50 protein-coding genes and 1 pseudogene (1 of these 51 running past the window's edge) are annotated in these 57,671 nt (G+C 61.2%); 22 read left to right on the plus strand and 29 right to left on the minus strand.

Annotated elements, in window-relative coordinates; genetic code table 11:
- The 5 genes from ACI2KS_RS23250 to ACI2KS_RS23270 all read right to left on the minus strand — a co-directional run.
- The coding region (locus ACI2KS_RS23250; protein ID WP_404623546.1) for a pyridoxal-phosphate dependent enzyme at positions 1-329 on the minus strand (329 nt) is incomplete at its 3' end.
- A gap of 776 nt (positions 330-1,105) precedes the next feature.
- The gene (locus tag ACI2KS_RS23255; protein ID WP_404623357.1) at positions 1,106-2,146 is read right to left on the minus strand and encodes an AraC family transcriptional regulator; all 1,041 of its coding nucleotides are present in this window, start codon (positions 2,144-2,146) and stop codon (positions 1,106-1,108) included.
- 2 nt (positions 2,147-2,148) lie between these two features.
- Complete coding sequence (locus tag ACI2KS_RS23260) at positions 2,149-3,300, minus strand: carbon-nitrogen hydrolase family protein (protein ID WP_404623358.1); 1,152 nt, start codon at positions 3,298-3,300, stop codon at positions 2,149-2,151.
- A gap of 200 nt (positions 3,301-3,500) precedes the next feature.
- Positions 3,501-4,358 (minus strand): transporter substrate-binding domain-containing protein, encoded by an 858-nt coding sequence (locus tag ACI2KS_RS23265; protein ID WP_404623359.1) that lies wholly within the window; start codon positions 4,356-4,358, stop codon positions 3,501-3,503.
- A 75-nt stretch (positions 4,359-4,433) separates the two neighbouring features.
- Positions 4,434-5,249 carry a 2OG-Fe(II) oxygenase gene (locus ACI2KS_RS23270; protein ID WP_404623360.1) on the minus strand — a complete coding sequence of 272 codons (816 nt, stop codon included), beginning with the start codon at positions 5,247-5,249 and terminating at the stop codon, positions 4,434-4,436.
- A 103-nt stretch (positions 5,250-5,352) separates the two neighbouring features.
- On the opposite strand from ACI2KS_RS23270, the gene ACI2KS_RS23275 reads away from it, so the two are divergent.
- From ACI2KS_RS23275 to ACI2KS_RS23315, 9 genes are all read left to right on the plus strand, one after another.
- Positions 5,353-6,249 (plus strand): LysR substrate-binding domain-containing protein, encoded by an 897-nt coding sequence (locus ACI2KS_RS23275; RefSeq protein ID WP_404623361.1) that lies wholly within the window; start codon positions 5,353-5,355, stop codon positions 6,247-6,249.
- A 287-nt stretch (positions 6,250-6,536) separates the two neighbouring features.
- Positions 6,537-7,256, plus strand: coding sequence for an ABC transporter permease (locus tag ACI2KS_RS23280; protein ID WP_404623362.1), 720 nt, complete (start codon positions 6,537-6,539; stop codon positions 7,254-7,256).
- A gap of 14 nt (positions 7,257-7,270) precedes the next feature.
- Complete coding sequence (locus ACI2KS_RS23285) at positions 7,271-8,008, plus strand: ABC transporter permease (RefSeq protein WP_404623363.1); 738 nt, start codon at positions 7,271-7,273, stop codon at positions 8,006-8,008.
- A gap of 17 nt (positions 8,009-8,025) precedes the next feature.
- The gene (locus ACI2KS_RS23290) at positions 8,026-8,802 is read left to right on the plus strand and encodes an ABC transporter ATP-binding protein (RefSeq protein WP_404623364.1); all 777 of its coding nucleotides are present in this window, start codon (positions 8,026-8,028) and stop codon (positions 8,800-8,802) included.
- 237 nt (positions 8,803-9,039) lie between these two features.
- Entirely contained in the window at positions 9,040-11,079 is a 2,040-nt protein-coding gene (locus tag ACI2KS_RS23295; protein WP_404623365.1) for an FAD-dependent oxidoreductase, read from the plus strand.
- Between the two features lie 201 nt (positions 11,080-11,280).
- Positions 11,281-12,192: a 1-aminocyclopropane-1-carboxylate deaminase/D-cysteine desulfhydrase gene (locus tag ACI2KS_RS23300; RefSeq protein ID WP_404623547.1), complete on the plus strand. Its 912-nt coding sequence runs from the start codon at positions 11,281-11,283 to the stop codon at positions 12,190-12,192.
- Between the two features lie 628 nt (positions 12,193-12,820).
- Positions 12,821-14,161, plus strand: coding sequence for an MFS transporter (locus ACI2KS_RS23305; RefSeq protein ID WP_404623366.1), 1,341 nt, complete (start codon positions 12,821-12,823; stop codon positions 14,159-14,161).
- Between the two features lie 234 nt (positions 14,162-14,395).
- Complete coding sequence (locus tag ACI2KS_RS23310; protein ID WP_404623367.1) at positions 14,396-15,601, plus strand: MFS transporter; 1,206 nt, start codon at positions 14,396-14,398, stop codon at positions 15,599-15,601.
- The gene (locus ACI2KS_RS23315) at positions 15,601-16,884 is read left to right on the plus strand and encodes an arsenic transporter (protein WP_404623368.1); all 1,284 of its coding nucleotides are present in this window, start codon (positions 15,601-15,603) and stop codon (positions 16,882-16,884) included. Before ACI2KS_RS23310 ends, ACI2KS_RS23315 begins: the two co-directional genes overlap by 1 nt.
- Positions 16,885-16,998: 114 nt before the next feature.
- Here the strand turns inward: ACI2KS_RS23315 and ACI2KS_RS23320 are convergent, their stop codons facing one another.
- Positions 16,999-17,994 carry a DUF1853 family protein gene (locus tag ACI2KS_RS23320; RefSeq protein ID WP_404623369.1) on the minus strand — a complete coding sequence of 332 codons (996 nt, stop codon included), beginning with the start codon at positions 17,992-17,994 and terminating at the stop codon, positions 16,999-17,001.
- Between the two features lie 208 nt (positions 17,995-18,202).
- On the opposite strand from ACI2KS_RS23320, the gene ACI2KS_RS23325 reads away from it, so the two are divergent.
- From ACI2KS_RS23325 to pepN, 6 genes are read left to right on the plus strand one after another with little or no spacing between them, the layout of a single operon-like run.
- Positions 18,203-19,093, plus strand: a complete 891-nt coding sequence (locus ACI2KS_RS23325) for an NAD(+) kinase (RefSeq protein ID WP_404623370.1) — start codon at positions 18,203-18,205, stop codon at positions 19,091-19,093.
- Positions 19,093-20,064 (plus strand): metallophosphoesterase, encoded by a 972-nt coding sequence (locus ACI2KS_RS23330; protein ID WP_404623371.1) that lies wholly within the window; start codon positions 19,093-19,095, stop codon positions 20,062-20,064. The genes ACI2KS_RS23325 and ACI2KS_RS23330 overlap by 1 nt, the downstream gene beginning before the upstream one ends.
- Positions 20,061-20,933 (plus strand): rhomboid family intramembrane serine protease, encoded by an 873-nt coding sequence (locus ACI2KS_RS23335; RefSeq protein ID WP_404623372.1) that lies wholly within the window; start codon positions 20,061-20,063, stop codon positions 20,931-20,933. Before ACI2KS_RS23330 ends, ACI2KS_RS23335 begins: the two co-directional genes overlap by 4 nt.
- 29 nt (positions 20,934-20,962) lie before the next feature.
- On the plus strand, positions 20,963-21,223 hold the full coding sequence (locus ACI2KS_RS23340; RefSeq protein WP_404623373.1) for a YeaC family protein: 261 nt from the start codon (positions 20,963-20,965) through the stop codon (positions 21,221-21,223).
- Positions 21,220-22,050, plus strand: coding sequence for a DUF2797 domain-containing protein (locus ACI2KS_RS23345; RefSeq protein ID WP_404623374.1), 831 nt, complete (start codon positions 21,220-21,222; stop codon positions 22,048-22,050). The genes ACI2KS_RS23340 and ACI2KS_RS23345 overlap by 4 nt, the downstream gene beginning before the upstream one ends.
- Positions 22,051-22,082: 32 nt before the next feature.
- A complete protein-coding gene (pepN, locus tag ACI2KS_RS23350; RefSeq protein ID WP_404623375.1) occupies positions 22,083-24,746 on the plus strand; it encodes an aminopeptidase N in 2,664 nt (887 codons plus the stop codon).
- 1,609 nt (positions 24,747-26,355) lie between these two features.
- Here the strand turns inward: pepN and queD are convergent.
- Positions 26,356-26,712: a 6-carboxytetrahydropterin synthase QueD gene (gene queD / locus ACI2KS_RS23355; protein WP_404623376.1), complete on the minus strand. Its 357-nt coding sequence runs from the start codon at positions 26,710-26,712 to the stop codon at positions 26,356-26,358.
- Between the two features lie 286 nt (positions 26,713-26,998).
- Here queD and ACI2KS_RS23360 point away from each other — a divergent pair, with 286 nt between their 5' ends.
- The 7 genes and pseudogenes from ACI2KS_RS23360 to ACI2KS_RS23390 all read left to right on the plus strand — a co-directional run bounded on the left by ACI2KS_RS23360 (position 26,999) and on the right by ACI2KS_RS23390 (position 32,659).
- Positions 26,999-27,307: a PepSY domain-containing protein gene (locus ACI2KS_RS23360; protein ID WP_404623377.1), complete on the plus strand. Its 309-nt coding sequence runs from the start codon at positions 26,999-27,001 to the stop codon at positions 27,305-27,307.
- Positions 27,307-27,636 (plus strand): PepSY domain-containing protein, encoded by a 330-nt coding sequence (locus ACI2KS_RS23365; protein ID WP_404623378.1) that lies wholly within the window; start codon positions 27,307-27,309, stop codon positions 27,634-27,636. Before ACI2KS_RS23360 ends, ACI2KS_RS23365 begins: the two co-directional genes overlap by 1 nt.
- Positions 27,636-28,304 (plus strand): response regulator transcription factor, encoded by a 669-nt coding sequence (locus ACI2KS_RS23370; RefSeq protein WP_404623379.1) that lies wholly within the window; start codon positions 27,636-27,638, stop codon positions 28,302-28,304. The genes ACI2KS_RS23365 and ACI2KS_RS23370 overlap by 1 nt, the downstream gene beginning before the upstream one ends.
- Complete coding sequence (locus tag ACI2KS_RS23375; RefSeq protein WP_404623380.1) at positions 28,301-29,632, plus strand: ATP-binding protein; 1,332 nt, start codon at positions 28,301-28,303, stop codon at positions 29,630-29,632. The genes ACI2KS_RS23370 and ACI2KS_RS23375 overlap by 4 nt, the downstream gene beginning before the upstream one ends.
- Before the next feature lie 216 nt (positions 29,633-29,848).
- Positions 29,849-30,580: pseudogene (locus ACI2KS_RS23380) on the plus strand (cache domain-containing protein); the annotation flags it as partial.
- 102 nt (positions 30,581-30,682) lie between these two features.
- The gene (locus ACI2KS_RS23385) at positions 30,683-31,438 is read left to right on the plus strand and encodes a methyl-accepting chemotaxis protein (protein ID WP_404623548.1); all 756 of its coding nucleotides are present in this window, start codon (positions 30,683-30,685) and stop codon (positions 31,436-31,438) included.
- Positions 31,439-31,594: 156 nt separating this feature from the next.
- Positions 31,595-32,659, plus strand: a complete 1,065-nt coding sequence (locus tag ACI2KS_RS23390; protein ID WP_404623381.1) for an AI-2E family transporter — start codon at positions 31,595-31,597, stop codon at positions 32,657-32,659.
- A gap of 781 nt (positions 32,660-33,440) precedes the next feature.
- On the opposite strand, the gene nuoN is transcribed toward ACI2KS_RS23390, so the two are convergent.
- The 22 genes from nuoN to ACI2KS_RS23500 form a co-directional block, all read right to left on the minus strand.
- Positions 33,441-34,898 (minus strand): NADH-quinone oxidoreductase subunit NuoN, encoded by a 1,458-nt coding sequence (nuoN, locus tag ACI2KS_RS23395; RefSeq protein ID WP_404623382.1) that lies wholly within the window; start codon positions 34,896-34,898, stop codon positions 33,441-33,443.
- A gap of 7 nt (positions 34,899-34,905) precedes the next feature.
- Positions 34,906-36,438: an NADH-quinone oxidoreductase subunit M gene (nuoM, locus tag ACI2KS_RS23400; protein ID WP_404623383.1), complete on the minus strand. Its 1,533-nt coding sequence runs from the start codon at positions 36,436-36,438 to the stop codon at positions 34,906-34,908.
- Positions 36,439-36,490: 52 nt separating this feature from the next.
- Complete coding sequence (gene nuoL / locus ACI2KS_RS23405) at positions 36,491-38,338, minus strand: NADH-quinone oxidoreductase subunit L (RefSeq protein WP_404623384.1); 1,848 nt, start codon at positions 38,336-38,338, stop codon at positions 36,491-36,493.
- A complete protein-coding gene (nuoK, locus tag ACI2KS_RS23410) occupies positions 38,335-38,646 on the minus strand; it encodes an NADH-quinone oxidoreductase subunit NuoK (RefSeq protein ID WP_404623385.1) in 312 nt (103 codons plus the stop codon). Before nuoK ends, nuoL begins: the two co-directional genes overlap by 4 nt.
- Before the next feature lie 4 nt (positions 38,647-38,650).
- Positions 38,651-39,151, minus strand: coding sequence for an NADH-quinone oxidoreductase subunit J (gene nuoJ / locus ACI2KS_RS23415; RefSeq protein WP_404623386.1), 501 nt, complete (start codon positions 39,149-39,151; stop codon positions 38,651-38,653).
- A gap of 9 nt (positions 39,152-39,160) precedes the next feature.
- On the minus strand, positions 39,161-39,709 hold the full coding sequence (gene nuoI, locus ACI2KS_RS23420; protein WP_042559871.1) for an NADH-quinone oxidoreductase subunit NuoI: 549 nt from the start codon (positions 39,707-39,709) through the stop codon (positions 39,161-39,163).
- An 11-nt stretch (positions 39,710-39,720) separates the two neighbouring features.
- Entirely contained in the window at positions 39,721-40,713 is a 993-nt protein-coding gene (gene nuoH / locus ACI2KS_RS23425) for an NADH-quinone oxidoreductase subunit NuoH (RefSeq protein WP_404623387.1), read from the minus strand.
- On the minus strand, positions 40,710-43,424 hold the full coding sequence (gene nuoG / locus ACI2KS_RS23430; protein WP_404623388.1) for an NADH-quinone oxidoreductase subunit NuoG: 2,715 nt from the start codon (positions 43,422-43,424) through the stop codon (positions 40,710-40,712). The genes nuoH and nuoG overlap by 4 nt, the downstream gene beginning before the upstream one ends.
- A 137-nt stretch (positions 43,425-43,561) precedes the next feature.
- A complete protein-coding gene (gene nuoF / locus ACI2KS_RS23435; RefSeq protein ID WP_404623389.1) occupies positions 43,562-44,920 on the minus strand; it encodes an NADH-quinone oxidoreductase subunit NuoF in 1,359 nt (452 codons plus the stop codon).
- Positions 44,917-45,414: an NADH-quinone oxidoreductase subunit NuoE gene (gene nuoE, locus ACI2KS_RS23440; RefSeq protein ID WP_093466804.1), complete on the minus strand. Its 498-nt coding sequence runs from the start codon at positions 45,412-45,414 to the stop codon at positions 44,917-44,919. Before nuoE ends, nuoF begins: the two co-directional genes overlap by 4 nt.
- 2 nt (positions 45,415-45,416) lie before the next feature.
- Entirely contained in the window at positions 45,417-47,198 is a 1,782-nt protein-coding gene (gene nuoC, locus ACI2KS_RS23445) for an NADH-quinone oxidoreductase subunit C/D (protein ID WP_404623390.1), read from the minus strand.
- A 73-nt stretch (positions 47,199-47,271) separates the two neighbouring features.
- Positions 47,272-47,946 carry an NADH-quinone oxidoreductase subunit B family protein gene (locus ACI2KS_RS23450; RefSeq protein ID WP_074755324.1) on the minus strand — a complete coding sequence of 225 codons (675 nt, stop codon included), beginning with the start codon at positions 47,944-47,946 and terminating at the stop codon, positions 47,272-47,274.
- A 10-nt stretch (positions 47,947-47,956) separates the two neighbouring features.
- Entirely contained in the window at positions 47,957-48,370 is a 414-nt protein-coding gene (locus ACI2KS_RS23455) for an NADH-quinone oxidoreductase subunit A (RefSeq protein ID WP_062380742.1), read from the minus strand.
- 486 nt (positions 48,371-48,856) lie between these two features.
- Complete coding sequence (aceA, locus tag ACI2KS_RS23460) at positions 48,857-50,182, minus strand: isocitrate lyase (RefSeq protein WP_122625266.1); 1,326 nt, start codon at positions 50,180-50,182, stop codon at positions 48,857-48,859.
- 724 nt (positions 50,183-50,906) lie between these two features.
- Positions 50,907-51,695, minus strand: coding sequence for a secretin N-terminal domain-containing protein (locus ACI2KS_RS23465; protein ID WP_404623391.1), 789 nt, complete (start codon positions 51,693-51,695; stop codon positions 50,907-50,909).
- 170 nt (positions 51,696-51,865) lie between these two features.
- Complete coding sequence (locus ACI2KS_RS23470) at positions 51,866-52,291, minus strand: GNAT family N-acetyltransferase (RefSeq protein WP_404623392.1); 426 nt, start codon at positions 52,289-52,291, stop codon at positions 51,866-51,868.
- Positions 52,284-53,450, minus strand: a complete 1,167-nt coding sequence (locus ACI2KS_RS23475) for a JmjC domain-containing protein (protein ID WP_404623393.1) — start codon at positions 53,448-53,450, stop codon at positions 52,284-52,286. Before ACI2KS_RS23475 ends, ACI2KS_RS23470 begins: the two co-directional genes overlap by 8 nt.
- A gap of 84 nt (positions 53,451-53,534) precedes the next feature.
- A complete protein-coding gene (gene purB, locus ACI2KS_RS23480) occupies positions 53,535-54,905 on the minus strand; it encodes an adenylosuccinate lyase (protein WP_404623394.1) in 1,371 nt (456 codons plus the stop codon).
- Between the two features lie 132 nt (positions 54,906-55,037).
- The gene (gene hflD, locus ACI2KS_RS23485; protein ID WP_404623395.1) at positions 55,038-55,658 is read right to left on the minus strand and encodes a high frequency lysogenization protein HflD; all 621 of its coding nucleotides are present in this window, start codon (positions 55,656-55,658) and stop codon (positions 55,038-55,040) included.
- Positions 55,658-56,788, minus strand: coding sequence for a tRNA 2-thiouridine(34) synthase MnmA (gene mnmA, locus ACI2KS_RS23490; protein ID WP_404623396.1), 1,131 nt, complete (start codon positions 56,786-56,788; stop codon positions 55,658-55,660). The genes hflD and mnmA overlap by 1 nt, the downstream gene beginning before the upstream one ends.
- Before the next feature lie 71 nt (positions 56,789-56,859).
- Complete coding sequence (locus tag ACI2KS_RS23495) at positions 56,860-57,300, minus strand: NUDIX hydrolase (RefSeq protein WP_404623397.1); 441 nt, start codon at positions 57,298-57,300, stop codon at positions 56,860-56,862.
- 214 nt (positions 57,301-57,514) lie between these two features.
- On the minus strand, positions 57,515-57,671 hold the 3' end of the coding sequence (locus tag ACI2KS_RS23500) for an NADP-dependent isocitrate dehydrogenase (protein WP_404623398.1). It continues 2,069 nt past the right edge of the window; the window shows 157 of its 2,226 coding nt (coding positions 2,070-2,226); its start codon lies beyond the right edge, outside the window; its stop codon occupies positions 57,515-57,517.

Below are 57,671 nucleotides of genomic sequence, written 5' to 3' on the forward strand. Positions count from 1 at the left end.
ACGCCCTCGACCTTGATCTCCGGGGTGGTCTTGGGCATCACGATGGTCGCCTTGACCCCCAGGGTCTTCGCCGCCAGCGCCAGCCCCTGGGCGTGGTTGCCCGCCGATGCGGTGACCACGCCACGCGCCAGTTCTTCAGCGCTCAACTGCGCCAGCTTGTTGTAGGCGCCGCGAATCTTGAAGGAGAACACCGGTTGCAGGTCTTCACGCTTGAGCAACACTTGATTGCCAAGGCGCTCGGACAACTGACGGGCGCCTTGCAGCGGGGTTTCCACGGCGACGTCGTAGACGCGCGAGGTGAGGATTTTCTTGACGTAGTAGTTCAGCAGATCGCCATTGAGCAGCGTGCCATCGAGCATCTGATTCATCGTGTCGGCCTCGTCGATTCGGCGGCGATGATCAGGCGTGGCGAACGAGCGGCGAGGGAGGTGCGGATGATGATCATGTCTGACTCCTGGTTCGAGGTTCGTAGCCCGGGAGACAGAAAGAAAAAACCCGCCTCTAGGGCGGGTTGGGTGCAAACGTCGGCTAACCCGCCATGACTGGAATGGCGGTAATAATTATCTGGCCGAAGAAGCGCTGGGTTAGGTTCATGGCCTGAAGACTATGGCGAGCAGTCCCGTGGCGTCAAGCGTGTTGTATGCGCACTGCAGCAGTCCGGCTGCAGCAGTGGCCTGCTGAAGATCGTTGGTACCAGCAAGGCGGCTGCTGCAGGTCCGCCTCTGAGTGGGGTGTGCCGCCGACGCCAATGAAGATTTTCCTGACCACTTGCACGAACTTTTTTCTTGAGCTAAATATTCAGATCGCGGCCACGGATCCCGCCCCAGAGCCTTGACAGGGATGTGCCGGAAAATTTTTCCGGGCTCGCCTCGTCTATTGTTCAACCAGCCTTCATTTTTCCTTCATCAGGGCACTTTAGGGTGAAGGCCGTGGTCAGTGAAACACGTCGCTGAAACGACAGACAAAAAGCCTAGCGAAACGAAAGAAACCAGCCATGAGGGCATGAGTGATGGACGACTATCAAGAAGAACTACTGGAATATCAGGCTTACGAACTCGACCCGGTGGAACCTGCCGACGACGCCACCGAGTTGTAGGACGGCCGTTCAGGCTGAATGACGTTGGCTGCGGCGGAACTCCCCGGGGGTCTGGCCGTTCCAGCGTTTGAAGGCGCGTTGAAAGGCTTCGGCCGATGCAAAACCCAGCAGGTAGGCAATTTCCCCGAACGCCAGCTCCGTGTCCCGGATGTAGGTCATCGCCAGATCTCGACGCGTGTCATTCAAAATGGCCCGAAAGCGCGTCCCTTCCTCGGCAAGTTTACGGCGCAAGGTCCAGGTCGGCAGTTTCAGTCGTGCTGCCACTTCCTCCAGATCCGGCTCCCGCCCGCCATTCAACAAGGGTCCCAGCAATTGAGTGATGCGCTCACGCAGGCTGCGGGTACGCGTCAGTTGCTCAAGCTCTGTTTCACACAGTTGCAGCAGGTGTCGCCAGGTACTGGGCACGTGATCGGGGTTGCGTAACCCGAGACTTGGCTGGCTCAGGCGCAGTTGATTGACACTCGCCGCAAAACTCACCGGATGCTGACTCAACGGCACATACTCAGCGGCGTAGTCTGGCGCGTCGAACTCGATCTCGATCCGCTCGGCCATCAGCTGCGTGCCCGCCAGTGTCGACAGTTGATGCAGCCATCCGGCGAGTATCGAATCCACCACGAAGCGGTTGTAGTCGTTGTATGGGCTGATGGAATAGAAGCGCAGCCAGGCGCCGTCGCTGTCCTCGTGAAAGCTCGACTGCCCGCGATAGTTGGAACCGTACAGGGCCTGGAAGCGAATCAACGTCCGCGCCGCTTCGCGCACGGTTGGCGCCTGCGCAGCGGTGATCCCGGCCAGGCCCGCCTGGCTCAAGCGGCTCAACTGGCCCATGCGCAACCCCAGCCCAGGCGTATGGGTCAGCTGAATCGCCGCATGGCCCAGGCGCATATAGCGCGGTATCGACAGACGTGCCCCGGCCTCGGCCAAGCGGGCGGTATCCAGCCCGAATTGTTCAAGCATCGGCAGTGGGTCGTGGCCGAGACTGTGCACAGCGTCGGCCAGGCTATGCACGAAGCCGACCGATAGATCACCCAGACGCACTCGAGGCGGATTCACCGTCACAACCAGAGGTTGATCAAGCGCGCCCCATGCCCGGGCCGGGCGCCTTTGGGGGTTGCGCTGATCGAGTGTTCGGCGATGCTCTGACCGCTGCGGCTGGCAAAACTGTGCCCGGCGCTGCCTTGATCCCAGAACTGGCCGCGCATGAACACGCTGATTCCGGCCTTGGCGTTGCTGATCGGGGCCAGGGTCAATCGCTGCCAGGCCTGGCCTTCAGTCAGGGGCTCGGGACCCGCCTGCAGATGAGTCGCCAGCGTCTGGTGCTTGTCACTGCGCCAAGGTTGCGACCAACTGCCATTGCCGGCAACAAAAGCCGGTACGGCGATCAGTTCGGCGCCGCTGTCATTCAAGCGCCGATAGTTTTCCGGATACCAGCTGTCACTGCCGATCAGCGTGGCCAGGCGACCGGCCGGTGTATCGATGACATTGAGCGGCGCATCCTTGCCGGAGCGGATATAGCTGCGCTGATACCAGGAGGGGAACAGCTGTCGTTGAGGCTGGCCTATCGGCAGCCCGTCATGACCGAACACCACACTGCTGTTATACAGCGCACCCTTGCCGGGCTGCAGTTGTCCATCGCGAACCTCAGGTCCCGGCAGCACAATGGAACCTGCCACCAGCGTCACCCCGAACTCCTTGGCCAGCCCGCCGAAAACGTTCTGGTAGTCCTGCGCCATGCTGCGTGCCTTCATGCGCAAATGCGCATCGTCCAGACGGCTTTCACCCCGGGCGTGCAGCAGCGCATCGAAGAACAGCAGCGGGTTGCTGAACGACAGCCAGTTCATGGCTTCTTCGATGGTGGACGCCTGATAGAACTGCGCTTTTTCATCCACCGCAAACAGCCAGGTGCCGATGTGCTCAGGCAGCACGACAATCGTCTTGTCGTTGATCAGGCCACGTTCGCGGGCCTGCTCCAGATAGGCCGCGAGCTTGCGGTGCAAACGCTTGACGCTTGAATAGTCGGAGGGAAACAGCTCGGGCTGGATGCCCAGCAAGTTACCGCGCCCGCCCGGCTGGCCATCGTTGATGACCACCTGAATGCGCAGATCGGTGAGGTAGTGTCCGACATGACGCTTGCTCGTCCACAGGGCGTAACTGACGAGAAGAATCGCCAGTACCACTGCGGTGAGAGTGCCAAGAACTTTGCGCATGGGAGATGGGTGACAGCCCTGATGAAAAAGGTCATACGGTAGCGGGAGGCGGGCAGGATACGACAAAACAACGGTGTGACGATAATTCGAGCGTGGCGGCGGGCGATCCGGTTGTGCCAGCCGATGCGGCTGATCGTAGCCCACAGGCAACACAGCCACTGTACGAAGACAGTGGCTGTTCCAGCATCAGAGGCTCGGCATCAAGGCCTGATATCGGCCTTGAACCATTTTTCCGAGAGGCGCTTGACGGTCCCGTCTTCCAGGGCCGCGGTCAGCGCACCGTTGAATTTCTCGCGCAGATCGTTATCGGCTTTTCGGAAGCCCAGCGCCTCGCCCGGACCCCAGATCGTGCCGCCGATCTTCGGACCAATCATTTGCACGCCTTTGTTGTCGGGGTTGTCTAGCGCCGAGGTGAAGAAGGTCACGTCATCGAAGGCAAAGTCGATGCGGCCGGCGTTCAGGTCCATCATGTGCTCGCCGGATTTCTTGTATTCGCGAATGGTGGCGATGTCCCTGAAGTTTTTCTCGACGAACTCGGTGTAGGCAGTGCCGGACTGGATGCCCAGTGTCTTGCCTTTGACCAGCGCCTTCATCTTGTCGATGGCCGCCTTGTCGGCGCTGGCGTCGCCGCTGAGCTTGATGATTTCGTTGCTCGGCATGCTGGCGATCAGCTTCGGATCGGCACTGGCGAACACGGCCTGTGTATTGGCGTAGGGTTTGGAGAATGCGATGACTGCTTCGCGCTCCGGGGTAATGACGATGGCGTCCATCAGCACGTCGAATTTACCGGCGTTCAGACCTGCGATCATACCGTCCCAGTCCTGGGCCTGGAGTTTGCACTCGATCTTGATCCTGGCGCAGACATCCTTGAGCAGCTCAGGCTCGAAGCCGGAAATTTCACCACTGGGCAGGGTCATGTTCCAGGGTTCGTACGCTCCCTCCGTGGCAACCCGAACCGAGGACCAGTCCTTGGCGAACGCCGCTGTGCCAAATACCAGGCTGGCGCCGAGCGCCGCACAGGCGAGGATTCTCTTGCTGAGGTGGTAGGTGTGGCCCATGTGTTTCCCCATCTGATTTAGAAAAAAGACTGGCAGGGTCAAGCTAGATCAAAAGCTGCGAATCAGTCGTTATTATTATGCCGCTGTGTCTGCAGAGGTCAGTCGTGATGCGCGTCCGTAGAAGCCTGTCTGCTCTTCTGGGGTAAACATCACCCCGGGTTTTTCATAGTACGAGAACACCGCCACCATGCGTTCGCGCTGACCGCGGACGGGTGTCACCCGGTGCGCGGTATTTTTCCCACGAAACACGTTCAGTGTGCCAGCACGCAGCCGAAGTTTCTGCACCAGGGAATCACGCCCGTGCAAAAGCTCGGCGACGCCTGCGTAGTTAGGGTTGTCGGCGGTGCGCAGGTCGCTGCGGTACTCGAATTCGCCGCCTTCATCGGGCGCCTGAAGCATCAGGGTGGTGGTGAATTCCGAGCGATCGAAATGCCAGTTCAGGGTTTCGCCCTCGCGGTAGCTCATCACATTCACCCGAGCCAATGGATCAGCCATGACATACAGGGCCGGTTTTTCCATGACCGCGCTGAGAAACGCCAGCAACGGCGGGTACTCATAGACTGCAGTGACGAGACTGCCCCTGAGTTGATCGGCGCACAGGGTGTGGCTCACCGTTTCGACCTGCTTCAATGCCGGATGATCAGCCGGCAGTTCCGGGATCTGCGGTTTGAAATAAATGTTATGCGAGCGCTTATGGGTGTGGGATTCGGCGTCCATGATCGGTTGAATCTGCTGCGCGGCCAGACGCACTTCTTCCTCGAGGATGAACTCCTCAAGACTGAACATGCCGTTGCGGGCCAGCGCTGCGCGAGCGTGGTCGACCAGGGTGTGCCATTGCTCGCTGCCTTCACGGTCCAGCGGATAGCGCTGCAGATTGATCACGGTGTTCATGTCGGCCCTCCAAATAGGTGTATGACCAACCTAACCTGAGAAAATCTTCGTAACAACGGCAAAAATTGTTAGCCTTCCCCCAGTAAAACTTAAGGAAGCACAGATGAAGAGGCTACCGCCGCTCAATGCCGTGAGAACCTTCGAAGTGGCTGCGCGCCTGGCGAGCTTCGTTGCGGCGGGGAAGGAACTGGGGGTGTCTGCCGCAGCGGTCAGCCAGCAGGTGCGCCACCTTGAGGATTACTTCGGCAAGAAGCTGTTCGTGCGCAGCGGCAACCGGCTCTCGCTGACCGATGCTGGCCTTGCGATCTATCCGCAGACCTCCCGGGCGCTGGACGATATAGCCGCGATGACCGTTCGCCTGCTTGAAGGCGAGATGCGCACGCGGCTGATCGTCAGTGTCCCGTTCTCGTTGGCCGAAGTCTGGTTGGCCCCAAGGCTCGCTGCCTTGCTTGAAAGCTACCCCCAGCTCTCGGTGGACGTGCGGGTCGAGGATGATCCGGTTGATCTGGCCCGGCATGATGTCGACATCCGCGTCAGCTACGGCGACTACCACTACCCCACGCTGGAGGCGATCCCTCTGGTACACGACCAGGTCGTGCCGCTTTGCGCGCCTGAACTCTGGTATCGCCACGGCAACAGTGATTTCGACCTTACTCGTATCCACCAGAGCCTGTTCATCCATACCCAGTGGGGGCCCAACTACGCCTCACATCCGACCTGGAGTGACTGGTATGCCAGCGAGATCGGGCAGCCGGCGCCAGATCCAGCGTTGGGACGGCGTTCCGGGTTGTCGAGTCTGTCGATCACCCTGGCGAAGCTGGGATGCGGTATTGCGCTGGGGCAGAAACTCATCGCTCAGGCCGATCTGGCGGCCGGACGTCTGATCGTGCTGTCGGCCAGCTTCCTGCCGCTCGGGCACCCTTATTGCGCCTTCGTGCCGGTGGAAAAACGCCAGCGGCCGAACGTGCAGAGCCTGATCGAGTTGCTCGGCAGCGCCTGACCTGTGTTGTTACAGCGCGACGCACCCCGATTGTGCCGGGTGTTTCTCCGCGCCCCAGCGTGACGCGCCCTTGCGCGCATCGGGTCGTCTGGTCAGGGTTTTTTCCTGCCCCGAGGGTGAACCTTATCTGCGCCTGAACGCCTGAACAAAGGGCTTGCCGGGCCATTGACTCGAGGTCAGGAGAAATCTGGCAGTCAAATTGCATATGCTTGTAAAGACAAGTATGTATGAGTTGGGCGGTGTCGCCAGGCACCAGTCGTTACACTGTTCACGGCAGGAAAAACGCTATGGATCTCTTACAGCTGCTCAGTTTCGGCGACACCGGGTGGGGCATGGCCCTGCTCAAGGCTGCCGGCATGACCGTGTTACTTACCTTGACGGCGCTGTTGGTGGGGGCAGTCGCCGGCAGCGCGGTGGCCGCTGCGAAACTCTCCCACCGCCGGCTGTTTCGCTACTTGGGCGATATCTACTCGATCCTGTTTCGCGGCATTCCCGAGTTGCTGGTGATTTACCTGTTCTATTTCGGCGGCGCCAGTGTGATGGGCGCGATAAACCACTGGTTCGGCGGCGAAGGCTTCGTCGACACGCCGCCATTCCTGGTCGGAGCGCTGGCCGTGGGGCTGATTTCCGGCTCTTACCAGGCCGAGGTCTATCGAGGCGCGTTTCTGGCTGTGGCCAAGGGTGAGCTTGAGGCGGCCCTGGCCATCGGCATGACCTGGTCGATGCGTGTCAGGCGCGTGCTGATCCCGCAAGTCTGGCGTTATGCGCTGCCGGGCCTGGGTAACGTCTGGCAAATGACCCTCAAGGACTCGGCGCTGATTTCCGTGATTGGCCTGGTCGAATTGATGCGCGCAAGCCAGGTGGCGGCAGGCTCCACTCGCCAGTACTTCACCTTTTACATCGTCGGCGGCGCCTGTTACCTGGTCCTCACCGGGCTGTCCGGGCGTCTGTTCCATATGGCCGAAACCCGCGTACGGCGCACCCAGCGCCGCGCACCGAATTCCTGAGAAGGGGAACCCTGATGATCGATTTTGCCTTTCTCAGTGACACGATGCTCAAGCTGCTGGCGGCGCTGCCCACCACCCTGAGTCTGTTTTTCTCCAGTCTTTCCCTGGGCCTGCTGCTGTCGTTGGGGGTCGTGGCGATGCGCGTCAGTCGCTGGCCGTTTCTCAGTTACCCGGCGCGCTTCTACATCATGCTGTTTCGCGGCACGCCGCTGCTGGTTCAGATGTTTCTTATCTATTACGGGCTGGGGCAGTTCAGCGCGATCCGCAGCAGTTTCATGTGGGAAATCCTGCGCTCGCCTTATGGCTGTGCCGTCGTGGCGCTGGCGATGTGCACCGCCGGCTACACCGCCGAAATCATCCGTGGCGGTCTGCAGAGCGTTCCCCAGGGGCAGATCGAAGCCGGGCTTGCGGTCGGCATGAGCCGCTGGACCTTGCTCTGGCGCGTGATCGGTCCGGTCACCCTGCGCCAGGCGCTGCCGTCCTATTCGACCGAAGCGGTGCTGATGGTCAAATCCACTGCAATCGCCAGTCTGGTTACGGTGTGGGATGTCACCGGTATCGCCCAGCAGATCATTCAGCGCACTTACCGCACCATGGAAGTCTTCCTCTGTGCCGCGCTGATTTATCTGGTCCTGAATTTCCTGATCGTGCGCGTCATGTCGTGGCTCGAGTTCCAGCTTTCGCCGCACCTGCGCGAACGGCCCACCCCGCGTGCGGCCACAGCGGTCCCACAAACGCCTCCATCCCTTTGATAGCAGCGGAGCTCATCATGAATCAGAACATCGAGGCTGCTTTGTCGGTCAGCAACATCTGCAAGTCGTTTGGCTCGGTCCAGGTGCTCAAGGGTATTTCGCTGGATGCTCACCGAGGCGATGTGATCTCCATCCTCGGCGCCAGCGGCTCGGGCAAGAGTACGTTCCTGCGCTGCATCAACCTGCTGGAGTCACCGGATGCAGGTCGCATCGTGCTGGACGGTGAAGTCATCGAGATGAAGCAGCACGCCCGCGGCCACCTGCTGCCCAGCAATACCCGTCAGGTCGAGGCGATGCGCAGCAAGCTGGGCATGGTCTTCCAGAGCTTCAACCTGTGGTCGCACATGACCGTGCTGCAAAACATCATCGAGGGCCCGATGCGGGTCCTCAAGCGCTCGCGTGCCGAATGTGTCGAGCAGGCCGAGCAACTGTTGCACAAGGTCGGCCTGTACGACCGCCGTGACTATTACCCGGCGCACCTTTCCGGCGGCCAGCAGCAACGCGTGGCCATTGCCCGCGCGCTGGCGATGAATCCGCAGGTGATGCTGTTCGACGAACCCACTTCCGCCCTGGACCCAGAATTGGTCGGCGAGGTGCTGCGTGTGATGCGCTCGCTGGCCGAGGAGGGCAGGACCATGTTGGTGGTGACCCACGAAATGGGTTTCGCCCGTCATGTGTCCAATCGGGTGGTGTTCATGGCCGAAGGCCTCATTGATGCACAGGGCACCCCCGATGAACTGTTCGAAGGGTTGCCCACCGAGCGCTTCCGGCAGTTCGTCGCCAGCCATCACTGAGGCCGCCGCGAATGGGTCAGCGCCGGCTGCATAGGACTTTACAGGGCGGCCTGGAAGGTCTCGGTATGGCGGCGCTGCTGCACGTTTGGGTCATTAACTTGTCAGTTTTGATCATTGAGCGTGACCGTCAGGCTGTTTACTGTCTGCGTCATGAACAGGGGCTATGGTTAGAGTCCCTGAAGCGACGGGCACCACAGAGTGCTCGCGTCCCCGTGATGATGTTCGATGGAGTTTTGTATGGCCGCCGCTCACTACCCGCATTTGCTGGCTCCGCTTGATCTGGGATTCACCACGCTGCGCAACCGCAGCCTGATGGGTTCCATGCACACTGGCCTGGAAGAAAAGCCCGGCGGATTCGAACGCATGGCGGCGTACTTTGCCGAGCGGGCGCGTGGCGGCGTTGGCCTGATGGTCACCGGCGGCATCGCGCCGAACGTTGAAGGTGGCGTGTATTCCGGGGCGGCGAAGCTGACGACGGCTGAAGAAGCCGACAAGCATCGCATCGTCACCAAGGCGGTGCATGAAGCGGGCGGCAAGATCTGCATGCAGATTCTCCACGCCGGGCGCTACGCCTACAGCCCCAAGCAGGTCGCACCCAGTGCTATTCAGGCGCCGATCAACCCTTTCAAGCCCAAAGAACTGGACGAAGAGGGCATAGAGCAGCAGATCCAGGACTTCGTGACCTGCGCCACTCTGGCCCAGACCGCCGAATACGACGGCGTCGAAATCATGGGCTCGGAAGGTTATTTCATCAATCAGTTTCTGGTTGCCCATACCAACCACCGCAGCGACCGCTGGGGGGGCAGCTACGAGAACCGCATGCGTCTGCCGGTGGACATCGTGCGTCGGGTGCGTGAAGCCGTGGGTCCGAACTTCATCATCATCTATCGCCTGTCGATGCTCGATCTGATCGAAGGCGGCAGCACCTGGGAAGAAGTGGTGCAGCTGGCCAAGGCCATCGAGCAGGCCGGCGCGACCTTGATCAACACCGGCATCGGCTGGCACGAAGCGCGTATCCCGACCATCGCCACCAAGGTGCCGCGCGCTGCTTTTGCCAAGGTCACGGCCAAGATGCGCGGCTCGGTATCGATCCCCTTGATCACCACCAACCGCATCAACACCCCGCAAGTGGCCGAGCAGGTGCTGGCCGAAGGCGACGCGGACATGGTGTCCATGGCACGGCCGTTCCTGGCTGACCCCGACTTCATCAACAAGGCAGCCGCCGGTCGTGGCGATGAGATCAACACCTGCATCGGCTGCAACCAGGCCTGTCTGGACCACACCTTCGGCGGCAAGCTCACCAGTTGCCTGGTCAACCCGCGCGCCTGCCACGAAACCGAGCTCAATTACCTGCCGGTCACCCACATCAAGAAGATCGCCGTGATCGGCGCAGGGCCGGCCGGACTGGCGGCATCGACCGTCGCCGCCGAACGCGGGCACCAGGTGACGCTGTTCGATTCGGCCAGCGAAATCGGTGGCCAGTTCAACATTGCCAAGCGCATTCCGGGCAAGGAAGAGTTCTATGAAACCCTGCGCTACTTCGCTCGCAAGTTGCAGACCACCGGTGTCGAGGTCCGTTTGAACACCCGCGTCTCGGTCGACGACCTGCTGGGCAAGGGTTACGACGAAGTGATTCTGGCCACCGGCATTGCGCCGCGCATGCCGGCGATCCCAGGCATCGACAATGGCAAAGTGCTGAACTACCTGGACGTGATTCTGGGGCGCAAGCCCGTTGGCAAGTCGGTGGCGGTGATCGGCGCGGGCGGCATCGGCTTCGACGTCTCCGAGTTCCTGGTGCACGAGGGCGTGGCCACCAGTCTGGATCGTGATGCGTTCTGGGAGGAGTGGGGTATCGACGGTTCGCTCACAGCGCGGGGCGGTGTGGCCGGGATCAAGGCGCATCCCCATGCCCCGGCGCGTCAAGTATTCCTGCTGCAGCGCAAGACTTCCAAGGTCGGCGACGGCCTGGGCAAGACCACCGGCTGGATTCACCGCACGGGGTTGAAGAACAAACAGGTGCAGATGCTCAACAGCGTCGAATACCTGAAAATCGATGACGCGGGACTGCATGTGCGGATCGGCGCCGATGGCGAAGAGAAGTTGCTGCCGGTGGACAACGTGGTCATCTGCGCAGGCCAGGATCCGCTGCGCGAACTGTACGACGGGCTGCAAGCGGGCGGGCAGAGCGTACACCTGATTGGCGGTGCGGACGTGGCGGCGGAGCTCGATGCCAAGCGGGCGATTGATCAGGGCTCGCGCCTGGCGGCGCAGCTGTAAGCGCCGCTTTACCCCTTTCCGGGAATTGAGCGCCATGCTTGGTGCGCGATGATTGCCCTGTAGCATGGCCGAGCGGCGTTCCGTTTGCCGGCGGTAGCGACTTACGAACGCCACCGCCGGCAAGCCGGACTGCTACAGGGAGCCGGTTACGGCAAAGGGCGGTGATAGACTGGCGCCTTCTTGTCTCGTCCTGATACCTCCATGCTCCCTTGCGCACCACTGCATCCCCTCAATCTCGCCTGGCTGCGTCAGGCGGGCATTGACGTCGCCGTCCTGCGGCTTGACCTGATCGATCCTCTCATCAGCGGCAACAAGTGGTTCAAGCTCACCCACCATCTCGCGGCGGCCAGGCAGGCTGGCGCCGAGGGCGTGATCAGCCTCGGCGGCGCGCATTCCAATCACCTCCACGCCCTTGCTGCGGCGGGCAAGCGGTTCGGCTTTTGCACCGTCGGCCTGTTGCGCGGGCATCCTGTCCAGACACCCACTGTGCTGGATTTGCAGGCCTTCGGCATGCAGTTGCACTGGCTGGGTTACGCAGGCTATCGCGCGCGCCATGAAGCGGGTTTCTGGCTGCCCTGGCGTGAGCGCTATCCGCGGCTGTATCCGATCCCCGAGGGCGGTGGCGGGCTGGATGGCGCGCTGGGCTGCGCCGACATCGTCAGTCAAGTGCGCAGGCAACTCGGCACGTTGGGGTGGGAGGATTATCACGGCTGGTGGCTGGCCTGCGGAACCGGTACCACATTGGCCGGGCTGGTCCTGGCCGAAGAGGGGCTGCGCCCGGTATACGGGGCCATGGCGCTGCCCGAGGGGCATGGAATTGCTGGCAACGTCGCGGACATCCTCGGTCCCCTGGACAACCCCCGATATCAGCTATTCGATGCCAGCCGTGGTGGGTTCGCCAAAGTCGATGATGATTTGCTGGCGTTCATCGCCGCCAGCGAGCAAGAGAGCGGTGTGCCCCTTGAACCGCTCTATACCGGCAAGGCATTGCTGGCGCTCAGGCAAGCGGTGATGGCTGGGCGGTTTGCCAAAGGCATGCGGCTGATCTTCGTTCACACCGGCGGCCTGCAAGGTGAGCGGCAGGGCAACACCCATCCCCTTGGAAACGATTGACCGCTGTCGCGCGGTTGCTTTTGATGCTGGAGGCCCTAGGAGCTCGGCTTGCCAGCGATCTACCGGGCACAGGCAGTGAATCAGGCGGCTCGGTGGGTCAGGTGTATAGCGCTCGCAGTGTTTACTGGCGCTTCGCGCCAGATCGTCGGCAAGGTGGAGCGCCACCCCGGCTGACTCCCACGCCCTCCGGGCAGAGGCGATCCACATCTGACGACCTGCGGCTGAAGCAAAGAAATCTGTCGCCGCGTGCTTTTGATGCTGGCCGAAGGCCGTGGGAGCGTGGCTTGTCCCGCGATCTGCCGGGTACCGGCAGTAGAACCAGACGGCTCGGTGGGTCAGGTGTATAGCGCTCGCGGTGTTTGCTGGCGCTTCGCGCCAGATCGTCGGCAAGGTGGAGCGCCCCCCCTGTGGACTCCTACGCCCTGCGGGCAGAAGCGCCGATTTCTATCGCCCTGCGGGCAGAAGCACATCCGCTGCAGTTATAGCGACTGCACCAGAGGCTGGCACAGATCCTGCGATCCAGACACTCCGACAGGTCGGTCCTGAGTACGTCGGCGACACTTCTGGAGTGAGGCGGCTCAGGCGCTGTGCCGATAATCGGATCTTCCCTACGCGCGCCGAGGTTTGCATGACGACTCCGTCCCTTGAGCAGGTCGATCCTGCCACTTTGAAAAAAGTCATCGTTGCAGCGGCCATTGGCAACTTCGTCGAATGGTTCGACTTCGCGGTCTACGGCTTTCTCGCCACCACCATTGCCCAACAGTTTTTCCCCAGTGGCGACGCCAGCGCAGCATTGCTCAAGACCTTTGCCGTATTCGCCGTCGCGTTTGCCTTTCGTCCTCTGGGCGGCGTGTTCTTCGGCATGCTGGGCGACAGGATCGGTCGCAAACGCACGTTGGCGTTCACCATCCTGCTGATGGCGGGCGCCACCACGATCATCGGTCTGCTGCCCACTTATGCGGCCATCGGCGTGGCGGCGCCGATCCTGCTGACCATCATCCGTTGTGCCCAGGGCTTCTCGGCCGGGGGCGAGTACGCCGGCGCCTGCGCCTATCTGATGGAACACGCACCCCGTGACAAACGCGCCTGGTACGGCAGTTTCGTTCCGGTTTCGACCTTTTCGGCCTTTGCCGGCGCAGCGATTTTCGCCTATGCGCTGGAGGCATCGCTCTCGGTCGAAGCCATGAGCAGCTGGGGCTGGCGCCTGCCGTTCCTGGTGGCAGCGCCGTTGGGCCTGGTTGGCCTTTACCTGCGCTGGAAGCTGGATGAGACCCCGGCGTTTCAGGCAGTCACCCAAGAACATGCGGTGGCTCACTCGCCACTCAAGGAGACACTGCGCAACCACGGTGCGGCGATCTGCTGTCTGGGCGCATTCGTCTCACTGACGGCGCTGTCGTTCTATATGTTCACCACCTACTTTGCGACGTACCTGCAAGTGGCCGGTGGCCTGAGCCGTGCGACTGCCTTGCTGGTGTCGCTGATCGCGCTGGTGTTCGCTGCGGCGATCTGTCCGGTGGCCGGAGCGTTTTCCGACAGGGTCGGGCGACGTGTCACGGTGATCAGTACCTGCGTCCTGCTGATCGTCGTGGTGTATCCGTCATTCCTGATGGCCAGTTCCGGATCATTCGTCGCCTCGATCATCGGTGTGATGCTGCTGGCGGTGGGCGCGGTGCTGTGCGGGGTGGTCACCGCCGCACTGCTCTCGGAAACCTTTCCGACGCGCACCCGTTACACCGCCTCGGCAATCACCTACAACATGGCCTACACCATCTTTGGCGGTACCGCACCGTTGATGGCGACCTGGTTGATCAGCCAGACGGGCAGCAATCTGTCCCCGGCGTTTTATCTGATCGCCATTGCCTTGCTGGCGCTGGCGGGCGGCCTGGCATTGCCGGAAACCTCGAAAGTGTCATTGCATGAGGTTCAAGGGTCATTACGGCCGCAATCGCTGATGCAGCCTGTGGCTTGATGAAACACGCCCTGTAGGCGTGAGCTTGCTCGCGATAAACGTCAGCAACGGATGTGGCCGCTATCGCGAGCAAGTTCAGTCCTACACAGGGATGCGATGGATCTGCAGCGGTGGCATCGCAACAAAATATGGCACCACCGCCCCAAAAAATGGCACATTGACGGCCCCTTGTGCCGCTGAAATCTTTTGCAATGATTTGCGCGCGGCACATCAAACGTTCGATGGATGAACCTGATGGCCGTCACCAGCCCTAGCGCCGCGACTTCCGCAACCCCTCAATCCAGTCCGCTGGTCATGCGCATCATTGGTGCGGTGGCCCTGGCCCATTTGATCAACGACCTGATCCAGTCGGTACTGCCGTCGATCTATCCGATGCTCAAGGAGAACTACGGGCTGACCTTTACCCAGGTCGGCCTGATTACTCTGACATTCCAGATCACCGCCTCGCTGTTGCAGCCTTGGGTCGGTTACTACACCGATCGTCATCCCAACCCGCTGGTGTTGCCGGTGGGCTCGATCTGCACCTTGATCGGTGTGCTGATGCTGTCCACCGTGGGCAGTTTCCCGATGATCCTCCTGGCCTCCGCGCTGATCGGTATCGGCTCCTCGACCTTCCACCCCGAGGCGTCGCGTATCGCCCGGCTGGCCTCTGGCGGACGCTTCGGCCTGGCGCAGTCGACGTTCCAGGTGGGCGGCAACAGCGGATCGGCGTTCGGACCCTTGCTGGCTGCAGCGATCATCATTCCGTTCGGCCAGGGGCACGTCGCCTACTTCGCACTGTTCGCGCTGTTTTCGGTCGGTCTGCTGTACGCCATCAGTCGCTGGTACAAGGGCCATCTGGCGCTGTTCAAACTCAAGGCCGGCCAGGCCGCGACTCACGGTCTTTCCAAGACCCGGGTCACCGCAGCCCTGGCTGTGCTGGCGTTTCTGGTGTTCTCCAAGTTCTTCTACATGACCAGCATCACCAGCTATTTCACCTTCTACCTGATCGAGCGCTTTGACCTTTCGGTGGCCAGCTCGCAGTTGCACCTGTTCCTGTTCCTGGGCGCGGTGGCGGCGGGCACGTTCTTCGGCGGGCCAATCGGCGACAGAATCGGGCGCAAGGCAGTGATCTGGTTCTCGATCCTCGGCGCTGCGCCATTCACACTCGCGCTGCCCTATGCGGACCTGTTCTGGACCAGCGTGCTCAGCGTGATCATCGGCTTCATCCTGGCCTCTGCGTTTTCCGCCATCGTGGTCTATGCCCAGGAGCTGGTGCCGGGCAATGTCGGCATGATCGCCGGGATCTTCTTCGGCCTGATGTTCGGCTTCGGCGGCATTGGCGCCGCACTGTTGGGGCATCTGGCAGACCTTCACGGCATCGTCTACGTCTACACCCTGTGCTCGTTCCTGCCGCTGCTGGGCATCCTCGCCATCCTGCTGCCGAGAACCAAGCGCTGATGCTCACAGCCGCCCTGATCTTCCTGATCACGATTACGCTGGTGATCTGGCAGCCCAAAGGTCTGGGCGTTGGCTGGAGTGCGACGTTCGGCGCGGTGCTGGCGTTACTGTGCGGCGTGGTGCACCCGGCGGATATCCCGCAGGTGTGGCACATCATCTGGAATGCCACTGGCACCTTCATCGCGTTGATCGTCATCAGTCTGTTGCTCGATGAGGCCGGGTTTTTCAACTGGGCTGCCCTGCATGTCGCGCGCTGGGGCAAGGGCCATGGTCGCCGGCTGTTCGCTTTTATCGTGTTGCTCGGCGCGCTGGTTTCGGCGCTCTTCGCCAATGACGGTGCCGCGCTGATACTCACGCCCATCGTCATGTCGATGCTGCTGGCGCTGCGATTTTCACCGGCGAGCACCCTGGCGTTCGTCATGGCCGCAGGCTTCATTGCCGACACCGCCAGCCTGCCGCTGGTGGTGTCCAATCTGGTCAACATCGTGTCGGCCGACTATTTCGGCATCGGCTTCAACCGTTACGCCTCGGTGATGGTGCCGGTGAACCTGGTCAGCGTCGCCGCGACCCTGGCGGTGCTGATGCTGTTCTTCGCTCGCGATATCCCGCAGCGCTTCGACGCCACGCAACTGGCCGAGCCGGCGTCGGCGATCCATGACCGCGCCACGTTCATCGCCGGCTGGTGGGTGTTGGGGATTCTGTTGCTGGGCTGTTTTGCACTGGAGCCGCTGGGAATTCCGATCAGTGCGATCTCGGCGGTGTGCGCGGTGATCCTGTTGGGCATCGCCGCCCGTGGCCACAGGATCTCCACGCGCAAGGTGATGAAGGGCGCGCCATGGCAGATTGTGGTGTTCTCGCTGGGTATGTATCTGGTGGTGTACGGGCTGCGCAATGAGGGCCTGACCACCTATCTGGCCGGCTGGCTGGACCGTTTTGCCGAGCATGGCCTGTGGGGCGCGGCCATGGGTACCGGGATACTCACCGCGTTGCTTTCATCGGTGATGAACAACCTGCCGACGGTGCTGATCGGGCTGCTGTCCATTGATGCCAGTCAGGCGCACGGCCCGCTGCAGGAAGCGATGATCTACGCCAACGTGATCGGCAGCGACCTGGGGCCGAAAATCACCCCCATTGGCAGCCTTGCCACCTTGCTCTGGCTGCACGTGCTGGCGCGCAAGGGCGTGACCATCGGCTGGGGTTATTACTTGCGTGTCGGTATTGTGCTGACGCTGCCGGTGTTGTTGATCACGCTGGCGGCGCTGGTGTTGCGACTGAGCCTGTGACCTCGAACCGCTGCAACGACTCGATTCCCGTAGCCGTCCGGCTTGCGGGCGGAGGCAGTGGACCCGTGCTCAACTGATCGACTGACACAGCGCAACCGCCGGCAAGGCGGACGGCTACAAAGGGCCCGTTGTCCCAGCAACATCCGGTGGGGCAGGTTCTGGCATGACCTCGGATCTGGACAACACCGGCCACACATCGGACACCAGAAACACCCGCTCGGCTTCTTGCCAATATCCTTCGGGCGTTTCACGCAGGCGAACGAGAAGCTGAGCCTGGGCCATCGGGTCGAGTTCGCTGAGCCAGTCAGCGAATTGCGCCAAGCCCCAGGCGTCATCACAACGTGCCGGTGCCAGCCAGGCGTGACGCGGCAGTGATTGCCAGCGCGCTTGCGGATATTGAGCGGCGAAGGCTGACCAATCCTTCTGATGCAACCACTGCCCACGCAGGTGTTCAGCATGCGCGCCCTGCGGAGGGTGAGAGATACCCTGCCACGGATAAAACAGGTAACCGCCCAACCATAGCTCGGCGCTGAACGATTCGATACCGAGCGCCGCCAGTGCCTGACGGCTTTCTTCTCGCGCCGAGATCGGCAGTTGATGCTGGTGCAAATGCGCAAGTTTCAGATCCAGCCGGTCATGGCTACCCGGGCCGAGCCAGTGTGCGGGGTCACTGCCGTCACTGTTGTGCAATCCCAGGTAAAACTTGATCGCCAGCTCCACATGGTGAACGCCGTCCCTGTCGTGCAGCAGGATGTCGAGCTCACCCAGGGTACGGCTACCGACGCGGATCGGCAGGTTGGCGGCCATCAGCTCAACGTCCGGGGCATGCGCGATTGCAAACTGCCAGAGGCGCTCGTAATACAGGCCCAGGCGGCGTATCGAACTTTTTGCCAGCCACTCGCTGAGTTCGCTGGCGTGCCGATCCAGACGCCGCAGAAAGTCTTCCAGCGCCTGGGGATTGGCGACCCAGTCGCTGCCACTCAATGGATGACGTTGCGGCCAGTCAGTGGCGGCCAGCATCGGTGGCGACAGAATCGCCCACGCCAGATCCCGCACTTGAGGCGTTGTTAGCTGGTGGGGCAGGGCGGTGAGGGTCGGGAATGGGGTCATGGTGGGAAGAATAGCGGGTGTTGCAAATCATGGTGCGATGCCCTGTAGCAGCCCGGCTTGCCGGCGGTAGCGATTTCGCTGACGCCACCGCCGGCGAGCCGGACTGCTACAGGGTATCCGCCGGCGTCTGGATTGCGTGTGATTTGCCGCTACCGACCCCTTCGCCCATAATCGCCTTCTTTGCACGCATCGAACCTGCGGGAGCCCCATGGAGCAATTTCGTAATATCGGCATTATTGGTCGCCTGGGCAGTTCTCAAGTGCTCGACACCGTTCGCCGACTCAAGAAATTCCTGATATCGCGGCACCTGCATGTGATCCTCGAAGACACCATCGCCGAGGTCCTGCCCGGTCACGGCATGCAGACGTCCTCGCGCAAGATGCTCGGTGAAGTCTGCGACATGGTCATCGTCGTTGGCGGCGATGGCAGCCTGCTCGGTGCCGCCCGCGCCTTGGCCAGGCACAACGTGCCGGTACTGGGCATCAACCGCGGCAGCCTGGGGTTTCTGACCGACATTCGCCCTGACGAGCTGGAAGTGAAGGTGGCCGAAGTGCTGGACGGTCACTATCTGGTGGAGAACCGCTTCCTGCTGCAGGCCGAGGTGCGCCGTCACGGCGAGGCCATCGGTCAGGGCGATGCGCTCAACGACGTGGTGCTGCACCCCGGCAAGTCCACGCGCATGATCGAGTTCGAAATCTACATCGACGGCCAGTTCGTCTGCAGCCAGAAGGCCGACGGGCTGATTGTCGCCACGCCGACCGGTTCGACCGCCTACGCGTTGTCGGCAGGCGGTCCGATCATGCACCCCAAGCTCGACGCCATCGTCATCGTGCCGATGTACCCGCACACGCTGTCTGGCCGGCCCATCGTGGTCGATGGCAACAGTGAGCTGAAAATCGTTGTCTCAAAGGACATGACGATTTATCCACAGGTCTCCTGCGATGGACAGAACCACTTCACTTGCGCGCCGGGTGACACCGTGACGGTGAAAAAGAAGCCGCAGAAACTGCGCCTGATTCACCCGCTCGATCACAACTATTACGAAGTCTGCCGGACCAAACTCGGTTGGGGCAGTCGGCTTGGCGGCGGGAGCGACTGATGCTCGATCCCGCGCGTAGCTACGATCTGATCGGTGACGTGCATGGATGTGCCCAGACCCTTGAGCACTTGCTCGACACCCTTGGTTATCGCTTTCAGGCCGGCGTCTGGCGCCACCCTGAACGCATCGCCCTGTTCCTGGGCGACATCATCGACCGCGGCCCGCGCATTCGCGAGGCGCTGCACATCGTTCACGACATGGTGGTGGCAGGCCAGGCGTTCTGCATCATGGGCAACCATGAATTCAACGCGCTGGGCTGGAGCACGCCTGCGCCGCCTGAAACCGGCAAGCAATACGTGCGCGAACATACCCCGCGTCACGCCCGGCTACTGGGCGAGACGCTGGCGCAGTTCGAACAGCATCCCGGGGACTGGAACGACTTCCTCAAGTGGTTCTACGAGCTGCCGCTGTTCATCGACGCCGAGCGTTTCCGGCTGGTGCATGCCTGCTGGGACGCCAGCCTGATCGAGCCGTTGCGCAGCGCTCACGGAGATGGTCGCATCGATCAGCATTTCGTCCAGGCCTCTGCGATCCCTGGCAGCTTTGCCAGCGCGGTGTTCGATCGGCTGCTGCGCGGCACCGACATGCGTCTGCCCCATGGCATGACCCTGACCGGCGGCGACGGGCTGACCCGCGCTTCGTTTCGCACCAAGTTCTGGGAGGACGATCCGCAGACCTACGGCGACGTGGTGTTCCAGCCCGACGCTTTGCCGGAGCCGGTGGCCAAGCGGCCGCTTTCCGACACCGAGAAAAACGCCTTGCTGCGCTATGGCGTCGATGAGCCGTTGCTGTTCGTCGGACATTACTGGCGCAGCGGAATCCCCGCGCCGATCCGGCCGAACCTGGCCTGTCTGGATTACAGCGCGGTGCTTTACGGCAAGCTGGTGGCGTACCGGCTGGACCAGGAAACGCAGATCGATCCGGGCAAGTTCGTCTGGGTCGATGTCACACGGCCGGAGACTGCCCAATGAATCCGGTGGCCGTTCTACGCTTGCCGCTGACCACCGATCTCAGCGGTTTCGTCGAGTTGCTGCGGCGCCTCAACGTGCCTCACCGGGTCAGCGAAGAGGCCGGTCAGCAGGTGTTGTGGGTGCCGGATGCGCCGCAACTGGCCGATGACATTCGTCAGCTCTATCAGCAATACCCCGAGGGCGATCCCACCGCGCAGCTGCCGCCGGGCCGCGAAGTGGTGGCCCTGACCCGGCCGAGCCCGCTGGTTCAGGTGCGCAGCAGCCCGGTGACCAGCATCGTGTTGTTGCTGTGTCTGATCGTCGCCGGGGTGACCTTGCTCGGCGACAATTTCGAGGCGCTGAGCTGGCTGACCTTCAACGATTTTCGCGTCAGTGGCGACTACGTCATGTTCACCCCGGTCCAGGTATCGCTGGCGGCGGGGCAGTGGTGGCGCATCGTTTCACCGATGCTGATCCACTTTGGCGTGCTGCACCTGGTGATGAACGCGCTGTGGTTCTGGGAGCTGGGGCGACGCATCGAGATGCGTCAGGGCAGTTGGCAGCTGTTGGGCCTGACCCTGGCATTTGGTGCCTTCTCCAACTACGGCCAGTATTTCTGGAGTGGTCCGAGCCTGTTCGGCGGGCTGTCGGGCGTGCTGTATGGCCTGCTCGGGCACTGCTGGATCTTTCAATGGCTGGCACCCAACCCCATCTATAGTCTGCCCCGAGGCGTGCTGGTGATGATGCTCGGCTGGCTGGTGCTGTGCATGTCCGGCCTGATCAGCCTGCTCGGTTTTGGCGAGATCGCCAACGGCGCGCATGTCGGCGGACTGATCATCGGTTGTGCAACAGGTCTTGTGGGCGGTGCATTAGCCCGCCGTAAACATTAAAATCGCCGGCTTAATTCTGGGAGAACCCAATGTCCTCTTTTGTCGAAATGATCGAAAACATCACTCCGGACATCTACGAGAGCCTGAAACTGGCCGTGGAAATCGGCAAGTGGTCCGACGGCCGCAAGCTCACGCAGGAGCAGCGTGAGCTGTCGCTGCAGGCGTTGATCGCCTGGGAAGTGCGCAACGTGGCCGAAGATCAGCGCATCGGCTACATGGGGCCGCAAGAGTGCGCCTCGAAGTCGGCGCCGGTGCCCAACATCCTGTTCAAATCGGATGCCATCCATTGATCGAGATTGGCCGCGGCTCCGTCAACAAAATGTCTGCACGGCTCGATGCCACGCAGGTTGAATACGCTTTTCGTCTGGGTGATTCACACATCCCGGTCAATCCACTGATCGGCAAGACGGTGCGTCTGGAATACCTGGGCGCCATCCATTGCAGCCATTGTGGGCGCCGCACCAAGACCAGTTTCAGTCAGGGTTATTGCTACCCCTGCATGCAGAAGCTGGCGCAGTGCGACGTGTGCATCATGAGCCCGGAAAAATGCCACCACGAGCACGGCACCTGCCGTGATCCGTCCTGGGGCGAGCAGTTCTGCATGACCGACCATGTGGTGTATCTGGCCAACTCGTCGGGCGTGAAAGTCGGCATTACCCGCTCCACTCAGTTGCCGACGCGCTGGCTGGACCAGGGTGCGAGCCAGGCCTTGCCGATCGTGCGCGTGGCGACCCGTCAGCAGTCGGGTTTCGTTGAAGACCTGTTCCGCAGCCAGGTCGCCGACCGCACCAATTGGCGGGCGTTGCTCAAGGGCGATGCGCCAGCGGTTGACCTGGCGGCCATTCGTCAGCAATTGTTCGAGTCTTGCGCCGAAGGGTTGGCGGCGCTGCAAGCACGATTCGGCCTGCAGGCCATTCAGTTGCTCAACGATGTAGAGCCGATCGAGATTCGTTACCCGGTGCAGGCCTACCCGACCAAGATCGTCAGTTTCAATCTGGACAAGGACCCGATCGCCGAAGGTACATTGCTGGGTATCAAGGGCCAGTACCTGATCTTCGACACCGGCGTGATCAACATCCGCAAATACACGGCGTATCAGCTCGCCGTGCACCAGTAGCCGTGTATTAGTACAAGCATAAGGACAGAATCATGCGCACCGATCAGCCGAAAATGATTTACCTGAAGGATTATCAGGCGCCTGAGTACCTCATTGACGAGACGCACCTGACATTCGAATTGTTCGACGACCACTCGCTGGTCCACGCGCAGCTGGTGATGCGCCGCAATCCGCAACGCGGTGCCGGCTTGCCTCCACTGGTGCTGGATGGCCAGTTGCTGGAGCTGCTGTCGGTCAAACTGGCCGACGTCGATCTGGCGGAAGGCGATTACCAGCTGACCCCGGACAGCCTCACCGTGCAGCCGGATTGCGCCACATTCACCCTGGACACCAGCGTGAAGATCCACCCGGAGACCAACACCGCGCTTGAGGGGTTGTACAAGTCCAGCGGTATGTTCTGCACCCAGTGCGAGGCCGAGGGTTTCCGCAAGATCACCTATTACCTCGACCGCCCGGACGTGATGAGCAAGTTCACCACCACGGTCAGTGGCAGCAAGCAGGATTTCCCGGTGTTGCTGTCCAACGGCAACCTGATCGCGCAAGGTCCAGGTGACGATGGCCGGCACTGGGCGACCTGGGAAGACCCGTTCAAGAAGCCGGCCTACCTGTTCGCGCTGGTCGCCGGTGATCTGTGGTGCATCGAAGACACCTTCATCACCATGACCGGGCGCAAAGTCACGTTGCGGATTTTCGTCGAGCCGGAAAACGTCGACAAATGCCAGCACGCCATGGACAGCCTTAAGAAGTCCATGCGCTGGGACGAAGAAGTCTACGGTCGCGAGTACGACCTGGACATCTTCATGATCGTGGCGGTCAACGACTTCAACATGGGCGCCATGGAGAACAAGGGCCTCAACATCTTCAACTCCAGCGCCGTGCTGGCCCGCGCCGAGACCGCGACCGACGCCGCGCACCAGCGTGTCGAAGCCATCGTCGCTCACGAGTACTTCCACAACTGGTCGGGCAACCGCGTGACCTGCCGCGACTGGTTCCAGCTGTCGCTCAAGGAAGGCTTCACCGTGTTCCGCGATTCCGGTTTCTCGGCGGACATGAACTCGGCCACGGTCAAGCGCATCCAGGATGTCGCTTACCTGCGCACCCACCAGTTCGCCGAAGACGCAGGCCCCATGGCCCACGCCGTGCGCCCGGACAGCTTCATCGAGATTTCCAACTTCTACACCCTGACCGTGTATGAAAAGGGTTCGGAAGTGGTCGGCATGATCCACACGCTGCTGGGCGCCGAGGGTTTTCGCAAGGGCAGCGACCTGTACTTCGAGCGCCATGACGGCCAGGCCGTGACCTGCGACGATTTCGTCAAGGCCATGGAAGACGCCAACGGTATCGACCTGACCCAGTTCAAGCGCTGGTACTCCCAGGCCGGTACGCCACGTCTGGCAGTGTCCGAGTCCTACGACGCAGCGGCAAAGACCTACAGCCTGACCTTCCGTCAGAGTGCACCGACCACGCCGGGCCAACCAGGCGATCAGAAGCAGCCGTTCGTGATCCCGGTGTCGTTGGGCCTGCTGGACAAGCAGGGCCAGGAAATCGCGCTGCGCCTGCAGGGCGAGTCCTCGGCGTCGAATACATCGCGTGTGATCGCGGTCACTGAAGCCGAGCAGACCTTCACTTTCGTCGATGTTGCCGAACAGCCATTGCCATCGCTGCTGCGCGGGTTCTCCGCGCCGGTAAAACTGAGCTTCCCGTATAACCGCGATCAACTGATGTTTTTGATGCAGCACGACAGCGACGGTTTCAACCGCTGGGATGCCGGTCAGCAGTTGTCGGTTCAGGTGCTGCAGGAGCTGATCGCTCAGCACCAGAAGGGCCAGGCATTGGTCATGGATCAGCGTCTGGTCACCGCGCTGGGCACGGTCTTGGCCGATCACAGCCTGGATCAGGCGATGGTCGCCGAGATGCTGTCGCTGCCCGGTGAGGCGTACCTTACCGAGATCAGCGAAGTGGCGGACGTCGATGCCATTCATGCGGCACGCGAGTTTGCCCGACTGCAGCTGGCCAACAGCCTCAGTGACCGGTTGTGGACGCGTTATCAGACCAACCGCAAGCTGTCCGAGCAGACCCCCTACGTCGCTGAGTCTGAACACTTCGCCCGCCGCGCGCTGCAGAACATTGCGCTGTCTTACCTGATGCTGACGGGCAAGCCTGAAGTCCTGGCTGCGGCGATCGATCAATTCGACAGCGCCGACAACATGACCGAACGTCTGACAGCCCTGGCCGTGCTGGTCAACTCGCCGTTCGAAGAGGAGAAGGCCAAGGCATTGGCCGTGTTCGCCGAGAACTTCAAGGACAACGCGCTGGTCATGGACCAGTGGTTCAGCGTCCAGGCGGGCAGCACCTTGCCAGGCGGTCTGGCGCGGGTGAAAGCGCTGATGCAGCATTCGGCGTTTACCATGAAGAATCCGAACAAGGTCCGCGCCTTGATCGGTGCATTCGCCGGGCAGAACCTGATCAACTTCCATGCCGCCGATGGATCGGGCTATCGCTTCCTGGCCGATCTGGTCATCGAACTGAACGGCTTTAACCCACAGATCGCCTCGCGCCAACTGGCGCCGCTGACCCGCTGGCGCAAATACGACAGCCATCGACAGGCGCTGATGAAAGGTGAGCTGGAGCGCATTCGTGCGTCCGGTCAGCTGTCCCCTGATGTGTTTGAGGTGGTGAGCAAGAGCCTGGCTTGATTGGGGTTGGCTTGTAAGGGAAGGGCTGTCCGTGTGAGCGGATAGCCCTTTTTTTGTTTTGGTGAGGGATTCTGCCTGGCGGCAGCGATCTTGAGGACGCCACCGCCGGCAAGCCGGACTGCTACAGAGCTCGGTTGCGTATGACACATTCCGGCACGCCGCAAAAAACCTGTGGGAGATTCTATGGTTTCAAACAAGCTCCTCAAGCAGCTTTGGACTATTGCGCCGCCTGCTTTTGATTCTGGCCAGAGGCCGTGGGAGCGGGCTTGCCAGCGATCTGCCGGGCACCGGCAGTAGAATCAGACGGCGCGGTAGGTCAGGCGCATAGCGTTCACAGGGTTTGCTGGCGCTTCGCGCCAGATCGTCGGCAAGCCGGACTCCCACGCCCTCCGGGCAGAAGCGATCGGCATCTGTAGTCCTGCGGGTAGAAGCGGTCGGCATCTGGAGTCCTGCGGGCAGAAGCGATCACCTCTCTTGCGCCGCCAGCTTTTGATTCTGGCCGAAGGCCGTGGGAGCTTGGCTTGCCAGCGATCTGCCGGGCACCGGCAGTAGAATCAGACGGCTCGGTAGGCCAGGCGCATAGCGTTCACAGGGTTTGTGGCGCTTCGCGCCAGATCGTCGGCAAGCCGGACTCCCACGCCCTCCGGGCAGAAGCGGGTGGACATCTGAGGGCCTGCGGGCAGAAGCAATGGACCCCTGTAGCGCCGCCTGCTTTTGATTCTGGCCAGAGGCCGTGGGAGCTTGGCTTGCCAGCGATCTGCCGGGCACCGGCAGTAGAATCAGACGGCTCGGTAGGTCAGGCGCATAGCGTCCACAGGGTTTGCTGGCGCTTCGCGCCAGATCGTCGGCAAGCCAACTCCCACGCCCTTCGGGCAGAAGCGGGTGGACATCTGAGGGCCTGCGGGCAGAAGCAATGGACCCCTGTTGCGCCGGCTGCTTTTGATTCTGGCCAGAGGCCGTGGGAGCTTGGCTTGCCAGCGATCTGCCGGGCACCGGCAGTAGAATCAGACGGCTCGGTAAGTCAGGCGCATAGCGTCCACAGGGTTTGCTGGCGCTTCGCGCCAGATCGTCGGCAAGGGGAGCGCCACCCCGGCAAACTCCCACGCCCTTCGGGCAGAAGCGATCAACATGTTTTTTCTCCGCCTCCTTTTTTCCATCTGGCGGCACGCAGTGGAAGATTCCATCGTTGACTGCAAACACCTTTAGGCCGTTTTGCTGATGTATTCGTCCTGATTCTTCATCCGGGCGAATGCGACACGTGCGAGCTTACGAGCCAGAATTACCAGGATTACCACCAGCATCATCTGCGGGACCTGACCTTCACCGGTGACCAGGGCAATCGCCGCCGAATGCAGGGTGTTGCGCTGACCGCGCCTATCAGTTCAGTCCGCGGTTGGCGGTCAAGGCAGGCGTTGATTATCAGGTCAACCAGGAAGCCAAAGGCAGCACGCTGGTCAGACACGTAGAGGGTAGTCAGATAACGTTCGGCGGTAATGCCGGTTCACAATCGGCCAGGACGGTCCTATCCAGCCTGGCCGTGAATACCGGTTCTGACAACCAGCCACAAAAAAACCACCCGGAGGTGGTTTTTTTTACACATCTGACGTCATCAGTCGCCGCGATACACGCAACCGCTGGTGCAAGTCTCGTGAATGCGAATGGCCGACAGCTCGGGCAGCAATGGCTTGAACTCGTTCCAGATCCACTTCACCAGCACTTCGCTGGTCGGGTTTTCCAGGCCGGGGATGTCGTTGAGGTAGTTGTGATCCAGGCGCTCGTAAAGCGGCTTGAAGATCGTCTTGATCTCGGAAAAGTCGCGGATCCAGCCGGTGTGCGGATCGGGTTCGCCCTGCAGGTAGATCGCTACCCGGAACGAATGACCGTGCAGGCGGCCGCACTTGTGACCTTCCGGGACGTGAGGAAGGCGGTGGGCCGATTCGAATGTAAATTCCTTGAAGATTTCCACGGTATAGAGAGCCTTGAAAGGTGGCGATCGCCTGGGCGAAAAATGCAGGGGGCGAGTTTACCAGCAATGGTTTGTCCTGCGACAGGCGAAACCTGACCGGCTGGTTGAAATCAACCGCCCCAAGGCCTGCAATGAACCCCGCGGCGATCGGCACTCGTCACATCGGCGATGTCGGCAAGCGATCCGAAAGAGGTTGATGGCATGTAGCCAGATAAATTCAGCTTGAATTAAGCTCGGTTGATTATCGTGGATCCCGTGAACATCAACACTTCAACGGAGATCCACCATGAAAACCCTGACTGCCCTTATTGCCGCTTGCGCCATTGCTCTGACTGCCGGTGTCATCCAGGCCAAGGACCTTGGCCCGGATGAAGCGCTGCGACTGCGCGATGCAGGTACTATTCAGTCTTTCGAGAAGCTCAATGCCGCCGCCCTCGCCAAGCACCCGGGTGCGACCATCACCGAGACCGAACTGGAACAGGAATATGGCAAATACGTTTATCAGGTCGAACTGCGTGACGCCAAGGGCGTCGAGTGGGACGTGGAGCTTGACGCCACCAGCGGCCAGATCCTCAAAGACCATCAGGACACCTGATGAACACCGGTAAACGTTTCCATGAATGTCTCGTTTACTGCGTGTTAGCGACTTGCGCCATCTCGGCTTCCAGCCTGTGCATGGCGCGAGACCTTGATCAGGATCAAGCGCTGCAATTGCGCCAGCAGGGCGTGATCCTGCCGCTTGAGCAATTCATAGAACTGGCACTCAAGCGTTACCCGGGCTCCAAACTGCTGCAAGCGGAGCTGGAGGAAAAACACGGTGTGCTGGTCTATGAAATTGAACTGCTGACCGCCGAAAAAGTGGTCCGCGAATTGAAATTCGATGCCCGTGACAGCCGCCTGCTGCAAGACAAGGAAGATGATTGATGCGTCTGTTATTGGTTGAAGACAATGTTTCCCTGGCTGATGAACTGGTCAGCACCCTGGGCCGACAGGGCTACGCCGTCGACTGGCTGGCCGACGGCCGGGATGCGGTGCATCAAGGGGCGAGCGAGCCGTATGACTTGATCGTGCTCGACCTTGGCCTGCCGGGCGTTCCGGGCCTTGAGGTCTTGCACCGATGGCGGGCGGGCGGGTTGACCACGCCGGTGCTGGTGCTGACCGCCCGTGGGTCATGGGCCGAGCGCATCGAGGGCCTGAAGGCCGGCGCCGATGACTACATGAGCAAACCCTTTCATCCCGAGGAGCTGCAGCTGCGCATTCAGGCGTTGTTGCGTCGTGCCCGGGGGCTGGCCAATCAGCCCCGGCTCGAGGCCGCGGGGCTGCACCTGGATGAAGGCCGCCAGTGCGTCAGCCGTGACGGCCAGGAGATTCAGCTCACCGCCGCCGAGTTCCGCCTGCTGCGTTATTTCATGCTGCATCCTGCGCAGATTCTTTCCAAAACCCATCTGGCCGAGCATTTGTATGACGGCGAAAACGAGCGTGACTCCAACGTCATCGAGGTTCACGTCAATCATCTGCGCCGCAAGCTCGGCCGTGCTGTGGTCGAAACCCGCAGGGGCCAGGGTTATCGCTATGGCGGGACAGGCGGGTGAGATCGATTCAGCGACGACTGAGCCTGGGCCTGATCAGCGTTCTGCTGATCGTCGGGCTGGTGCTGGCGCAGGTCAGTCTCTGGCTGTTTGAGGTCGGCTTGCAACGCTATCTGGAGACCGGCTTGCGTGACGACGCCGAATCGTTGCTGGTGGCGATTGTGCGCGGCCCCGACGGCCTGCAACTGGACGAGCACAGGTTGTCCCCCGGGTATCAAAGGCCCTATTCGGGGCACTATTTCCGGATTGACTTCGACGGCGGTCACTGGCGCTCGCGATCCCTGTGGGACCTTGAATTACCGCAACCGGAGCAAACCGGGCTGCACGCCAACCTTGAACTGAAAAAGAGCGAACAGTCGCTGTTGTTGCTGAGCAATCAGTACCGCAAATTCGGCAAGACGATCTCGATCACCGTTGCCCAGGACTACACGCCGGTCAAAGCCAGTTTTGCGCTTGTGCAGCGCATTGGCCTGGGTCTGGGGCTGGTGGCGTTGATGCTGATCCTGATATTGCAGCGCATGACGGTACGTCGCGCGCTGCGCCCGCTGGACAAGGCGCGCGAACAGATCCTTCAGTTGCAACAGGGACAGCGCTCACAACTGGACGAACAGGTGCCGCTGGAACTCGAACTGCTGGTGGCGCAGATCAATCACCTGTTGGCCCACACCGAAGACAGCCTCAAACGCTCACGCAATGCGCTGGGCAACCTCGGGCATGCCCTGAAAACGCCACTGGCGGTGCTGATGAGCCTGGCAGAAGGGCCGACCCTGGAAGCGCACCCGCATCTGAGGGCCACGCTGCAAGCGCAGTTGCAACAGATTCAGCAGCGGCTTGAGCGTGAACTCAATCGTGCGCGGCTCTCGGGTGACGCCTTGCCCGGCATGCCCTTCGATTGCGACGCCGAGCTGCCAGGGCTGCTGTCTACGCTGCGGATGATCCACGGCGAACATCTGGAACTCAGCTATCAGGTGACCCAGGGGCTGATTCTGCCCTGGGATCGCGAAGACATCCTCGAATTGCTGGGCAATGTGCTGGATAACGCCTGCAAATGGGCCGACAGCTGGATCTGCCTGAGCCTCACCCGAGCGCCCGGCGGTTACTGCCTGCTGATCGACGACGACGGTCCGGGTATCCCTGAAGTCCAGCGCGAAGACGTGCTCGGACGCGGCAATCGTCTGGACGAGCAGATGACCGGGCACGGGCTGGGGCTTGGTATCGTCAAGGACATCGTCGAATCGTTGGGCGGGCGAATCCAGCTGCTGGACAGTCCTCGGGGCGGCTTGCAGGTGCGTATCGACCTGCCGGAGCGGCAGGGCCTGCAACCGCACTGAAGAATGCGGACATCCATGTTGTCCGCGCGGCGCTGCGTCCAGGCCTCAACTTCTGCCGGCTCGGGCCGTTAACCCTAAGGGAGCCCCACGGCACAACGCACACAATAATAAAGGGTCACGATACCTATGCGGCTAAATCTCAAAGCCAGAGTCCTTTCCCTTGCGGTGCTGCCGGTGCTGTTGTTCGCGCTGATCGTCAGCGTCAGCACGGTATTCATGCTGCGCGAGCAAGCCAGGCGTGAAGTACAAGAGACCCGTCTACACCTGCTCGCCGAAGCCAAGACCACGTTGCAGAGTTATGTCACGGTGGCCCTGGGCACGATCAAGCCACTTTACGATGCCTCCGCCCCCGGTGACCTGGACGCTCGCGCACAGGTCATCAAGATGCTCTCGCAGGTCAAGTACGCCAAAGACGGCTACTTCTTCGGCTACGACTCACAGGCCGTGCGCCTGTTCAAGGGCAGCAGCCCCGATGGCATCGGCAAGAGCTTCAAGGATGTGCACGACGCCAACGGCGTCTACTACAACATCGGTCTCGTGGACGTTGCCAAAGCGGGCACTCATTACCTTGAATACTCGTCACCCTTGCCTGGCTCCAGCGAATTCGTGCCCAAGCTTGGCTACACCGAATATCTGCCCAAGTGGGACATCGCGATCGGCTCATCGGTAAACCTGGACAACATCGATGCCAAGGTTGCCGAAGTGCAGACCGCCGTTGCCCAGCGCATGCAGACCATGTTGATGAGCATCATCGGCATTGCCGTGCTGGTGCTGCTGATCATTACCGTGGTCGGCATCTGGATGGCGGGTGGCATTTTGCGGCCGTTGCGCCTGATGAAGGCCAACCTCGATGACATCGCCGCGGGGGAGGGCGATCTGACCCGACGTCTGGCGGTCAATTCCGAGGATGAACTGGGCCAACTGGCAGCGTCGTTCAATCGCTTCGTCGACAAGATTCACGGCCTGGTGCGGCAGATCGCCGAAATGACTTCGCAATTGACCGGGCTGGTGGGTGAAGTCACGCACCAGGCGCAACGCTCCGAGCTCGCCATGGAGCGCCAGCGTCACGAGACCGATCAGGTCGCCACGGCGATCAACCAGATGTCGGCCGCCGCGCAGGAAGTGGCCAAGAGCGCTCAAGGCGCATCGGTCGCAGCACAACGCACCGACGAGGAAGGCCAGACCGCCAAGCGCGTGGTCGAGGGCAGCATCCAGCAGATTCACGCGCTGGTCAGCGATATCCGTCACAGCGGCAGCTCGCTCGACAGCCTGCAGAATGACGTGACATCGATCGTTGGCGTACTGGGGGTGATTCGCTCGATTGCCGAACAGACCAACCTGCTGGCGCTCAACGCTGCAATCGAAGCCGCGCGGGCCGGTGAGGCCGGACGTGGCTTCGCCGTGGTCGCCGACGAAGTCCGCGCACTGGCCAGCCGTACGCAGCAAAGCACCCAGGAAATCCAAGGGATGATCGATCGCTTGCAGCAGGGTACGCAGGGCGCGGTCGCCGCCATGCGTCGCTCCAGTGAGGCGGGTGATGGCACATCGGCACGTGCCAACGAAGCCGGTGCGTCGCTGGACACCATTGGTCAGCTGATCGGTACCATCAACTCGATGAACGCACAAATCGCCAGTGCCGCGGAAGAACAGACCGCCGTGGCTGAGGAGATCAACCGCAGCGTGCACCAGATCGCCGTGGCGGTGGAGAGCGTCGCCGACGAGACCCGACACAGCGCCACGACCTCGCGCAACCTGACAGAGCTCAATCAGCGCCTGGCCCAGTTGGTCGGCCAGTTCCGTATCTGATGACCTGGCTGGCGGGCCGCAATGGCCCGCCAAGCGCTGCTTGACTGAAGTTCTCCCTTTGTTGTCTCGCCAGTCTTGCAGGCGGCACTCCTTCAGCGATCGAAGGACTAATGATCAGGCCGTGCGTTCAGCGGGGCGCGATGACTTGGAAGGGACATGAACGAAACCTCGCTGCAAAACAAAACCCTGCTGCTGCTGTTGGTGCTGGTGACGCTGGCGTTCATCTGGATCCTGCTGCCGTTCTATGGCGCGGTGTTCTGGGCGGTGGTGCTGGGTATCATCTTCGCCCCTTTGCAGCGTCGCCTGCTGGCGCGCTTTGGCTGGCAGCGCAACCTGACCTCGTTGTGTACGTTGACGATCTGTCTGCTGATCGCGATTTTGCCGGTGATCATTATCAGCATGCTGATGGTGCAAGAAGGCGCGGCCTTGTACAAAAGCGTCGAGAACGGGCAGCTGGATATCCCGAAATACCTGGCCGAATTCAAGGCCTTGTTGCCCTCATCGATGCAGCACTGGCTTGACCGCCTGGGCATGGGCGACTTCAAAGGCTTGCAGGACAAGATCTCCAAGACCGCGATGCAAGGCAGCCAGTTCTTGGCGACGCAGGCGTTCAGTTTCGGCCAGGGGACGTTCGATTTCGTGGTCAGCTTTTTCATCATGCTGTACCTGCTGTTCTTTTTTCTGCGCGACGGTCAGGACCTGACTCGCAGGATCCGCATCGCCGTTCCCTTGGCCGAGCCGCAGAAACGTCGCCTGCAGCTGAAGTTCACCCGCGTGGTGCGGGCCACGGTCAAGGGCAACGTGGTGGTGGCGATCACGCAGGGGGCACTGGGCGGTCTGATTTTCTGGGTGCTGGATATTCCGAGCGCGCTGTTGTGGGCAGTGGCGATGGCGTTTCTGTCGCTGTTGCCGGCGGTGGGGGCGGGGATTGTGTGGGCGCCGGTTGCGGCCTGGTTTCTGCTCAGCGGGATGATCTGGCAGGGCGTGGTGCTGGGGTTGTTCGGGGTGTTCGTGATCGGGCTGGTGGATAACGTGCTGCGACCGATTCTGGTGGGCAAGGACACGCGGATGCCGGATTACCTGATCCTGATCTCCACGCTGGGCGGGATGGCGGTGTTTGGGCTCAACGGCTTCGTGATCGGGCCGATGATCGCAGCATTGTTCATGTCGACGTGGGGGTTGTTTACCAGTGCCAAGAAGACGGTGAGATTGCCGGGGTAGTCTTTATTTGGTGGCATTGAGAGTCGCGTGTATATCCATTGTTTGTGGTGGCGCTGATGGGTTCTGGCTAACGCCAGGCCTGTTTCGCCTTCGGCGAGTTACTTGGAAAAGCACCCCAAGTAACCAAGGGTGCCTGCTCCTGGTTTGGCCTCGACTTCGTCGAGGTTCCCTCACTCCGGCGACGCTCCGTGGGCCCGCCGCCATCCGCCATCCATGGCGGGGGGCGGCTCTCGCGGCATCCATGCCGCTCGGCCCACGGAGCGTCGCCGGCGTTCGGCCTGCACCCAAGTCGCGATTTGTGTCGCTTGAACTATCGCGCATGACGATCGTTCCCACGCTCCGCGTGGTAACGGAGCGCATGACGCTCCGCGTCATTTTGGACGCAGAGCGTCCTGGACGGCATTCCCACGCGGAGCATGGGAACGATCTTGATCTTGATCTTGATCTTGATCTTCGTGCGCGAAAGTCCAGACGCCACAAATCGCGACTTGGGTGCAGGCTGAACGCAGGTGGCGTGTAGTGGGCCGAGCGGCATGGATGCCGCGAGAGCGCTGCTAGGACATGGATGTCCGTTCAGCGCGGGCACACGGAGCGTCGCCGGAGTGAGGGTACGACGACGAAGGAGTCGCCAAACCAGGAGCAAGGACACTTGGTTACTTGGTGTCTTTTCAAGTAACTCGCCGAAGGCGAAACAGGTCTGGCGTTAGCCAGAACCCATCAGCGCCACCAGACAATAAAAAACCCTGCTAAAGAGCAGGGTTTTTCACATCTCACCAGACCATCACAACCCGGCGTGCTGCACCAGAGACAGCAATGGCTGCGGATAGACGCCGAGGAAGAACGCCAGCAGCGTAATACCCAACAGCATCACACCACCGGCACGCTGCGCCCAGTTGAACGGGGCATCGTGACGCTGGATCTTCGAGTCCTGCAGATACAGGGTCACCATCACACGCAGGTAGTAGAACACGCCGATGGCGCTACCCACGACCAGCGAACCGGTCAGCCACCACAGGTGAGCTTCGACACCGGTGGCGATGATGTAGAACTTGCCGATGAAACCTGTGGTGAGCGGGATACCGGCCAGCGACAGCATCATCACCGTCAGGACCGCAGTCAGGTACGGACGACGCCAGAACAGGCCGCGATACTCGAACATCGCATCGGCATCGCGACCGCTGTAAGGCGACGACATCAGTGTGATCACGCCGAACGCGCCCAGGCTGGTCAGCACGTAGGTCACCAGATACACACTGATGGCCTCGACCGCCAGGCCTTTGCTGGCGACCATCGCGATCATCAGGTAACCGAAGTGGGCGATGGAGGAGTAACCCAGCAGACGCTTGAGGTTGGTCTGCGTCAGCGCCAGCAGGTTACCGATGATGATCGACGCCACGGCGATGACCGACATGACATCGGTCAGCACGCCGCTGGTGGCCGCTGGCGAGATCTGGAACAGGCGAACCAGCACGCCGAATACCGCGACCTTGCTGGCAGTGGCGAGGAACGCCGCCACCGGGGCAGGGGCGCCTTCGTACACGTCAGGGGTCCACAGGTGGAACGGCACCAGCGACAGCTTGAAGCCAAGACCCACCAGCATCATCCCCAGGCCCAGGCTGGCGATCGGGCTTGGCAGACCGGTGGCCGCAATGGCCTTGCCGATCTCGGTAAAGCCCAGGCTGCCCGATTCTGCGTAGAGCAGGGCCATACCGAACAGCAGGAACGCGGATCCTGCCGCCGACAGCACCATGTACTTGATGCCGCCCTCCAGCGAACGCTTGTTGAAGAAGGCGTAGGCCACCAGACCGTAGACCGGCACCGAGAGCAGCTCCAGACCGATGAACAGGCTGGCCAGGTGTTGCGCGGCGACCAGCACCAGACCGCCGGCAGCGGCCATCAGGATCAGCAGGTAAAGCTCTTCACGGTTACCCGGGTAACCCGCCTTGCCTTCGCCCAGATAGGCGTGAGCCAGGGTGACGCAGGCCAGGGTCGAAACCAGGATGATGCCCATGTACAGACAGGCGAAGCTGTCGATCTGCAGCAGCGGCGTGACCACCAGCGGCGCGACCTTGAGGGCCGGGTAGATCGACAGCAGAGCCAGGTTGAGTCCCGCTACGGTCAGCAGGAACGATTGCGAGTGATTGCGACGCCATGCGATGCCCAGCATCACCACCACGATGGTGAGACTGGTGATCAGCAGCGGCGCCAGCGCAATAAAGTGTTGAATCGTCAGGTCCATAGCGCTCTTACCGGGCCGAAGCGAGTTGAGTGAAGGCGGTGCTCAGCCATTGCTGCACGCCATGCATGGTCGCCGATGAGGTGTCCAGAACCGGCTGCGGGTAGACACCCAGCAGCACCAGCAACACCGCCAGGCCCAGCACCATGATCAATTCCCGTCCATCCATGCCCTTGAGGATCTCTTCGGTCTTTGCAGGCCCGAAGTAGGCGCGGTGGATCATGATCAGTGAGTAGACCGAACCGAATACCAGCCCTGAAGTGGCGATGGCAGTGATCCAGGGGGCGTGGACGAAGCTGCCGATCAGGATCAGGAACTCGCCGACGAAGTTACCGGTGCCTGGCAGGCCCAGCGATGCGGCGGCGAAGAACAGGCTGATGGCCGGCAGGTAAGCGATCTTGTTCCACAGGCCGCCCATTTCGCGCATGTCACGGGTATGCAGACGCTCGTACAACTGACCGCTGAGGATAAACAGCGCGGCGGCCGACAGACCGTGCGCCAGCATCTGCACCACGACGCCTTGCAGAGCTTGCTGGCTGCCGGAGTAAATGCCGATCAGCACGAAACCCATGTGCGAGACGCTGGAGAACGCGATCAGACGCTTGATGTCGGTCTGGGCGAAGGCCAGGAAGGCACCGTAGAAGATACCGATCAGGCCCAGGACCATGGCGATTGGCGCGAACTCCGCCGAGGCATTGGGGAACAGTGGCAAAGCGAACCGCAGCAGACCATAGGCAGCGGTCTTGAGCAGGATACCCGCCAGGTCCACCGAACCTGCGGTCGGCGCCTGGGCGTGAGCGTCAGGCAACCAGGAGTGCAGCGGCACGATCGGCAGCTTCACCGCGAAAGCGATGAAGAAGCCCAGCATCAGGATGTACTCGGTGCTGTGGGACAGCTTGGTCTTCAACAGATCGGCGTAGCCGAAGGTGATGACACCGGTCTGGTTGAAGTGCACCAGCACCAGACCCAGGATCGCCACCAGCATGATCAGGCCGCTGGCCTGAGTGAAGATGAAGAACTTGGTCGCGGCGTAGATGCGGGTCTTCTTGCCGTCCGCCGAGCTGTGACCCCAGAGCGCGATGAGGAAGTACATCGGCACCAGCATCATTTCCCAGAAGAAGAAGAACATGAACAGGTCGATGGCCAGGAACACGCCAACCACACCGCCCAGGATCCACATCAGGTTCAGGTGAAAGAAGCCGACGTTACGCTGGATTTCTTTCCAGGAGCAGAGTACCGAAAGGATACCCAGCAGGCCGGTCAACAGGGTCATCAGCAACGACAGGCCATCGAGCGCCAGGTGCACGCTGATACCGAAGCGCTGAATCCACTGCAGCTTGAATTCAAGCGCCCAGGTTGGGTCGGCGCCCGGAGCCGGGGCATAGGTAAAGGTACCGCTGCTCCACAGCCACAGGCCCAGGATCGTCTCGAGAGACATGGTCAACAGCGCAATCCAGCGCGGCAGGGTGGCGCCGAAGCGCTCACCTTGCCAGCACAGCAGGCCGCCGATAAAGGGGATCAGGATTAGCCAAGGCAGAATCATGACGGGCTCAATTCCTTTCGCAAAGTCGCAAGGTTCATGTCAGATCGACTCATCAGACCAACACAATCGCGCCAAGTACCAGTACGGCACCTGCGGCGATAGAAGCGGCATACCAACGCAGCTGACCGGTTTCGGTGCGGCTCATCAAGCCGTTACCGGCTTTGACCAGACGCGGGATCAGACCGATCGTGTGGTCGAGCGGGTCGCCACGCAGAAGGCGGCTGATCGCCAGGTAAGGTTTGACGAACAGCACGTCGTAAACCCAGTCGAAGCCCCAGGCGGCGAACCACCAGGCGGACAGGAAACGACCCGGGCCGCTGTTGGCGATGGCGGTGACCAGGCGACGCTTGCCCAGGAACAGCAGCGCGGCCAGCAGGATACCGGCCAGGGCGATGGCCCCCGAGGCGATTTCCAGACTGTGCTTGGCTTCGCCACCGGCATGTCCGGCGCTTTCCGGCAACACGCCGGCCAGTGGCGGATGAATCCAGGCGCCGATGAAGGTCGACAGCACGATCAGCACGCCCAGTGGCAACCAGTGGGAAATCCCGTGGCCGGCATGAGCTTCGGTCTTCGCTTCACCGTGGAAGGTGATGAAGATCAGGCGGAAGGTGTACAGCGAGGTCATGAAGGCCCCGACCAGACCTGCGTACAGCAGGTACTGATGGCCGCTGGCGAAGGCTTCCCAGAGGATCTCGTCCTTGGAGTAGAAGCCTGCGGTCAGCAGAGGCAGTGCCGACAGGGCCGCGCCGCCGACGATGAAGCTGGCATAGGCCAACGGCAGTTTTTTCCACAGGCCGCCCATCTTGAAGATGTTCTGCTCGTGGTGGCAGGCAACGATTACCGCACCGGAGGCAAGGAACAGCAGGGCCTTGAAGAAAGCGTGAGTCATCAGGTGGAAGATCGCGCCATCCCATGCACCGACGCCCAGGGCCAGGAACATGTAGCCGATCTGGCTCATGGTCGAGTAGGCAAGGATACGTTTGATGTCGGTCTGTACCAGCGCCGCGAAACCGGCCAGCACCAGCGTCACGCCGCCGACGATGCCCACCAGGTGCAGGATGTCCGGCGCCAGGATGAACAGGCCGTGGGTCCGGGCGATCAGGTAGACACCGGCGGTAACCATGGTGGCCGCGTGGATCAGTGCCGAGACGGGAGTGGGACCGGCCATCGCGTCAGCCAGCCAGGTCTGCAGCGGCAGCTGCGCGGATTTACCGACAGCGCCGCCCAGCAGCATCAGGGTTGCCAGCACGATCCAGAAATCACCGACCTTGAAGTGCTGCGGAGCACGCACCAGCAGCTCCTGAATGTTCAACGTGCCCAGTTGCTGGAACAGGATGAACAGGCCGATGGCCATGAACACGTCGCCGATACGGGTCACGATGAAGGCTTTGAGTGCGGCGTTGCCGTTGTTGCGGTTGCTGTAATAGAAACCGATCAACAGATAAGAGCACAGGCCCACGCCTTCCCAACCGAAGTAGATGAACAGCAGGTTGTCGCCCAGGATCAGGAACAACATGCTGGCAATGAACAGGTTGGTGTAGGCGAAGAAGCGCGAGTAGCCGTCTTCACCGCGCATGTACCAGGAGGCGAACAGGTGGATCAGGAAGCCGACGCCGACCACCACGCCCAGCATGGTGATGGACAGGCCATCGACATACAGCGCGAAGTTGGGATCGAAGCCGTCAACCGACATCCAGCGCCACAGCACCATGGTCAGGTGCCCGCCTTCGGGTGGTGCGACGTTGAATTGCCAGATCACATAGGCGGCGACGATGGCCGACAGGCCAATGGAGCCGACGCCGATCAGGGCGGACAGGTTTTCCGACCATTTGCCGCGTGAAAACGACAGCAGCAGGAAACCGATCAGGGGGAATACGAAAGTCAGAAAGAGTAGGTTCATCCGCGCATCTCGCTGGCAGCGTCGATATCGAGAGTGTGGAAGCGGCGATACAGTTGCAGCAGGATCGCCAGACCAATACTGGCCTCGGCTGCGGCAAGGCTGATCACCAGGATGAACATGATCTGGCCGTCAGGCTGCGCCCAGCGGCTACCCGCCACGACGAAGGCCAGTGCGGCAGAGTTCATCATTACTTCCAGGCTCATCAACACGAACAGAATGTTGCGGCGTACCAACAGGCCCGCCAGGCCGAGGCAGAACAGGATGCCGGCGACTGCCAGACCGTGTTCCAGAGGGATTGCTGCATTCATGGGTTTACTCCTTCGCCTCAGTGCGGCCGAGGTGGAACGCCGTCACGGCTGCGGCAAGCAGCAGCATCGAGGCGAGTTCGACCACCAGCAGGTAAGGACCAAACAGGCTGATACCGACCGCCTTGGCGTCCACCGTGGTGTGGCCGATACCGGCACCGGTGGAGTTGGCGAACAGTACGTACAGCAGTTCAGCCAGCAGCAGGCCGCCCAGCAGGATCGGGCCAAGCCAGATGCCGGGCTTGAGCCAGGCGCGTTCCTGTTGAACCGAGGCCGGGCCCAGGTTGAGCATCATCACCACGAACACGAACAGCACCATGATGGCACCGGCGTAGGCGATCACTTCCAGGACACCGGCAAACGGTGCGCCGAGACTGAAGAAGGTCATGGCCACGGCGATCAGCGAAATGATCAGGTAGAGCAGGGCGTGCACCGGGTTCGTGTTGGTGATCACCCGAAGGGTGGCCACAACAGCGATGCCGGATGCGAAATAGAAAGCGAATTCCATCTTTCTTCCTTAAGGCAGCAAGCTCTTGACGTTGATCGGTTCGGCTTCGTTCTGCGCAGAGCCTTTGGGCTTGCCAGCGATCGCCATACCCGCAACGCGGTAGAAGTTGTAGTCAGGGTTCTTGCCGGGGCCGGAGATCAGCAGATCTTCCTTTTCGTACACCAGATCCTGACGTTTGAACTCGGCCATTTCGAAATCCGGCGTGAGCTGGATCGCAGTGGTCGGGCAGGCTTCTTCACAGAGACCGCAGAAGATGCAACGCGAGAAGTTGATGCGGAAGAAGTCCGGGTACCAGCGACCGTCCTCGGTCTCGGCTTTCTGCAGCGAGATGCAGCCGACCGGGCAGGCCACGGCGCACAGGTTGCAGGCCACGCAGCGCTCTTCGCCGTCGGGGTCGCGGGTCAGGACGATCCGGCCACGGTAGCGCGGCGGCAGATAGACCGCCTCTTCGGGGTATTGCAGGGTGTCACGCTTACGGAAGCCATGGCCGAAGACCATGATCAGGCTGCGTAACTGGGTACCGGTACCCTTAACGATGTCGCCAATATATTTGAACATGGGTCAAATCCTCACTGAGCCGCCAAGACGACCGCAGCGGTCACTAGCAAATTGATCAGGGTCAGTGGCAGGCAGAACTTCCAGCTGAAATCCATCACCTGGTCGTAACGTGGACGAGGGATCGATGCACGCAAGAGGACGAACAGCATGATGAAGAACGCGGTTTTCAGGGCGAACCACATGAACGACAGTTGCGGCAGGATGTTGAACGGACCGTGCCAGCCACCGAAGAACAGCGTTACCAGCAGTGCCGAGATCAGGATGATGCCGATGTACTCACCGACGAAGAACATGCCCCACTTCATGCCGGCGTATTCAATGTGGTAACCGTCTGCCAGTTCCTGTTCCGCTTCCGGCTGGTCGAAGGGGTGACGGTGCGTCACGGCTACGCCGGCGATGAAGAAGGTACAGAAGCCGAAGAACTGCGGAATGATGAACCACAGGTGTTCGGCCTGGTAGTTGACGATGTCGCCCATGTTGAACGAGCCCACCTGCACCACGATGCCCATCAGCGACAGGCCCAGGAACACTTCGTACGACACGGTCTGCGCCGAGGCCCGCAAGCTGCCCAGCAGGGCGTACTTGTTGTTGCTCGACCAGCCGGCGAACAGCACCGCATAGACCGAAAGACCGGCCATGGCGAAGAAGAACAGCAGGCCGATGTTCAGATCCGCGACGACCCAGGTCTGGGTGATCGGAATGATCGAGAACGCGATCAGCAGGGCACTCATGGCCACGACCGGCGCCAGGGTGAAGATCATCTTGTCGACGAAGGGAGGGTTCCAGTCTTCCTTGAAGAACATCTTGAGCATGTCGGCAGCGATCTGGAACATGCCGAACGGGCCGACGCGGTTAGGACCATAACGGTCCTGCCACCAGCCCAGCAGACGACGTTCGACGAAGCTCAGCAGCGCGCCGCAGACCACCACGGCGAGCAGCACCACGATGGCCTTGACGACGGCGATGATCGAGTCGATCACTTCGGGAGTGAACCATGTGGTCATTGTGCTGCCTCCTGCAGACCTTCAACGGTTTTCCCGGCCAGCGCCGGAGGAATGCCGGCCAGACCCGATGGCAGTGCCACCAGACCCGCGCCCAGCTCTTCACTGATGCGCAGCGGCAGACGCAGGGTCTGACCGGCAACGCTCAGGCTGAGCATGGCACCGTCGTTGACGCCCAGGCGGTCCGCTTCGGACTTGGCCAGTGCGACATAGGCTTGCGGGATGCGCTCTTGAACCGGCTCGGCCCTGGACGAGGTTTCGTCACTGCCGAACAGGTGGAAGAACGGCACGACTTGCCAAGTCCCTTGAGCCGGGGCAAAGGCGCGGGGCACGCTGGCGAACCAGCCGAGCTTGTCGCCGCTGGTCTCGATCAGGCGCACGCCCGGATCGCCGGCACGCAGGTGACCACCGACTTCGTCCTGGAACTTGTTCCACGCTTGCGGCGAGTTCCAGCCCGGAGACCAGGCGAATGGAACCTGCGAGCGAGGCTCGGCCGAACCCGAGTAACCTTCCATCGAGAAGGAGAACGCGGTGTCCTTGTCTTGCGAGGTCCGTGGCTCGTGCACGCTGATATTGGCGCGCATGGCGGTACGGCCGCTGTAGCGCAGCGGTTGGCGCGCAAGCTTCAGACCCTTGATGCGGAATGCAGCGGAAGGGGCGGCGCCGACGATACCGGCCAGTTGCGCATTGCTCGCGGCGCAGGCTTCGGTGACGTGGTCCAGTTGCGTCCAGTCCACCGGCTGGTTGAGCAAGGTTGCGCGCAGGGCGTGCAGCCAGCGCCAGCCTTCGTGAATCTTGATGCTGGCGTCCAGGTAGGTTGGATCGTAAACCTGGAAGAAGCGCTGGGCGCGGCCTTCCTGGCTGACCAGGGTGCCGTCGCCTTCAGCGAAGCTGGCCGCTGGCAGAACCAGGTCGGCACGGTCGGTGGTCGCGGTCTTCTGGTGATCGGCAACGATCACCACTTTCGCGGCTTTGAGTGCAGCATCGACGGTGGCGGAATCGACACGGGTGAACAGGTCGTTTTCCAGCACCACGATGGCGTCGGCCTTGCCCGTAATCACCGCTTGCAGCGCAGCGTCGAGCGAGTCACCGCCAAACAGCGCCAGACCCATGCTGTTGGCTTCCGGCACGATCAGACTCAGCGAGCCGTTTTTCTCACGCAGCTTCAAGGCCTTGGCGATGTTCGCCGCCGCTTCGATCAGCGCGTTGGAGCCCAGCGAGGCGCCGGACACGATCAGCGGACGCTTGGCCTCAAGCAAGGCAGTGGCAATGCGCTGCGCCAGTTCCAGCGCTTCGCTGTCCAGACCGGTGACGGCTGGAGCGCTCGGGTCGATGGCGTGAGCCACGGCGAAACCGATGCGCGCCAGATCGTCGGGCGCGGCATGCACGCACTCTTGGGCGATGTCGTCCAGGCGGGTTTCAGCCAGGCTTGCGATGAACAGCGGGTTCATCTCGTGCTGACCGATGTTTTTCACCGCGGCATCGAGCCAAGGCTGGACTTTCATCGCAGCGGCCATGTCTTCGGCTTTGTTTTTCACCGACTGACGCAGGCCCAGGGCCATGCGCGCGGCGGTCTGGGTGACGTCTTCACCGAGGATGAACACGGCATCGTGTTCTTCGACTTCACGCAGGGTCGGAATCGGCAGCGGGCTGTCCTTGAGAACCTGGGCAACCAGGCGCACGCGCTCCAGTTCACCGGCTTCGATGCCTGAGTAGAAATGCTCGGCACCGACCAGTTCACGCAGGGCGAAGTTGCTCTCCAGGCTGGCGCGTGGCGAACCGATACCGACGATGTTACGACCGCGCAGCAGGTCGGCGGCCTTGTCCAGCGCAGCGTCCAGGCTCAACTTGGTACCGTCGGCCAGCAGTGGCTGACGTGGACGGTCCTTGCGGTTGACGTAGCCATAACCGAAGCGGCCGCGGTCGCACAGGAAGTACTGGTTGACCGAGCCGTTGTACCGGTTCTCGATGCGGCGGATTTCGCCGTAACGCTCACCCGGGCTGATGTTGCAACCACTGGAGCAGCCGTGGCAGATGCTCGGCGAGAACTGCATGTCCCACTTGCGGTTGTAGCGCTCGGAGTGAGTCTTGTCGGTGAACACGCCGGTCGGGCAGACCTCGGTGAGGTTGCCGGAGAATTCGCTCTCCAGCGTGCCGTCTTCAACGCGACCGAAATACACGTTGTCGTGGGCGCCGAACACGCCCAGATCGGTGCCGCCGGCGTAGTCTTTATAGAAGCGCACGCAGCGATAGCAGGCGATGCAGCGGTTCATCTCGTGAGCGATGAACGGCCCCAGTTCCTGGTTCTGGTGGGTGCGTTTGGTGAAGCGATACCGGCGCTCGTTGTGGCCGGTCATCACCGTCATGTCCTGCAGATGGCAGTGACCGCCCTCCTCACAGACCGGGCAGTCGTGGGGATGGTTGGTCATCAGCCATTCGACGACGCTGGCGCGGAACGCCTTGGATTCTTCGTCTTCGATGGAGATCCAGGTGTTGTCAGTGGCCGGGGTCATGCAGGACATGACGATACGACCACGGGTGTCGTTCTCGTCGGTGTACTGCTTGACCGCGCACTGGCGACAGGCGCCAACACTGCCAAGGGCTGGATGCCAGCAGAAATAAGGGATGTCGAGGCCCAGCGACAGACATGCCTGTAACAGGTTGTCTGCGCCATCGACTTCGAGCGCTTTGCCGTCTACGTGAATAGTAGCCATGGTTCAAAGGTCTTCGTTGGCCCGTTGTCAGCGGGCGTGGCTAATGGAATCTCGGTACTGCTCCGATTCAAACAGCCTTGCAGGCGCAATCGGAGCATGGGAAGGCGGCCTGTTCAGCCGCCGACCGGTCTGTCTTTTTATGCGCCGGCTATCGTCGGACTCATGACCTGATTGAGGTCGCCCGCACGCGCCGGTGCGATGCCTGCCTCGAACTCAGACCGGAAGTACTTGATCGCGCTGCCCAGAGGTTCCACGGCGCCCGGTGCGTGAGCGCAGAAGGTCTTGCCTGGACCGAGGAAGTTGACCAACCCCAGCAGCGTCTCGATATCGCCCGGTTGACCCTGGCCTTTCTCGATGGCGCGCAGGATTTTCACGCTCCACGGCAGACCGTCGCGGCAAGGGGTGCAGAAACCGCACGACTCTTGAGAGAAAAACTCCTCGAGGTTGCGCATCATCGACACCATGTTGACCTTGTCATCGACCGCCATCGCCAGGCCAGTACCCATCCGGGTGCCGACCTTGGCCACGCCACCGGCGTAGAACTGGCAGTCCAGATGCTCGGGCAGCAGGAAGCCGGTGCCGGCGCCGCCTGGCTGCCAGCACTTGAGCTTGAAGCCGTCGCGCATGCCGCCCGCGTAATCCTCGAACAGCTCACGGGCAGGCAGGCCGAACGGCAGCTCCCACAGGCCCGGGTTCTTGACCTTGCCGGAGAAGCCCATGAGCTTGGTGCCCATGTCTTCGCTGCCCGGACGTGCGATGGCCTTGTACCAGTCGTTGCCGTTGTTGACGATGGCCGGGACGTTGCACAGGGTCTCGACGTTGTTCACGCAGGTTGGCTTGCCCCAGACGCCCACGGCGGCGGGGAAGGGCGGCTTGGAGCGAGGGTTGGCGCGACGGCCTTCCAGGGAGTTGATCAGTGCGGTTTCTTCCCCGCAGATATAACGCCCGGCGCCGGTGTGGACGAACAGTTCGAAGTCGAAACCGGTGCCCAGGATGTTCTTGCCCAACAGCCCGGCGGCCTTGGCTTCTGCCACGGCGCGGTTCAGGTGTTTGGCAGCGGTAACGTACTCGCCACGCAGGAAGATATAGCCGCGGTAGGCTTTCAGCGCGCGAGCACTGATCAGCATGCCCTCGACCAGCAGATGGGGCAGTTGCTCCATCAGCATGCGGTCTTTCCAGGTGTTGGGCTCCATTTCATCCGCGTTGCACAGCAGGTAGCGGATGTTCATGGATTCGTCTTTGGGCATCAGGCCCCACTTCACACCAGTGGGGAAGCCCGCGCCGCCACGACCCTTGAGACCCGAGTCCTTGACCGACTGCACGATCTCGTCAGGCGATTGCTGGGCGAAGGCCTTGCGAGCCGCGGCATAGCCGTCTTTGGCCACGTATTCGTCGAACCACACCGGCTCGCCGTCATCGCGCAGACGCCAGGTCAGCGGATGGGTTTCCGGCGCGCGCTGGATCAGGTTGGCCGGGCCGAATGAAGTGATGGTCATACGTAACCCTCCAGCAGCTGGGCAACGCCAGCAGGCTGCAGATTGCCGAAAGTATCGTCGTCGATCATGACCGCCGGCGCCTTGTCGCAGTTGCCCAGGCAGCAGGCCGGCAACAGGGTGAAGCGCCCGTCGGCGGTGGTCTGGCCCAGGCCAATGCCCAGTTTGCTCTGGATTTCGCCGACGATGTCTTCGTGACCGGCGATGAAGCAGACCATGCTGTTGCAGACGCGGATGATGTGGCGCCCTACCGGCTGACGGAAGATCTGGCTGTAGAACGTGGCCACCCCTTCAACGTCGCTGGCAGGGATGCCCAGTACTTCGCCGATCGCGTAGATGGCGCCGTCCGGCACCCAGCCACGTTCCTTCTGGACGATCTTCAGGGCTTCGATGGACGCCGCGCGCGGGTCTTCGTAGTGATGCATTTCGTGCTCGATGGCCGAGCGCTCGGATTCGCTCAGGGCGAAACGGTCTGTCTGGATAAGCGTGCTGTTCATGCTTAGCGGTCCACGTCGGCCATAACGAAGTCGATACTACCCAGGTACGCGATCAAGTCCGCGACCATGCTGCCTTTGATCACCGAAGGGATCTGTTGCAGATGCGGGTAGCTTGGGGTGCGGATCCGGGTACGGTAGCTCATGGTGCCGCCGTCGCTCGTCAGGTAATAACTGTTGATGCCCTTGGTCGCTTCGATCATCTGGAAGGATTCGTTGGCCGGCATGACCGGGCCCCACGAACCCTGCAGGAAGTGCGAGATCAGGGTTTCGATGTGCTGCAGGGTGCGCTCTTTGGGCGGCGGCGTGGTCAGCGGGTGATCCGCCTTGTACGGGCCTTCGGGCATGTTGCGCAGGCACTGGTCGATGATCCTGATGCTCTGGCGCATTTCTTCGACGCGGACCATGCAGCGGTCATAGGCATCGCCGTTGACGGCCAGCGGCACTTCGAATTCGAAGTTCTCGTAGCCCGAGTACGGGCGAGCCTTGCGCAGGTCGAAATCGCAGCCGGTGGAACGCAGGCCGGCACCGGTGACGCCCCATTCCAGCGCTTCCTTGGTGTTGTAGGCGGCAACGCCGACGGTACGACCCTTGAGAATGCTGTTCTGCAGCGCGGCCTTGGTGTATTCGTCCAGGCGCTTTGGCAGCCATTCGACGAAGTCCTTGACCAGTTTTTCCCAGCCACGCGGCAGGTCGTGGGCGACACCACCGATGCGGTACCAGGCCGGGTGCAGACGGAAACCGGTGATGGCTTCGATCACGGTATAGGCGCGCTGACGGTCGGTGAAGGTGAAGAACACCGGGGTCATTGCGCCCACGTCCTGAATGTAGGTACCCAGGAACAGCAGGTGGCTGGTGATGCGGAAGAACTCGGCCATCATGATGCGGATGACGTCGACCTTCTCCGGCACCTTGATGCCGGCCAGTTTCTCGACCGAGAGGACGTACGGTAGGTTGTTCATCACCCCGCCGAGATAGTCGATACGGTCGGTGTAGGGGATGAAGCTGTGCCAGGACTGCCGCTCGGCCATCTTCTCGGCACCACGGTGGTGGTAACCGATGTCCGGCACGCAGTCGACGATTTCTTCACCGTCCAGTTGCAGCACGATACGGAACGCACCGTGAGCGGAAGGGTGGTTCGGCCCCAGGTTGAGGAACATGTAGTCCTCATTGGTGCCGGAGCGCTTCATGCCCCAGTCTTCCGGACGGAAGCGCGCGGCTTCTTCTTCCAGCTGCTGCTTGGCCAGCGTCAGGCTGTACGGGTCGAATTCGGTGGCGCGGGCAGGGTAGTCCTTGCGCAGCGGGTGACCTTCCCAGGTCGGCGGCATCATGATGCGGGTCAGGTGCGGGTGGCCCGGGAAGTCGATCCCGAACATGTCCCAGACTTCACGCTCGTACCAGTTGGCGTTCGGCCAGATGCTGGTGATGGTCGGCACGCTGAGGTCGCCCTCGGACAGCGCCACCTTGATCATGACGTCACTGTTACGTTCCACCGACAGCAAGTGGTAGAACACCGTGAAGTCGGCGTCCGGCAAGCCACGGCGCTTGGTGCGCAGGCGCTCGTCCACGCCGTGCAGGTCGTAGAGCATCGAGTACGGCTTGGGCACGTTGCGCAGGAACGTGAGGATTTCGAACAGCCTGGCGCGGGCCACCCACAGCACAGGCATGCCTGTGACCGTGGATTGAGCGGTGAACGCCTCGGCGCCAAAACGGTTGTGCAATTCGACGACCACGTCTTGGTCGTCAGCCTTGTAAGGCGGGATATACAGAGCGGTGTCTGCAGTCATAGGTCTCGATCGCTATCGGTCAACGTACAGAATGAACCCAGGTTCAGGCTTCTTTTTGTAAAAGAAAACTGGATCAGACTTCGTCGGGGCTGCGCAGGTTGGTGACTGCGATTCGCTGTTCGCGGCGCTGTTCCTTCTGCGACGGCATCTCGGCGCGGTAAACGCCTTGGTCGCCGACGACCCAGGAAAGAGGGCGACGCTCCTGGCCAATGGATTCCTGCAACAGCATCAAGCCTTGCAGAAACGCCTCTGGACGGGGCGGGCAGCCGGGCACGTAGACATCCACAGGCAGGAACTTGTCCACGCCCTGTACCACCGAGTAGATGTCATACATGCCACCGGAGTTGGCACACGAACCCATGGAAATGACCCATTTGGGCTCGAGCATTTGCTCGTAGAGACGCTGGATGATCGGCGCCATCTTGATGAAGCAGGTGCCGGCGATAACCATGAAATCCGCCTGACGCGGCGATGCCCGGATAACCTCGGCGCCGAAGCGTGCGATGTCGTGGGGCGCCGTGAAGGCGGTGGTCATTTCCACGTAGCAGCACGACAGACCGAAGTTGTACGGCCAAAGGGAGTTCTTGCGGCCCCAGTTGACAGCACCGCTCAGTACGTCCTCGAGCTTGCCCATGAAGATGTTTTTGTGGACTTGGTCTTCTAACGGATCGGAGACGGTTTCCCGTTCGCCGATGGGGTACTGCTCGTTAGGAGCATCCGGGTCGATCCTGGTGAGATTGTATTGCATTGCCAAAGCCTCATTGTTTTAGCTTCGCCTGCCGATTACGACGACCTACGGGAGCCCAATCGAGCGCCCCTACACGCCATAGGTAGACAAGACCTGCCAACAGAATTGCTATGAAAACGAGAGCTTCGGCGAAGCCGGTCCAGCCGCTTTCGCGGACGGACACAGACCAGGCGTACAGAAAGAGGGCTTCAATGTCGAAAATCACGAAGAGCATCGCGACCAGATAGAATTTTGCCGAGAGCCGCAGACGGGCGCCGCCGGTGGGCAGCATGCCGGATTCGAACGGTTCGTTCTTGCTGCGGCCCCAGGCTTTGGAACCCAGCAGGCTGGAAAGGCCGAGCATGAAGGCGCAAAGGCCGATGACGCCCAAAAGGAAAATGGCGAAGCCCCAGTTGTGGGCAATCAGACCTGTCGATTCGGGCATGCTGGCAGTCCTTAACAGAGAGCAAGGGTCTCTGAGCTTGAAAAGAAGTAGAAGCAGTGACGATATGTCGCAGTGCGATCAATCTCGGTGATTTTATGTGCAAAAGAAGGGCAAGTAAATTTTCTACATCAAATTTATTCGCAGGATTAATGAGATATGTCATGGCAGCTGTGCTTCGGGCCGCGCCGCACGGGCATTACGGCACATTTCGTTAATTATGTTTCGCTCGAATGGTAACGAAAAACAGGTGGGTGAAATGATAATTAATATCATTTGAAAGAGGGTTTTGCCTCTGTCACTGAAAAGTGACGAAGTTCACGTTAGAGCGACTGTGCAAAGAATCTATTTATAAAGCGGGCACATTGATTAAATTGCGCAGGTCGATCTGCGCTTTCTATCGGGGAATAGTTGACGGCCTATCTAGGTTATCGCGTGCCCAAGAACGCAAAAGCCGCCCGAAGGCGGCTTCTGTCCGAAGCATCGAACTCAGTGGAACTGTTCTTCTTCAGTCGAGCCGGTGAGGGCTGTGACCGACGATTTGCCACCCTGAATCACGGTGGTCATGTCGTCGAAGTAGCCAGTGCCCACTTCCTGCTGGTGCGCAACGAAGGTGTAACCCTTGGCCGCGTCAGCGAACTCCTGCTCCTGCAGCTTCACGTAGGCGGTCATGTCGTTGCGGGCGTAGTCGTGCGCCAGGTTGAACATGCTGTGCCACATGTTGTGGATGCCCGCCAGGGTGATGAACTGATGCTTGTAACCCATGGCCGACAGCTCGCGCTGGAATTTGGCAATGGTCGCGTCGTCCAGGTTCTTCTTCCAGTTGAAGGAAGGCGAGCAGTTGTACGACAGCAGTTGGTCGGGGTATTCCTTCTTGATCGCTTCGGCGAAGCGACGGGCCTCGTCCAGATCCGGCTTGGCGGTTTCGCACCAGATCAGATCGGCGTACGGCGCATAGGCCAGGCCGCGAGCGATGGCCTGATCCAGACCGGCACGCACCTTGTAGAAGCCTTCCGGGGTACGCGTGCCTGTGACGAACGGTTGATCGTACGGGTCGCAGTCGGACGTCAGCAGGTCGGCGGCGTTGGCATCGGTACGCGCCAGAATGATGGTCGGCACGCCAGCGACGTCAGCGGCCAGACGGGCGGCCACCAGTTTCTGCACGGCTTCCTGGGTGGGTACCAGTACCTTGCCACCCATGTGACCGCATTTCTTCACCGAGGCCAGCTGGTCTTCGAAGTGCACGCCGGCAGCGCCCGCCTCGATCATGCTTTTCATCAGTTCGTAGGCGTTCAGGACGCCGCCGAAACCGGCTTCGGCGTCGGCCACGATCGGCGCGAAGTAATCAATGTAGCCTTCGTCGCCTGGATTCTTGCCGGCTTTCCACTGGATCTGGTCGGCGCGGCGGAACGAGTTGTTGATGCGTTTGACCACGGTTGGCACCGAGTCAACCGGGTACAGCGACTGGTCCGGGTACATGGACTCTGCGGAGTTGTTGTCGGCGGCCACTTGCCAGCCGGACAGGTAGATCGCCTGGATACCTGCCTTGACTTGTTGCACGGCCTGGCCGCCGGTCAGGGCGCCCATGCAGTTGACGAAATCCTTGTCGGGACGGAAGGACGGCTTGGCGCCCTGGGTCACCAGATTCCACAGCTTGTCAGCACCCAGCTTCGCGAAGGTGTGTTCAGGCTGAACCGAGCCACGCAGGCGGACGACGTCAGCAGCGGAATAGGTGCGGGTCACGCCTTTCCAGCGTGGATTCTCGGCCCAGTCTTTCTCGATAGCTGCAATTTGTTGTTCGCGTGTCAGTGCCATGGGGTAAACCTCGTCGCATAGTCTTGTGGGTCTTTGAGGTGAAGCTCCTTGCTCCGCCAGCGCCAGGTGTTTGTTCAAGGCGCACTGATGGCTGCTCACTGAATCGGAAAGCATGGTGTTTCAGCCTGGACTTCTCGCGATAGCGATGGGGTAACGCTGCCTTTTGGGCGGAAAAGACGCGAATCGGTCAGACTTGGTTGAGTTCTGACGCGATCAGGAGGCTTTTAGCGGCAACCTCCGATTAGTGGGAGCGAGGCCATCATGCCTTGGCATTTTTGCCTCGTCAAACACTTTGTAGTGCTTTTTTTCATGCACTACATCTTTTGTAGGATGCGACTCATCAGTCAGTTTAAGGCTCGAAGGTGCTGGAAAGGGGGAGTCAGCTCTGGCACTGGCTGGTCACGGCGCAGGGGGGAATGTAGTGGCGTGGTGTGGCACTACAAACTGGCGTGCAAGATGACGTAAACGCGGATCTAACCCCCATTCGTTGTAGCGGCACGGCTTGCAGTCGGTCGCGCACTTGAGGCCGCAGCCGGACGGCTACCAATGCGCAGGAGGGGGCGTTCTGGAGAATGCGAAAACATTGCAGGAGTGAGCTTGCTCGCGATGGCGTACGGTCGCAAGCCGCCAGGTGTCTGGTGGATCGCTATCGCGAGCAAGCCCACTCCTGCAGGTCGGTGGTGCCGGACTCACGGGCACGAAGAAAAACGACCGGATGGGACGATCAATCCAGGCTATCGACCTTGACCCGCAGGGTCATGTCATCGCGACCCTGCGTGGCGTAGCGTCGGGTGACGCCTTGTTCTTCGGCACGCGACTGGTCGCTGACGCCGGCCAGGGTGATCCATTCGCCCAAGCGGCCGCTGACCTGAGTATCGGTGCTCTGTACCTTGATCGCGTCGGCCTGTTGCTGGCTCATGCGGTCGTTGTTGGTGCTGATGCTCAGGTGGACGATGTCGCCGGTGATGCTGGCGGTGACGTAGAAGCCGCGGGTGACGTTGCGGTATTGCGTGTTGGTTTGCGCGTAGCCGTAGGAATCGCTCTGCACATTGGTGATGGGGATGCTCTGGCCTACCTGAATCAGTGCCGGGGTACCTTCGTTGGCCTGAACCTGCTGCACGCCACCGTCGCGACTGGCGGTGCCGTAGTTGAGGATGCGGGTCTGGCCATTGACCCCGACACGGCCGTTTTGCGAGCGCACCGTGCCGTTGACCGAATAACCCTGATCACTCTGGACGGTGTTGTCGCTGGTGTCGACGCTGATCAGCAGGCGCTTGGGTGCGGTATCGAGCTGGGTCAGAAGGTCGCGCAGTTCGTTGATCTTGCCAGGCTCGGCGTTAACGATCAGTTTGTTGCCATAGGCATTGACGCTGCCCTCGGTGCCCAGAAACGACTTCACGGCGGGCATCAGGTCATCGCTGGTGCGGTAATTCAGAGGGATGACTTCAGTGGCGGCGGCTGCCGTGAAGCTGCAAGCCAACAGCATTGAAGCGAGCAGGGTACGTAACGACATCGGTGTGATCTCCGCGATGGGGCGCATCAAAGCGTTGAGTTTGCCAGTTTGTCGGCCCGGTTACGGCCAAATTGAATCGCAGACAGCAGAACGCCCCGGCATTCTCGTTTCAGCATAGCCAGCTGAGGCGAGGATACCGGGGCGTTCGGTGGTGGCTACCGGTTCTGCGTCTAGCGCGAGTGGCGCACCATGTCGACGTGGGGCAGCCCGGCTTCAAGAAACTCTTCGCTGACCACGGTGAAACCAAAGCGCTCATAGAACGCGGTGGCGTACACCTGAGCGCTGAGCTTCTGCTCCTTCAAGTCGCGGGTTTCCGCTTCGGCGATGACTGCCGTGAGCAGTGCGTCGCCGGCGTTCAGGCCGCGCCAGTCCTTGAGCACCGAAAGCCTGCCGATTTCGCCGTCAGGCAGCAGACGTGCCGTGCCCACCGGGTAGTCGCCTTCCAGGGCCAGAAAGTGCAGCGCGCCTGCGTCTTCGGCATCCCATTCCAGCTCGGGCGGTACCGATTGCTCGGCGATGAACACGGCTTCGCGGATGCGCCGGATGTCGGCGTTATCCTTGTGCCAGTCAGCTACCCGTACACGGATCTTATTCATCAGCAAACCCCAGACTTCCTTGTTTGACCAGCTCGCAGAGCAGGTTGCGACCGTCGTCATCTGCCAGCCATTGGCCCAGATTGTCGGTGTGCAGCGCATCGGCGGCGCAGATCAGTTTCAGCAGCTCGCGCAGATGGCCCGGCAACAGACGGCTCTGGCCGCTGGCGAATAACAGCAGGTCTTGGTCGACCTCCGACCAGGCCAGGCGGGCGCTAGGGTTGCGGATCAGCACGGCGCCCTGTTCCAGGCTGTCGAGCAGTTCGGCGTCTTCCAGCTCCGGGCCGACGACCAGTTCCGGGTAGCGCGGCTCGGTCATGAACTGGCCGAACCAGGTCAGCAGCAGGCGCTCGTCACCCATGTGCTCGGCCAGCAGCGCCTTGAGACGATCCAGTGCGTCATGCTGGATCTGGTGCGGGTCGCTGACCGGTTGCGCGTCGGCGTCGGTGTAGCGCTCTTCGTCCGGCGTGAACTGGCTGAGGAAGTCGGTGAAGTGGGTCAGCACTTCGGCGGCGCTCGGGGCGCGGAAGCCTACCGAGTAGGTCAGGCATTCATCGACGGCGACGCCGCAGTGAGCCAGGCGCGGGGGCAGGTAGAGCATGTCGCCCGGTTCCAGGGTCCACTCTTCGCTGGTCTGGAAGTCGGCGAGAATGCGCAGGTCTGCATGCTCCAGCAACGGGCTTGCCGAGTCGCACATCTGGCCGATCTGCCAGTGACGCTTGCCATGGCCTTGCAGCAGGAACACGTCGTAGTTGTCGAAATGCGGGCCGACGCTGCCACCTGGCGCTGCATAGCTGATCATCACGTCATCGATGCGCCAGCTTGGCAGGAAGCGGAAGTTTTCCAGCAGCTCACCCACTTCGGGAACGAACTGATCGACCGCCTGGACCAGCAGGGTCCACTCGCGCTCGGGCAGTTTGCCGAACTCGTCCTCGGCGAACGGGCCGCGACGCAGCTCCCATGGGCGCTCGCCGTTTTCGATGATCAGGCGCGATTCGACTTCTTCTTCCAGCGCCAGGCCCGCCAGTTCATCGGCGTCGATCGGGCTCTGGAAGTCCGGGATGGCCTGACGGATCAGCAACGGTTTTTTCTGCCAGTAGTCGCGCAGGAATTCGCGAGCGGTGATGCCACCAAGCAGCTGAAGAGGAATATCAGGATTCATGTGTAACCTATTGAAAAAACGTATTTTCCGAAGCGGAATAAAAACGCCCGGCTCAGCCGGGCGTTCAGAGCGTATGCAGTGCGATCAGATGCGCTGGGCTTGTGCCACGGCGTTGCCGATGTAGTTGGCGGGAGTGAGTTTCTTCAGCTCCGCCTTGGCTTGGTCAGGCATGTCCAGGCCATCGATGAAAGTCTGCAGCGCTTCGGGGCCGATGCCCTTGCCGCGGGTCAGTTCTTTCAGCTTCTCGTACGGGTTCTCGATGTCATAACGGCGCATAACGGTCTGGATCGGCTCGGCCAGGACTTCCCAGCAGGCGTCCAGGTCGGCAGCGATCTTCTGCTCGTTGAGCTCCAGCTTGCCGATACCCTTGAGGCTCGCTTCGTAGGCAATCACGCTGTGAGCAAAGCCCACGCCGAGGTTGCGCAGCACGGTGGAGTCGGTCAGGTCGCGCTGCCAGCGGGAGATCGGCAGCTTGCTCGCAAGGTGCTGGAACAGGGCGTTGGCGATACCCAGGTTGCCTTCGGAGTTTTCGAAGTCGATCGGGTTGACCTTGTGCGGCATGGTCGAGGAGCCGATTTCACCGGCGATGGTGCGCTGCTTGAAATAGCCCAGGGAGATGTAGCCCCAGATGTCGCGGTCGAAGTCGATCAGGATGGTGTTGAAGCGTGCAATCGCGTCGAACAGCTCGGCGATGTAGTCGTGCGGTTCGATCTGCGTGGTGTACGGGTTGAAGCCCAGGCCCAGCTCGTCTTCGATGAAGGCGCGGGCATTGGCTTCCCAGTCGATGTCCGGGTAGGCCGACAGGTGAGCGTTGTAGTTGCCCACGGCACCGTTGATCTTGCCCAGCAGCGGCACGGCAGCCACTTGAGCGATCTGGCGCTCCAGGCGGTACACGACGTTGGCCAGCTCCTTGCCCAGGGTGGTCGGCGATGCAGGCTGGCCATGGGTGCGTGAGAGCATCGGCACGGCGGCGAAACGGATCGCCAACTCGCGGATGGACTCGGCAATCTGGCGCATCAGCGGCAGCATCACGGTGTCGCGACCTTCACGCAGCATCAAGGCGTGGGACAGGTTGTTGATGTCCTCGCTGGTGCAGGCGAAGTGGATGAACTCGCTGACCTTGGCCAGTTCCGGCAGTTTGGCAGCCTGCTCCTTGAGCAGGTACTCGATCGCTTTCACGTCATGGTTGGTGGTGCGTTCGATCTCTTTCACACGCTCGGCGTGCTCCAGAGCGAAGTCATTGGCCAGCGCGTCGAGAATGGCGTTGGCCTGGGCAGAAAATGCCGGGACTTCAGGGATTTGCGGGTGGGCCGCCAGGCGCTGGAGCCAGCGGACTTCCACCAGGGCGCGGAAACGGATCAGGCCGTATTCGCTGAAAATAGGGCGCAGGGCCTGGGTTTTGCCGGCGTAGCGGCCGTCAACAGGGGAAACCGCAGTGAGCGAAGAAAGCTGCATGGGGTGTTCTCGGACAGTCGGGCAACGAAAAGGGGCGCGTATCATACATGAAAATCTGCTTGGGCCGAGGCCGGCTGAACGCCATGTATCGCGTCGTGTCTGTTAAATGCGCTGCTTCCGGGCGCGCGGCGGTCAGCCGTGCAGCAGGGGATACAGTTCTTTCAATAACTTGCGACGGCTGATGACCAGTTGCCAGCGATGGCCGCCCACTTGTCGCCAAAGTCGCGCGCAGCGAATGCCGGCCAACAGCAGGGCGCGGATTTTCGAGGCGTTGTTGGGCTGTTGCAGGTTGCGCATGTCACCGTGCACCTGAATCCGCTGGCGCAGGGTGCTCAGGGTGTCCTGATACAGCGCGCCGCTGGCAGCGATCACGTTCTCGTGAACGATACCGAAGTGTTCGACCTGGGATTTGATCTGCGGCAGGCGCTTGCCGATGGTCTCGAGCATGTCGTCGCGCTTGGATAGCTGACGCTCCAGGCCAAGCATCGCCAGGGCGTAACGCAAGGGTTCGCGCTGCAGGGTGCCGGGGTCGCGCTCAAGGGCGCTGGCCAGGGCGCGATAGCCCTCGCGCAGGTTCAGGTCGTCGCCGCCGAAGACTTCCAGAGTGTCCTTGGGGTCCATCACCAGCAAGCCACCGAGCAGGCAACCAACGGTGGCCTCGCTGGCCTGGCCGGTCTTGGCGATCCGGTCCACCAGCACGGCGGCCTGGAACACACCGCCCAGGGCAATCAGTTGCTCTTGGATCGGAGTCATCAACGCGCATCCTTGCTGTGCCAGGGCTCGGCGGTTTCGATGACGCCGCCGCCCAGGCAGATTTCGCCGTCATAAAAGACCACCGACTGGCCGGGTGTCACGGCGCGCTGCGGCTCGTCGAAGGTGGCCCGGTAGCCGCTGGCAGTGCGCTCCAGGGTGCAGCTCTGATCGCTCTGGCGATAGCGCACCTTGGCGGTCAGCTTGCGTCCGGCGCCGAGGTCGACCGGGTTGACCCAGTAGATCTCCGAAGCCAGCAGGGCGCGTGAGAACAACCATGGATGTTCGTTGCCCTGGCCGACGATCAGCTCATTATGCTCAAGGTCCTTTTCCAGCACATACCACGGCTCGTCGCCGGCATCCTTGAGACCGCCGATCCCAAGACCCTGGCGCTGGCCGATGGTGTGGTACATCAGGCCGGCATGGCGGCCGATGACTTCACCCTCGGTGGTCTTGATCTCGCCGGGCTGGGCCGGCAAATACTGCTTGAGAAAATCGGTGAAGCGGCGCTCGCCAATAAAGCAGATTCCGGTGGAGTCTTTCTTCTTGGCGGTGGCCAACTGGTATTTCTCGGCGATCGCGCGCACTTCGGGTTTTTCCAGTTCACCGACCGGAAACAGGGTCTTGGCGATCTGTTCACCGGCCACGGCGTGCAGGAAATAGCTCTGGTCCTTGTTCGGGTCCAGGCCCTTGAGCAGTTCGGTTCGCCCGTCGATATCGCGACGACGCACGTAGTGACCGGTCGCGATCAGGTCGGCGCCGAGCATGAAAGCGTAGTCGAGGAAGGCTTTGAACTTGATCTCGCGGTTGCACAGAATGTCCGGGTTCGGCGTGCGACCGGCCTTGTACTCTTCGAGGAAGTGCTCGAAGACGTTGTCCCAGTACTCGGCCGCGAAATTCACGGTGTGCAGCTTGATACCGATCCGGTCGCACACGGCCTGGGCGTCCGCGAGGTCGTCCATGGCGGTGCAGTATTCCGTTCCGTCGTCTTCTTCCCAGTTCTTCATGAACAGGCCTTCCACCTGGTATCCCTGCTCCATGAGCAGAAGGGCGGAGACCGAAGAATCCACGCCGCCGGACATGCCGACAATGACGCGCTTCTTTTCTGTATCGGAAAAGGCTGAATCAGACATAGGAATTCGATGGGTAGCTTGGAAAAGGACGCGATTCTATCAGGGACTCGGCGTCAAGGCTAAAAAGCTCTTCAGTCGCGCACCACATCCAGGCTGTGCAGCGGTCCTGCGAGGTAGTCATCAATGCATTGCAAGACCAGCTCGCTGCGCCAGCGCTCGGGTTGACGCGCCAGTTCCTCGCGGGTGAACCAAGGTGCGCCGACGATGCCGGTGTCCAGTGCCCGGTCGGGGTGGTGCTCAATGGCCCTGGCCGAGAAGCAGACCCGCTGATAGGTCACGCCATTGCTGGGCGCGGTGTACAGGTAAATGCCGACCACGCCGGTGAGTTCGACGTCCCAGCCGGTTTCTTCCAGGGTTTCGCGGATGGCCGCCTGACGCAGGGTTTCGTTGGCTTCCAGGTGCCCGGCAGGCTGGTTGAGCACCAGTCTGGCGTTTTTCGACTCCTCGACGAGCAGGAAGCGGCCGTTGTCTTCGACGATGGTTGCGACGGTGATGTGGGGTTGCCAGGTCATGGGATTGGTCTCGTAGGGGATGGCCGGTGGTGCACGGTTCCTGTGGGGCTGTTGGAGATTACGAACGTGGTGAATGCGGTGTGTCAGGCAGAACGCGTTCGCGACCGTCGTAACCTCCGATTGCCCCTACAGGGTTTTGTGCTTATCAGCAGGAAAGTATCCATCCAAACAAAAACCCCGGCACGGGGCCGGGGTTCGTGATGCAGTCTAGACCTTATTTCAACGCGTTGATCGCGTCGTTCAGGGTCTTGCTCGGACGCATCGCCTTGCTGGCCAGTTCTGGCGTGGCGAAGTAGTAACCGCCGATGTCCAGTGGCTTGCCCTGGACGGCGTTGAGCTCGTTAACGATGGTGGTTTCGTTATCGGCCAGG

Source organism: Pseudomonas sp. NPDC087358, from assembly GCF_044900785.1.
GTDB lineage: Bacteria > Pseudomonadota > Gammaproteobacteria > Pseudomonadales > Pseudomonadaceae > Aquipseudomonas.

Excerpts from the sequence above, each read along its gene's own strand:
- ACI2KS_RS23260 (WP_404623358.1), bottom strand. The coding sequence starts at position 3,300 with ATGCGCAAAGTTCTTGGCACTCTCACCGCAGTGGTACTGGCGATTCTT.
- ACI2KS_RS23265 (WP_404623359.1), bottom strand. The coding sequence starts at position 4,358 with ATGGGCCACACCTACCACCTCAGCAAGAGAATCCTCGCCTGTGCGGCG.
- ACI2KS_RS23270 (WP_404623360.1), bottom strand. The coding sequence starts at position 5,249 with ATGAACACCGTGATCAATCTGCAGCGCTATCCGCTGGACCGTGAAGGC.
- ACI2KS_RS23275 (WP_404623361.1), top strand. The coding sequence starts at position 5,353 with ATGAAGAGGCTACCGCCGCTCAATGCCGTGAGAACCTTCGAAGTGGCT.
- ACI2KS_RS23280 (WP_404623362.1), top strand. The coding sequence starts at position 6,537 with ATGGATCTCTTACAGCTGCTCAGTTTCGGCGACACCGGGTGGGGCATG.
- ACI2KS_RS23285 (WP_404623363.1), top strand. The coding sequence starts at position 7,271 with ATGATCGATTTTGCCTTTCTCAGTGACACGATGCTCAAGCTGCTGGCG.
- ACI2KS_RS23290 (WP_404623364.1), top strand. The coding sequence starts at position 8,026 with ATGAATCAGAACATCGAGGCTGCTTTGTCGGTCAGCAACATCTGCAAG.
- ACI2KS_RS23295 (WP_404623365.1), top strand. The coding sequence starts at position 9,040 with ATGGCCGCCGCTCACTACCCGCATTTGCTGGCTCCGCTTGATCTGGGA.
- ACI2KS_RS23300 (WP_404623547.1), top strand. The coding sequence starts at position 11,281 with ATGCTCCCTTGCGCACCACTGCATCCCCTCAATCTCGCCTGGCTGCGT.
- ACI2KS_RS23305 (WP_404623366.1), top strand. The coding sequence starts at position 12,821 with ATGACGACTCCGTCCCTTGAGCAGGTCGATCCTGCCACTTTGAAAAAA.
- ACI2KS_RS23310 (WP_404623367.1), top strand. The coding sequence starts at position 14,396 with ATGGCCGTCACCAGCCCTAGCGCCGCGACTTCCGCAACCCCTCAATCC.
- ACI2KS_RS23315 (WP_404623368.1), top strand. The coding sequence starts at position 15,601 with ATGCTCACAGCCGCCCTGATCTTCCTGATCACGATTACGCTGGTGATC.
- ACI2KS_RS23320 (WP_404623369.1), bottom strand. The coding sequence starts at position 17,994 with ATGACCCCATTCCCGACCCTCACCGCCCTGCCCCACCAGCTAACAACG.
- ACI2KS_RS23325 (WP_404623370.1), top strand. The coding sequence starts at position 18,203 with ATGGAGCAATTTCGTAATATCGGCATTATTGGTCGCCTGGGCAGTTCT.
- ACI2KS_RS23330 (WP_404623371.1), top strand. The coding sequence starts at position 19,093 with ATGCTCGATCCCGCGCGTAGCTACGATCTGATCGGTGACGTGCATGGA.
- ACI2KS_RS23335 (WP_404623372.1), top strand. The coding sequence starts at position 20,061 with ATGAATCCGGTGGCCGTTCTACGCTTGCCGCTGACCACCGATCTCAGC.
- ACI2KS_RS23340 (WP_404623373.1), top strand. The coding sequence starts at position 20,963 with ATGTCCTCTTTTGTCGAAATGATCGAAAACATCACTCCGGACATCTAC.
- pepN (WP_404623375.1), top strand. The coding sequence starts at position 22,083 with ATGCGCACCGATCAGCCGAAAATGATTTACCTGAAGGATTATCAGGCG.
- ACI2KS_RS23360 (WP_404623377.1), top strand. The coding sequence starts at position 26,999 with ATGAAAACCCTGACTGCCCTTATTGCCGCTTGCGCCATTGCTCTGACT.
- ACI2KS_RS23365 (WP_404623378.1), top strand. The coding sequence starts at position 27,307 with ATGAACACCGGTAAACGTTTCCATGAATGTCTCGTTTACTGCGTGTTA.
- ACI2KS_RS23370 (WP_404623379.1), top strand. The coding sequence starts at position 27,636 with ATGCGTCTGTTATTGGTTGAAGACAATGTTTCCCTGGCTGATGAACTG.
- ACI2KS_RS23385 (WP_404623548.1), top strand. The coding sequence starts at position 30,683 with ATGGAGCGCCAGCGTCACGAGACCGATCAGGTCGCCACGGCGATCAAC.
- ACI2KS_RS23390 (WP_404623381.1), top strand. The coding sequence starts at position 31,595 with ATGAACGAAACCTCGCTGCAAAACAAAACCCTGCTGCTGCTGTTGGTG.
- nuoN (WP_404623382.1), bottom strand. The coding sequence starts at position 34,898 with ATGGACCTGACGATTCAACACTTTATTGCGCTGGCGCCGCTGCTGATC.
- nuoM (WP_404623383.1), bottom strand. The coding sequence starts at position 36,438 with ATGATTCTGCCTTGGCTAATCCTGATCCCCTTTATCGGCGGCCTGCTG.
- nuoL (WP_404623384.1), bottom strand. The coding sequence starts at position 38,338 with ATGAACCTACTCTTTCTGACTTTCGTATTCCCCCTGATCGGTTTCCTG.
- nuoK (WP_404623385.1), bottom strand. The coding sequence starts at position 38,646 with ATGAATGCAGCAATCCCTCTGGAACACGGTCTGGCAGTCGCCGGCATC.
- nuoJ (WP_404623386.1), bottom strand. The coding sequence starts at position 39,151 with ATGGAATTCGCTTTCTATTTCGCATCCGGCATCGCTGTTGTGGCCACC.
- nuoI (WP_042559871.1), bottom strand. The coding sequence starts at position 39,709 with ATGTTCAAATATATTGGCGACATCGTTAAGGGTACCGGTACCCAGTTA.
- nuoH (WP_404623387.1), bottom strand. The coding sequence starts at position 40,713 with ATGACCACATGGTTCACTCCCGAAGTGATCGACTCGATCATCGCCGTC.
- nuoG (WP_404623388.1), bottom strand. The coding sequence starts at position 43,424 with ATGGCTACTATTCACGTAGACGGCAAAGCGCTCGAAGTCGATGGCGCA.
- nuoF (WP_404623389.1), bottom strand. The coding sequence starts at position 44,920 with ATGACCATCACTTCATTCGGCCCGGCCAACCTGATCCAGCGCGCGCCG.
- nuoE (WP_093466804.1), bottom strand. The coding sequence starts at position 45,414 with ATGAACAGCACGCTTATCCAGACAGACCGTTTCGCCCTGAGCGAATCC.
- nuoC (WP_404623390.1), bottom strand. The coding sequence starts at position 47,198 with ATGACTGCAGACACCGCTCTGTATATCCCGCCTTACAAGGCTGACGAC.
- ACI2KS_RS23450 (WP_074755324.1), bottom strand. The coding sequence starts at position 47,946 with ATGCAATACAATCTCACCAGGATCGACCCGGATGCTCCTAACGAGCAG.
- ACI2KS_RS23455 (WP_062380742.1), bottom strand. The coding sequence starts at position 48,370 with ATGCCCGAATCGACAGGTCTGATTGCCCACAACTGGGGCTTCGCCATT.
- aceA (WP_122625266.1), bottom strand. The coding sequence starts at position 50,182 with ATGGCACTGACACGCGAACAACAAATTGCAGCTATCGAGAAAGACTGG.
- ACI2KS_RS23465 (WP_404623391.1), bottom strand. The coding sequence starts at position 51,695 with ATGTCGTTACGTACCCTGCTCGCTTCAATGCTGTTGGCTTGCAGCTTC.
- ACI2KS_RS23470 (WP_404623392.1), bottom strand. The coding sequence starts at position 52,291 with ATGAATAAGATCCGTGTACGGGTAGCTGACTGGCACAAGGATAACGCC.
- ACI2KS_RS23475 (WP_404623393.1), bottom strand. The coding sequence starts at position 53,450 with ATGAATCCTGATATTCCTCTTCAGCTGCTTGGTGGCATCACCGCTCGC.
- purB (WP_404623394.1), bottom strand. The coding sequence starts at position 54,905 with ATGCAGCTTTCTTCGCTCACTGCGGTTTCCCCTGTTGACGGCCGCTAC.
- hflD (WP_404623395.1), bottom strand. The coding sequence starts at position 55,658 with ATGACTCCGATCCAAGAGCAACTGATTGCCCTGGGCGGTGTGTTCCAG.
- mnmA (WP_404623396.1), bottom strand. The coding sequence starts at position 56,788 with ATGTCTGATTCAGCCTTTTCCGATACAGAAAAGAAGCGCGTCATTGTC.
- ACI2KS_RS23495 (WP_404623397.1), bottom strand. The coding sequence starts at position 57,300 with ATGACCTGGCAACCCCACATCACCGTCGCAACCATCGTCGAAGACAAC.